At 63.9% G+C, this 41,307-nt stretch carries 43 protein-coding genes and 1 pseudogene; 31 read left to right on the top strand and 13 right to left on the bottom strand.

What is annotated here, in order from left to right; all coding sequences use genetic code 11:
- The first annotated feature begins 705 nt into the window (after window positions 1-705).
- From KV106_RS04755 to dmpG, 13 genes are all read left to right on the top strand, one after another.
- On the top strand, window positions 706-1,671 hold the full coding sequence (locus KV106_RS04755; protein WP_203206421.1) for a LysR family transcriptional regulator: 966 nt from the start codon (window positions 706-708) through the stop codon (window positions 1,669-1,671).
- 108 nt (window positions 1,672-1,779) lie between these two features.
- A complete protein-coding gene (locus tag KV106_RS04750; RefSeq protein ID WP_203206422.1) occupies window positions 1,780-2,748 on the top strand; it encodes a Bug family tripartite tricarboxylate transporter substrate binding protein in 969 nt (322 codons plus the stop codon).
- A 176-nt stretch (window positions 2,749-2,924) separates the two neighbouring features.
- A complete protein-coding gene (locus KV106_RS04745) occupies window positions 2,925-4,682 on the top strand; it encodes a CocE/NonD family hydrolase (RefSeq protein WP_261206564.1) in 1,758 nt (585 codons plus the stop codon).
- A 25-nt stretch (window positions 4,683-4,707) separates the two neighbouring features.
- Complete coding sequence (gene kce, locus KV106_RS04740; protein WP_203206424.1) at window positions 4,708-5,637, top strand: 3,5-dioxohexanoate:acetyl-CoA acetone transferase; 930 nt, start codon at window positions 4,708-4,710, stop codon at window positions 5,635-5,637.
- A gap of 10 nt (window positions 5,638-5,647) precedes the next feature.
- Entirely contained in the window at window positions 5,648-6,394 is a 747-nt protein-coding gene (locus KV106_RS04735; RefSeq protein WP_261206562.1) for an SDR family oxidoreductase, read from the top strand.
- Between the two features lies 1 nt (window position 6,395).
- Complete coding sequence (locus KV106_RS04730; RefSeq protein ID WP_209542299.1) at window positions 6,396-6,749, top strand: NIPSNAP family protein; 354 nt, start codon at window positions 6,396-6,398, stop codon at window positions 6,747-6,749.
- Window positions 6,750-6,752: 3 nt separating this feature from the next.
- On the top strand, window positions 6,753-7,466 hold the full coding sequence (locus KV106_RS04725; protein WP_261206556.1) for a ThuA domain-containing protein: 714 nt from the start codon (window positions 6,753-6,755) through the stop codon (window positions 7,464-7,466).
- Between the two features lie 42 nt (window positions 7,467-7,508).
- Window positions 7,509-8,681: an alcohol dehydrogenase catalytic domain-containing protein gene (locus tag KV106_RS04720; protein ID WP_261206554.1), complete on the top strand. Its 1,173-nt coding sequence runs from the start codon at window positions 7,509-7,511 to the stop codon at window positions 8,679-8,681.
- 164 nt (window positions 8,682-8,845) lie between these two features.
- Window positions 8,846-10,474, top strand: a complete 1,629-nt coding sequence (locus KV106_RS04715; RefSeq protein ID WP_261206552.1) for an acyl-CoA synthetase — start codon at window positions 8,846-8,848, stop codon at window positions 10,472-10,474.
- A gap of 193 nt (window positions 10,475-10,667) precedes the next feature.
- Complete coding sequence (locus KV106_RS04710) at window positions 10,668-10,907, top strand: hypothetical protein (RefSeq protein ID WP_261206550.1); 240 nt, start codon at window positions 10,668-10,670, stop codon at window positions 10,905-10,907.
- 55 nt (window positions 10,908-10,962) lie between these two features.
- Window positions 10,963-11,763, top strand: coding sequence for a 2-keto-4-pentenoate hydratase (locus KV106_RS04705; protein ID WP_261206547.1), 801 nt, complete (start codon window positions 10,963-10,965; stop codon window positions 11,761-11,763).
- A gap of 17 nt (window positions 11,764-11,780) precedes the next feature.
- Complete coding sequence (locus KV106_RS04700; protein ID WP_209542296.1) at window positions 11,781-12,734, top strand: acetaldehyde dehydrogenase (acetylating); 954 nt, start codon at window positions 11,781-11,783, stop codon at window positions 12,732-12,734.
- 10 nt (window positions 12,735-12,744) lie between these two features.
- A complete protein-coding gene (dmpG, locus tag KV106_RS04695) occupies window positions 12,745-13,797 on the top strand; it encodes a 4-hydroxy-2-oxovalerate aldolase (protein WP_203206431.1) in 1,053 nt (350 codons plus the stop codon).
- A 118-nt stretch (window positions 13,798-13,915) separates the two neighbouring features.
- Here the strand turns inward: dmpG and KV106_RS04690 are convergent, their stop codons facing one another.
- The 3 genes from KV106_RS04690 to KV106_RS04680 all read right to left on the bottom strand — a co-directional run bounded on the left by KV106_RS04690 (window position 13,916) and on the right by KV106_RS04680 (window position 18,082).
- Window positions 13,916-16,486: a TonB-dependent siderophore receptor gene (locus KV106_RS04690; RefSeq protein WP_261206540.1), complete on the bottom strand. Its 2,571-nt coding sequence runs from the start codon at window positions 16,484-16,486 to the stop codon at window positions 13,916-13,918.
- A gap of 67 nt (window positions 16,487-16,553) precedes the next feature.
- Window positions 16,554-17,576, bottom strand: coding sequence for a FecR domain-containing protein (locus tag KV106_RS04685; protein WP_261206537.1), 1,023 nt, complete (start codon window positions 17,574-17,576; stop codon window positions 16,554-16,556).
- Window positions 17,573-18,082 carry a sigma-70 family RNA polymerase sigma factor gene (locus KV106_RS04680; RefSeq protein ID WP_057596820.1) on the bottom strand — a complete coding sequence of 170 codons (510 nt, stop codon included), beginning with the start codon at window positions 18,080-18,082 and terminating at the stop codon, window positions 17,573-17,575. The genes KV106_RS04685 and KV106_RS04680 overlap by 4 nt, the downstream gene beginning before the upstream one ends.
- A gap of 447 nt (window positions 18,083-18,529) precedes the next feature.
- Between KV106_RS04680 and KV106_RS04675 the strand changes: the two genes are divergently transcribed.
- Complete coding sequence (locus KV106_RS04675) at window positions 18,530-18,832, top strand: CopG family ribbon-helix-helix protein (RefSeq protein WP_261206535.1); 303 nt, start codon at window positions 18,530-18,532, stop codon at window positions 18,830-18,832.
- Window positions 18,820-19,116, top strand: coding sequence for a type II toxin-antitoxin system RelE/ParE family toxin (locus KV106_RS04670; protein WP_261206533.1), 297 nt, complete (start codon window positions 18,820-18,822; stop codon window positions 19,114-19,116). Before KV106_RS04675 ends, KV106_RS04670 begins: the two co-directional genes overlap by 13 nt.
- A gap of 414 nt (window positions 19,117-19,530) precedes the next feature.
- Here KV106_RS04670 and KV106_RS04665 read toward each other — a convergent pair whose 3' ends face one another.
- Window positions 19,531-20,985, bottom strand: a complete 1,455-nt coding sequence (locus KV106_RS04665; RefSeq protein WP_261206531.1) for an amidase — start codon at window positions 20,983-20,985, stop codon at window positions 19,531-19,533.
- Between the two features lie 96 nt (window positions 20,986-21,081).
- Between KV106_RS04665 and KV106_RS04660 the strand changes: the two genes are divergently transcribed.
- Entirely contained in the window at window positions 21,082-22,068 is a 987-nt protein-coding gene (locus KV106_RS04660; RefSeq protein ID WP_314733627.1) for a LysR family transcriptional regulator, read from the top strand.
- A gap of 40 nt (window positions 22,069-22,108) precedes the next feature.
- Here the strand turns inward: KV106_RS04660 and KV106_RS04655 are convergent, their stop codons facing one another.
- From KV106_RS04655 to KV106_RS04645, 3 genes are all read right to left on the bottom strand, one after another.
- Window positions 22,109-22,903 carry a hypothetical protein gene (locus KV106_RS04655; protein ID WP_261206529.1) on the bottom strand — a complete coding sequence of 265 codons (795 nt, stop codon included), beginning with the start codon at window positions 22,901-22,903 and terminating at the stop codon, window positions 22,109-22,111.
- Window positions 22,897-23,307 carry a helix-turn-helix domain-containing protein gene (locus tag KV106_RS04650; RefSeq protein WP_261206527.1) on the bottom strand — a complete coding sequence of 137 codons (411 nt, stop codon included), beginning with the start codon at window positions 23,305-23,307 and terminating at the stop codon, window positions 22,897-22,899. The genes KV106_RS04655 and KV106_RS04650 overlap by 7 nt, the downstream gene beginning before the upstream one ends.
- 96 nt (window positions 23,308-23,403) lie before the next feature.
- Window positions 23,404-24,177, bottom strand: a complete 774-nt coding sequence (locus KV106_RS04645) for a 3-hydroxybutyrate dehydrogenase (protein WP_261206525.1) — start codon at window positions 24,175-24,177, stop codon at window positions 23,404-23,406.
- A 215-nt stretch (window positions 24,178-24,392) separates the two neighbouring features.
- Here KV106_RS04645 and KV106_RS04640 point away from each other — a divergent pair, with 215 nt between their 5' ends.
- The 7 genes from KV106_RS04640 to rraA all read left to right on the top strand — a co-directional run bounded on the left by KV106_RS04640 (window position 24,393) and on the right by rraA (window position 31,326).
- Window positions 24,393-25,097 (top strand): TetR/AcrR family transcriptional regulator, encoded by a 705-nt coding sequence (locus tag KV106_RS04640; RefSeq protein WP_057596813.1) that lies wholly within the window; start codon window positions 24,393-24,395, stop codon window positions 25,095-25,097.
- Complete coding sequence (locus KV106_RS04635) at window positions 25,094-26,155, top strand: Bug family tripartite tricarboxylate transporter substrate binding protein (protein ID WP_261206521.1); 1,062 nt, start codon at window positions 25,094-25,096, stop codon at window positions 26,153-26,155. The genes KV106_RS04640 and KV106_RS04635 overlap by 4 nt, the downstream gene beginning before the upstream one ends.
- Window positions 26,156-26,267: 112 nt before the next feature.
- Complete coding sequence (locus KV106_RS04630; RefSeq protein WP_261206520.1) at window positions 26,268-27,533, top strand: thiolase family protein; 1,266 nt, start codon at window positions 26,268-26,270, stop codon at window positions 27,531-27,533.
- A 4-nt stretch (window positions 27,534-27,537) separates the two neighbouring features.
- Entirely contained in the window at window positions 27,538-29,172 is a 1,635-nt protein-coding gene (locus KV106_RS04625) for an AMP-binding protein (protein WP_261206518.1), read from the top strand.
- Window positions 29,169-29,951, top strand: a complete 783-nt coding sequence (locus KV106_RS04620; RefSeq protein WP_261206516.1) for an SDR family NAD(P)-dependent oxidoreductase — start codon at window positions 29,169-29,171, stop codon at window positions 29,949-29,951. Before KV106_RS04625 ends, KV106_RS04620 begins: the two co-directional genes overlap by 4 nt.
- Window positions 29,948-30,769 carry an SDR family NAD(P)-dependent oxidoreductase gene (locus KV106_RS04615; RefSeq protein ID WP_261206514.1) on the top strand — a complete coding sequence of 274 codons (822 nt, stop codon included), beginning with the start codon at window positions 29,948-29,950 and terminating at the stop codon, window positions 30,767-30,769. Before KV106_RS04620 ends, KV106_RS04615 begins: the two co-directional genes overlap by 4 nt.
- 53 nt (window positions 30,770-30,822) lie before the next feature.
- Window positions 30,823-31,326, top strand: a complete 504-nt coding sequence (gene rraA, locus KV106_RS04610; RefSeq protein ID WP_261206512.1) for a ribonuclease E activity regulator RraA — start codon at window positions 30,823-30,825, stop codon at window positions 31,324-31,326.
- Window positions 31,327-31,747: 421 nt separating this feature from the next.
- Here rraA and KV106_RS04605 read toward each other — a convergent pair whose 3' ends face one another.
- Window positions 31,748-32,593, bottom strand: coding sequence for a nucleotidyl transferase AbiEii/AbiGii toxin family protein (locus tag KV106_RS04605; RefSeq protein ID WP_261206510.1), 846 nt, complete (start codon window positions 32,591-32,593; stop codon window positions 31,748-31,750).
- Window positions 32,590-33,201, bottom strand: coding sequence for a type IV toxin-antitoxin system AbiEi family antitoxin domain-containing protein (locus KV106_RS04600; RefSeq protein ID WP_261206509.1), 612 nt, complete (start codon window positions 33,199-33,201; stop codon window positions 32,590-32,592). The genes KV106_RS04605 and KV106_RS04600 overlap by 4 nt, the downstream gene beginning before the upstream one ends.
- Before the next feature lie 656 nt (window positions 33,202-33,857).
- Here KV106_RS04600 and KV106_RS04595 point away from each other — a divergent pair.
- Window positions 33,858-34,253 (top strand): ATPase, encoded by a 396-nt coding sequence (locus KV106_RS04595; RefSeq protein WP_261206508.1) that lies wholly within the window; start codon window positions 33,858-33,860, stop codon window positions 34,251-34,253.
- 511 nt (window positions 34,254-34,764) lie between these two features.
- Here the strand turns inward: KV106_RS04595 and KV106_RS04590 are convergent.
- Both KV106_RS04590 and KV106_RS04585 read right to left on the bottom strand, forming a co-directional pair.
- Complete coding sequence (locus KV106_RS04590; RefSeq protein WP_057597183.1) at window positions 34,765-35,094, bottom strand: type II toxin-antitoxin system RelE/ParE family toxin; 330 nt, start codon at window positions 35,092-35,094, stop codon at window positions 34,765-34,767.
- A 2-nt stretch (window positions 35,095-35,096) separates the two neighbouring features.
- Entirely contained in the window at window positions 35,097-35,417 is a 321-nt protein-coding gene (locus KV106_RS04585; RefSeq protein ID WP_064262423.1) for a type II toxin-antitoxin system ParD family antitoxin, read from the bottom strand.
- A gap of 380 nt (window positions 35,418-35,797) precedes the next feature.
- Here KV106_RS04585 and radC point away from each other — a divergent pair, with 380 nt between their 5' ends.
- The 4 genes from radC (at window position 35,798) to KV106_RS04565 (ending at window position 38,638) form a co-directional block, all read left to right on the top strand.
- Window positions 35,798-36,442: a RadC family protein gene (gene radC, locus KV106_RS04580; RefSeq protein WP_261206501.1), complete on the top strand. Its 645-nt coding sequence runs from the start codon at window positions 35,798-35,800 to the stop codon at window positions 36,440-36,442.
- A 1,280-nt stretch (window positions 36,443-37,722) separates the two neighbouring features.
- Window positions 37,723-37,992: a type II toxin-antitoxin system Phd/YefM family antitoxin gene (locus KV106_RS04575; protein WP_057607292.1), complete on the top strand. Its 270-nt coding sequence runs from the start codon at window positions 37,723-37,725 to the stop codon at window positions 37,990-37,992.
- A gap of 2 nt (window positions 37,993-37,994) precedes the next feature.
- On the top strand, window positions 37,995-38,411 hold the full coding sequence (locus tag KV106_RS04570) for a type II toxin-antitoxin system VapC family toxin (RefSeq protein ID WP_082322257.1): 417 nt from the start codon (window positions 37,995-37,997) through the stop codon (window positions 38,409-38,411).
- On the top strand, window positions 38,408-38,638 hold the full coding sequence (locus KV106_RS04565) for a hypothetical protein (RefSeq protein ID WP_172705319.1): 231 nt from the start codon (window positions 38,408-38,410) through the stop codon (window positions 38,636-38,638). The genes KV106_RS04570 and KV106_RS04565 overlap by 4 nt, the downstream gene beginning before the upstream one ends.
- A gap of 282 nt (window positions 38,639-38,920) precedes the next feature.
- On the opposite strand, the gene KV106_RS04560 is transcribed toward KV106_RS04565, so the two are convergent.
- A complete protein-coding gene (locus tag KV106_RS04560) occupies window positions 38,921-39,241 on the bottom strand; it encodes a hypothetical protein (protein ID WP_172705318.1) in 321 nt (106 codons plus the stop codon).
- A gap of 168 nt (window positions 39,242-39,409) precedes the next feature.
- Between KV106_RS04560 and KV106_RS04555 the strand changes: the two genes are divergently transcribed.
- Window positions 39,410-39,793, top strand: coding sequence for a hypothetical protein (locus tag KV106_RS04555; RefSeq protein WP_261206494.1), 384 nt, complete (start codon window positions 39,410-39,412; stop codon window positions 39,791-39,793).
- Complete coding sequence (locus tag KV106_RS04550) at window positions 39,793-40,197, top strand: hypothetical protein (RefSeq protein ID WP_261206492.1); 405 nt, start codon at window positions 39,793-39,795, stop codon at window positions 40,195-40,197. Before KV106_RS04555 ends, KV106_RS04550 begins: the two co-directional genes overlap by 1 nt.
- Here the strand turns inward: KV106_RS04550 and KV106_RS04545 are convergent.
- Window positions 40,179-40,427, bottom strand: a pseudogene (locus tag KV106_RS04545) (IS5/IS1182 family transposase); the annotation flags it as partial. The gene KV106_RS04550 and the pseudogene KV106_RS04545 sit on opposite strands and share 19 nt — an antisense overlap.
- A 118-nt stretch (window positions 40,428-40,545) precedes the next feature.
- On the opposite strand from KV106_RS04545, the gene KV106_RS04540 reads away from it, so the two are divergent.
- The gene (locus KV106_RS04540; protein WP_261206490.1) at window positions 40,546-40,974 is read left to right on the top strand and encodes a type II toxin-antitoxin system Phd/YefM family antitoxin; all 429 of its coding nucleotides are present in this window, start codon (window positions 40,546-40,548) and stop codon (window positions 40,972-40,974) included.
- Window positions 40,975-41,307: the final 333 nt, after the last annotated feature.

Raw genomic sequence — 41,307 nt, 5'->3', positions numbered from 1 at the left:
CTTGCCGACGCCGACGGCCGAGGTGGCCGTGTAGGCGCTGATCTGGAGGGGGGGAATGCGGGCGGGCATGGCGCTGGCTGGGCGGGGCAAGAGATCGTGGGTCGCACTTCTTCCGAGACTTGTCGACGATATGCAAAGCTTAACAATTGAGGGTGAGGACTCCTGTCAGTGGTGGGCTATGGGTGTCGTCTCCCGAAGAGCCGTCATCGTGGCGCACCGCGAAGTAGCCGCCGTCAGCGCCGTGGGCATCGGCGCGCGAGCAGGTTGCGACATGCGATCGGAGCGAGGTCAAAGACGGCGACGAACATGCCGGAGCTTGCGAGGAGCTTCGCGACGGTCGCATCCGCGGGCTGAACCGCGCGTACGGCGAGACTTGTTCCTGAGACTCAGGTACGGGCGAGGAGGGGGGAGGAGGGGGCAGCCTGTTCCCCGGGTGCGCCGACTCAGAAAGGATCGGAGCGCTCTTCGAAGCTCGCGCACGCGGCGGACAATTGTGATGGTCCCAAAAGCTCAGCATCGCTCGCGCATTCCTGGCCAGCGCCCCGGCCGATGGCTTCGCCAGTCAGAACCTTTGATTGACGGGGGGACGGTCTGGGCACGCTGCAGCTGTTGCAGAGTAAACTGCAGTCGGCCCCCGTCTTAGGTTGCGCCGCCAGCGCGCAATGCCGCCCCTCGGTACCACCGACGCACGGCTCTTGTGAAGCCATGAACGTTAGGCAACTGCGCTACTTTCTCCAAATCGCCGAACTCGGCAGCGTGACGCGCGCTGCGGAGGTCTTGCACATCGCCCAGCCGGCGCTGTCGCGTCAGATGCGCTCGCTCGAAGAAGACCTCGATGCGACGCTGCTACACCGTTCCGAACGTGGTATCACGCTTACGGAGGCTGGGGAATGTCTTCGCGGAAGTGCCGTCGAACTGCTGCGCCATTTCGATCGGGTCCGCTCCGAGGTCCGAGATCGGTCCGGTGACGCCAGCGGTGAGCTCACGATCGCGCTGCCTCCGTCCATGTCGGAGTTGCTCGCGTTTCCGGTCGTACAGCGATTCAGGACCAGTTTTCCTAACGTCTTGCTGAGGGTATTCGAAGGATCAAGCGGAGTCCTCGACGCCTGGTCAATGGTCGCACAGGGCAGGGCCGACCTGGCAGTGGTCGCCTCCGGGGAACCCCTCGCCAGTCTTGAGGCCTTCCCTTTCATCGAAGAGCCAATGTGTCTGATCGGCCCAGCCGAATCAGGTCTTTCCATGGACAAGCCGTTGGCCCTGGAAGATCTTGTCGATCGGCCAATGGTTGCGATGAGCCGCCCGAATGTGGGACGCATGATCGTGGAAAGCGCGATGGCCGAACGGAATTTGCGCCTCAACATTGCGATGGAGGTCAACACTCGGCAACTGGTGTTGAGGGCGGTGGAATCGGGCTTGGGGTTCACGACCCTGCCGGTGTGCTCCGGGAGCGACCTGCTTGAGCGTGGTGCCATCTCCATGGCACCCATCAAGGACGTGATGATCTCCTGGCTTCTGATAAAAGGCCGCGAACAAGGTTTGTCCGTTGCGGGCCAGCGCATGCAACTCATGCTGCGGCAAGTCGCCCATGAGCAGATATCAGGCGGTCGCTGGCCACTTGCCAGACTGAAGGGGTTCATCCCGTCAGGGACGGACGTTGCTCGCCTGCCTTGACGTGACACCGGGATCGGCATGGTCGCCATGCCGAGAAAGCATTTCCGCCGCCATTGCCTCGTTGCTAACCTCTTCTCCAGTCTAATTACTACTAGAGGAGACAGTCGTATGAACAGGCGAAACATGATCGCCGGGTCGCTGGCGTCGATGCTGGGAACCCAACTGCGCGCGCAGGGCGGCAACGGCTATCCGCACCGTCCGGTAACGCTCATTTTCCCCTTTCCCCCTGGATCGCCGGGGGATGCGGAAGCGCGAGAGATCGGCATCTCGATGCAGAAGGCGACTGGTCAGCCGCTCGTCATGGACTATCGCCCCGGCGCAAGCGGCATTATCGGCACGCAGCTCGCCCAGCGAGCTGCACCGGACGGCTACACGCTGCTGTACGGCTCGACGACATCGATCGTGACGGGACCCGCCGTCACCATGAAGTCCCCCTATAGCGGGACAACCGACTTTGAGCCGCTCACGGGAATCGGGCGGATCGACGGGCTCCTGGTTGTGCCGGCCAATTCCAAGTACCACACGGCGCAGGAGCTTGCCGAAGCGCTCAAGGCAAATCCAGGCAAGTTGAACTACGGCACGATCGGGCCCGGCTCGATGTCGCACCTGATCGGCGAGCTCTACCTGCGGACCGTTGGCGCGAAGGCGACGCCTGTCGCGTACAAGGGAACACCGCAGGCCTTGCAGGCGCTGGTTGCCGGAGAAATCGACTTTCTCGCGGACAGTGTGGCGTCAGCCGGCGGCCTCATCGACGCTGGAAGGGTTCGTCCGCTGGCGGTGGCAACCAGCAAGCGCCTGTCACAGTTGCCTGATGTCCCGACACTCACTGAGACCGGACTCAAATTGGTACTCGGGGTGTGGCTCGGGTTGTTTGCGCCGAAAGGGACGCCTCGCTCGGTGCTGGATCAATGGGCGCTATGCGCGAGCGACTATCTGCGCGACGCGGACGTGCGTTCAAAGTTGCTTGCGAGGGGGATAGAGCCGACTCCGAGCACGCCCCAGGAATTTGCGCGTCAGGTTGCGGCAGACGAGGCGCAGTGGCGGCCGCTCATCAGGTCGTTGAACATCCAGACTTGAGAGTTTCGAGTCCGAATACAGCGGGCGACCTTTTGGTCGCCCGCTTTTTTTTGCCTTTCCGCCCATCGCATACACGCCACTGTCCAGGGCATGCCAGCCATGCCACGACAGTATTTCCCGAGCGGGCATGCAATTCCTATTCTTGCCGGCATGGAAAGACAAAAAAGGACGACGCAATGAACCCAATGAAAGAGACTGAAGCTGCCGCGATCATCGACGCCATCGTTGTGGACTGGGACGTCCCCATCACGATGGATGATGGAACGGTTCTGCGTGCCGATGTTTTTCGTCCGGTGGAGGAAGGGCGCTATCCCGTACTGCTGAGCTATGGACCCTACGGCAAAGGACTGGCCTTCCAGGAGGGCTATCCGGCTGCTTGGGAGGGCATGGTCCGCAGCCACCCCGATGTGGCAGAGGGATCCAGTGGCCGGTACCAGAACTGGGAGACGGTCGACCCCGAGAAATGGGTGTGCGATGGTTATGTGTGCATCCGCATCGACAGCCGCGGCGCCGGTCGCTCCCCCGGATTGTTGGATCCCTGGTCAGAGCGAGAGATCAGCGACATTTGCGAGTCGATTGCTTGGGCTGCAGCACAGCCATGGAGCAGCGGCAAGGTCGGCATGAACGGGATCTCCTACTACGGCGTGAACCAGTGGTTCACTGCATCGCGCCGTCCTCCGTCGCTGTCGGCGATCTGTGTCTGGGAAGGTGCAGCCGACATCTATCGGGACGCAGTGCGCCACGGTGGCATCCCTTGCACGGCGTTGTGGAAGTCCTGGTACGGACCGCAGGTCGTGAACGTCCAGCACGGCGCCGGTGACCGCGGGCCGCGCAGTCGCGTGACAAGTGAGCTGGTTGCGGGTCCGGAGACACTGGATGACGAGACTCTTCGCTCTAACCGAGTGGACCTTGAGCACGAGCTGACGAGCCGACCCCTCCCGGACTCGTATTTCGAGGCGCGGTCGGGACGATGGGACTGCGTTGACGTACCGCTCCTCTCGGCGGGCAATTGGGGAGGGCTCGGCCTGCATCTGCGAGGCAATATCGAAGGGTTCACGCAAGCGAGCTCGAAGCAGAAGTGGCTCGAGCTGCATGGCGGCGATCACTGGTCTTCGTTCTACATCGCCAGTTCGGTCGCTCTGCAAAAGAGGTTCTTTGATCACTTCCTAAAAGGAGCTGACAACGGCTGGGACGCCGAACCTCCGGTGAATCTGAACATCCGGCACGTGGACCGGTTCGTCGCTCGGAAGGAGCAGGCATGGCCCATTCCGGACACGCGATGGACCCCGTATTACCTGGAGCCGGGGCAGGCGGCCCTTGGCAGCTCCGTCCCGGTGGACAACGCTTCCGTCACCTACGAGGCCCTTGGGCCGGGCTTGGTATTCATGCTGCCGCCCTCGACCAGTGAACTCGAGGTAACGGGCCCCTTGGCAGCTCGCCTCTACATTTCTTCCGAGACCACCGACGCGGATCTCTTTCTCACCGTTCGCCTGTTCACGCCCGACATGAAGGAGGTCACCTTCCAGGGCGCCAACGACCCTAACACGCCGATCGCGCAAGGGTGGCTGCGTGCGTCGCACCGGAAGCTGGACGCGGATCGTTCCAAACCCTGGCGCCCCTGGCATGCGCACGACGAGATCCTTCCACTCGTGCCCGGCGAAGTTTATCCAGTCGACGTGGAGATCTGGCCGACCAGCATCGTCGTCCCCCCGGGCTACCGATTGGCGCTGAGCATCCGTGGCAAGGACTTCGAGTACGCGGGCCCACCCGTGATGGCGTTGCACCCCGCACACGAAATGCGAGGCTGTGGAGCGTTCGTTCATGACAACGAGCGGGACCGTCCGCGGTCAGTTTTCGGGGGGAAGGTAACGATCCACACCGGCCCGTCGCACCCGTCATCTGTCCTTCTGCCCGTGATCCCGACGCGGGCGTGATTCATCTGTCCTGGAGACTACTTTTGTGAAGCAACAGCGAGTAATCATCAGCTGCGCGGTGACAGGCGGCGTGCATACGCCCACAATGACGCCGCACCTGCCGATCACCCCCCAACAAATCGCGGATGCAGCCGTGGGCGCTGCCGAGGCTGGCGCCGCCATCATCCACTTGCACGCGCGAGACCCCGTTACGGGGCGGCCGGACCAGTCGCCGGAAGCATTCGGCAAGTTCTTGCCGCAGATCAAGGAGCGATGCGACGCGGTGATCAACATCACCACGGGCGGTGCGCCCGGCATGGCTGTAAGCGAGCGCATTCGGCCTGTGATCGAGTTCAAGCCGGAAGTCGCCTCGCTGAACATGGGGTCGATGAACTTCGGCATGTATCCCATGCTGGAGCGCTTCAGCAACTTCAGGTTCGATTGGGAGGCTCCGTTCCTGGAGAGCACCCGCGACCTCGTGTTCAGGAACACCTTCAAAGATATCGAGCACATCCTGGGGGTGGGGTCCGAGGCGGGCACGCGTTTCGAGTTTGAGTGCTACGACACCGCGCACCTGTACAACCTTCGACATTTTCTGGACCGTGGAATGTTGAAGGCCCCTCTCTTCATTCAATCTGTCCTCGGCATTCTGGGAGGGGCGGGGACGCACCCGGAGGATGTGATGCACATGAAGCGGACAGCCGACCGGCTGTTCGGCGATCAGTACCACTGGTCAGTGATCGGAGCAGGCGCCGCGCAGATGCGAGTGGCGGCGCAGGCGGCAACGATGGGCGCAAATGTGCGCGTCGGCCTGGAGGACTCGATCTGGCTTGGCCCCGGCAAGCTGGCTGAGTCGAATGTGGATCAGGTCCGGGCCGTGAGAAAGCTGATCGAAGGATTGGGGCTGGAGATCGCGTCTGCCGAGGAGGCCCGCGAGCGCCTGCACCTCAAGGGCGCTGCAGGTGTCAACTTCTGAAGGAACGAATGTGTCGAAAGTGCTTGTTGTGACCGGTTCCAGCCGGGGTATCGGTGCCGCGATTGCGCTCCTCGGGGCGAAAGAGGGGTACGGGGTTGCGGTGAACTACCGCAGTGATCGTGATGGCGCGGAAGCGCTCGTCCGAAATATTGCGCGCCAAGGAGGCAGGGCCGCTGCGGTCTGTGCGGATGTGTCGACCAGTGCCGGAGCCGCGAAGCTTTTCGCCGAAGTCGATGAGACATTGGGCAGCGTCTCCGTGCTGGTGAACAACGCCGGCATCTCCGGCAGCCGGTGCGCTATCGATGCAATCGACGAGGACAGGCTGCAGCGGATCTTCGAGACGAACGTGTTTTCCGCCTTCTTCTGCTCCCGCGAAGCGGTCAGGCGCATGAGCCGCACCAGCGGAGGCGAAGGCGGATCGATCGTGAACATCTCATCGGCTGCGGCACGGCACGGCGGTATGCCCGAACTTGCTCACTATGCGTCCACCAAAGCCGCGTTGGACGGCATGACCATCGCGCTGGCCAAGGAGCTCGGGCCGCAGGGCGTTCGGGTCAACAGCCTTCGACCGGGTGTGATCGTCACCGAAATGCACGATGAGTTCGGAGGCGCAAAACTCATCGAAAGCATTGCGCCTACGATTCCGATGCAACGCCCGGGCACGGTGGACGAAGTCGCTGAGGCTGTGCTTTGGCTGGCGTCGGAACGCTCATCGTACGTCCATGGTGCTGTCATCGATATCACGGGCGGAAGATAAGATGCTCTTCGAGATGCGGACCTACCAGGTGCTGCCGTCCCGCCTGAAGGACTACCTCAGCATCTACGCAGAGAAGGGCAAGTCGCTTCAGTGTGAAGTCCTTGGGCACTTGGCCGGGTGCTACATGACCGAGGTCGGTGACCTGAACCAGGTGATCTTCATTTGGGGGTTCAGTTCGTTCGAGGACCGTGTGCGCCGGCGTGGCGCGCTCGCCGCGCTTCCTGCGTGGCAAGCGTACGTCGCACAGGTCGCTCCTCTCTTCGTCCGTCAGGAGAGCAGGCTGCTGATGCCGGCAGCTTTCGGCGAGGCTGCGCCGATGAAGGACGAGATGCGGCATTCGCGGGACGTCGGTTAAGCGATGCCGCGCCCGCTTGTCGCCGCACTGGTGTGCGGCAGTCCCCACCGTAACCACGATTTTGATTTCGCGCGGCTGCGGCTCGCCCAGGCTCTCTACGACGCTCACGGCATTCGCACCGATTGCTACAACGACTATGAGGAGTCGGCCGACCTCCTCGGAGTTGACCTGCTCGTCAGCTACACGTCGCAGGTACCGGTGAGTGAAAAAGCGAGTGCAGCGATCCGGCGCTTCCTCGATCGAGGCGGGCGCTGGTTCGCGTTGCATGCGACCAATTCGGTCGCGGGCAATCAGGCGATGCCGAGCATCCTCGGCACACGCTTCATCTCACACCCGAAGTACATGACCTTCCCGGTCAAAGTGACGCGGCAGGAAGAGCCGCTGCTACAAGGCATCCGCGATTTCGACGTGTCCGACGAGCTGTATTGCATCGAGGATGTCACCAGAGACCTCGACGTGTTGCTCCACGCGAACTGGGGCGGTGAAGCGTTCGGCGGCATTCATTTCGAGGAGGCCGATCGCCCGATCCTCTACCGCCGGGCAGTCGGCGATGGCGGCGTACTCTATCTCGCGCTCGGCCACGCCAACCGGCCCTATGACAAGCCTTTCCCGCACCTGCCCGATCAGCTCGACCATCGGGGCCCCTGGGACCTGCCGATGTTCCAAGAGCTGGTGAAGCGTGGCGTCGAATGGGCGGCACAGCGGCGCCCGTTCTGATCACACCCCGCCGCTCGTGCCCGGTCTTTCGAGCGGCGAACCTTGCAACCATTCAACTCGGCGTTCAACGTGGAAGAAAAAATCTCGGATGAGTCGCTCCAACTGCGCTCTGTCGTCACTCATGGAGGACAGGTTGTGCTTTCCCTTGTCAGAGAGCCGCTGGCAGCCCTGAAGCCTGAAGATGTGCTCATTCGCGTCGAGGCCGCTCCAATCAACCCGTCCGACATTGGCGCGATGCTTGGCGCCGCGGACCTCAGTCTGGCGTGGACTGCAGACGGTGCTGCTGGGCCGGAACTTGTGGCGCCTGTACCTGCAGCATCCCTGCCGGCGATGCGATCGAGCAGGGCTGCTTCCATGCCGGTCGGTCTCGAAGGGGCAGGTACGGTCGTGGCGGCAGGAAGTTCACAGGCTGCGCAGTCCTTGATGGGGAAAACGGTTGCAGCGATGGCCGGGGGCATGTACGCGCGCTATCGTTGTGTAGCGGCGGCAGAATGTCTCGTGCTCCCCGAGGGCACCAGTGCGGTAGAGGCTGCCTCCTGCTTCGTCAATCCCCTCGCCGCGTTAGGGATGGTGGAGACGGCTCGCAGGGAGGGCCACACGGCGATTGTCCAAACGGCTGCTGCCTCGAATCTCGGACAGATCCTTCTTCGAATCTGCCTTGCTGATGGTGTCCCGCTCGTCAACGTGGTGCGGTCGCAGCAGCAAGAGGAACTCTTGCGCGCGCAGGGCGCCCGCTACGTGTGCAACTCGAGTTCCGGCGATTTCAGAGATCGACTTGTTGACGCCATTGCGGCCACGGGGGCAACGATTGTCTTGGACCCCATTGGAGGGGGTAGCGGCGGGCAGATTTTGAGCTGCATGGAGGTGGCCATCAGCCGCCGTCCCGGTCAGGCAGCCTCCCGCTACGGCTCGGAAGTTCTTAAACAGTTGTATGTGTACGGCGCTCTCGATCCTCGCCCCATCGAGATACCGCGCGACATCGGTGCTGCATGGGCCGCTGGCGGATGGCTTCTTCTGCGGTACCTCAAGGTGACGCAGCCGCAAATCCTCGACAGGCTCAAAGCTCGGGTTGCCGCAGAAGTCAAGACCACGTTTGCGAGCCACTACGCCCGAGGCATTTCGCTGAAGGAGGTCATCTCACCGGAGGTCCTCAAGGTCTGCGCACATCCCGCGACAGGAATGAAATTCCTGATCGAGCCCTGGAAAAACTGTTGACCGAGCCGTCGGAAATGCCGAGCTCGAATCCGCTGGCCGCAAGAGCGCACGGCGTCTGTTATCTGGAAATGGGAACTCTCCGCATCCGGGCGCCACGCGTTCGTCGAAGTCCTTCGGAGATCACGACCGGGCTCAACTTCCTTGCGACTGAATAGGTGACATCCATGGACACTCCGCTCTTCGACCGGGACCTTCCCCGGACCTCCGCGAACTACGCGTCGCTTTCTCCCTTGCCATTCCTCCAACGAAGCGCCGAGGCATATCCACAGCGCTTGGCCATCGTGCACGGGAACCTGCGCCGCACCTGGTCCGAGGTGTACGTCCGATGCCGACGGTTGGCCTCTGCGCTTCAGCGGCGCGGCATCGGCAAAGGGCAGACGGTGGCGGTCATGCTGCCCAACACGCCTGCGATGGTCGAGGCGCACTTCGGCGTGCCCATGGCCGGCGCGGTACTCAACACCCTCAACACGCGGCTGGATCCCCAAAGCATCGCCTTCATGCTGGACCACGGCGAGGCCCAAGCGGTCATTGTTGATATGGAGTTCGCGCCGGTGCTAAAGAAGGCATTGGCATTGCGTAAGAGTCACTCGCCGCTGCTGCTGGTGGACGTCGATGACCCACTCTACGCCGGACCAGTGGAGCGCATCGGCGAGTTGACCTACAACGTGCTCGTTGCCGAGGGCGATCCACACTTCGCCTGGGATCTGCCGCAAGACGAGTGGGATGCCATCGCCCTGAACTACACCAGCGGCACCACCGGTAACCCCAAGGGCGTCGTCTACCACCACCGTGGCGCGGCATTGAACGCCGTGTCGAATATTCTCGAGTGGGACATGCCCAAGCACGCCGTCTACCTCTGGACGCTGCCGATGTTCCACTGCAATGGCTGGTGCTTTCCCTGGACTATCGCGGCGCGCGCCGGGGTTAACGTGTGCCTGCGAAAGATCGATGTCGACGCGATGGTGGACGCGATCCGCGAGCACGGGGTCACGCACTACTGCGGCGCGCCGATCGTGCATTCGATGCTCGTCAACGCGCCCGACGAACTGACGAGAAAACTGCCGCGCGGGGTCAAGGCGATGGTGGCCGGCGCGGCGCCGCCTGCCTCGATGATCGAGGGCATGGAGCGGCTCGGCTTCGACCTCACCCACGTGTACGGCCTGACCGAGGTTTACGGCCCGGCAATGGTCTGCCCGAAGCACCCTGAATGGGACGGAATGGACATCGGCGAGCGCGCGCGGCTGAACGCCCGCCAGGGCATGCGCTACCACCTGCAGCAGGGCGCCATCGTGATGGATCCGCAGACGATGGTGCCCGTACCATGGGACGGCGTCACCATGGGCGAAATCATGTTCCGCGGCAACATTACGATGAAGGGCTACCTTCGGAACCCGAAGGCAACGCAAGAGGTGTTCGCCGGCGGTTGGTTCCACACGGGCGACCTCGCTGTGCAGTACCCGGACGGCTATATCAAAATCAAGGACCGCAGCAAGGACATCATTATCTCCGGCGGGGAGAACATCTCCTCGATCGAAGTGGAGGATGTCCTGTACCGGCATCCAGACGTGCTGGCTGCCGCGGTGGTGGCCAAGCCTGATCTCAAATGGGGCGAGTCACCGTGCGCTTTCGTCGAGCTCAAGGCGAGCGCGAAGCTCGTGCCCGAAGACATCATCGCGCACTGCAAGAAGCACTTGGCCGGGTTCAAAGTACCGCGAGCTGTGGTCTTCGGCGAACTGCCCAAGACCTCCACCGGCAAGATCCAGAAGTTTGAGCTGCGACGGCTGCTCGAATGAACCGGCGCCGAGCTCGAAGATGGTCGCGAAGCTCGTTGACCGTCGAGCGCCTGGGGCCGCGGTTCTGGCGTCGCCCCTGGACTGCGGCCTGTCTTTAGCACACCGCGCCGGTTGCGGTTGACCGTGCGAAGTTCGAGTCGTTCACCCGCGCTGCCGCCCACCTCAGTTCCGGGATCGTGACACCCGGATCGGCATGGCCTCCATGCCGAGAAAGCATTTCCGCCGCTATTCCCTCGTCGCTAACCTTTGCTTCAGTCACATCATCAATGGCGAAGACGGTCGCATGAACAGGCGAAACATCGTCGCGATGAGCGACATTGCCTGCGCGGCCAGTTCATCGCCGAGCTGCTTTCTTCGTCTCGACATCTTGAGAAGAGGCCAGATGAAATTGCCGTCCTTCGCTCTTGTTCGGGGCCTCCTCTCGACGACTTGACGCAACCCGGCGCGATGCGCTGCCCCACCCAACCCCCCACCAACAGAGATCATCCATGCAACATCTATCCGACCCCGCCGAAGCCTTAGCGGCGGCGCTGCGCGACGCCGAGCATCAGCGCTCCCCCTGCACGCCGTTGCGGCACCAAGCCGAGTCCCTCGGCTGGTCGGTGACTCAGGAGAACGCCTATACCGTGCAGCGCATCAACGAGGCGCGCCGCATATCGAGCGGCGATCGCGTCACGGGCCGCAAGATCGGGCTTACTGCCGCCAGCGTGCAGCGACAGCTTGGCGTAGACCAGCCGGACTACGGCGCGCTCTGGAGCTCCACGGCCTTTGGCGACGGCGCGGAGATTCCGCTGACCGGCTTTATTCGGCCCAAGCTGGAAGCCGAAGTCGCGATCGTGCTCGACAAGGATGTGACGGCCGCCGACGCAACCTTGGCCGACCTCTTCGCGGCCACGGCCTATGCGGTGCCTGCGCTCGAAATCGTGGACAGTCGCATCGCGGCCTGGGACATACACCTGTTCGACACCATCGCCGATAACGCATCGGCCGCCGGCTACGTACTGGGCGCGGACCCGAAACGACTGGATCGGCTGAGTCTGCGCGATGCCGGCATGACACTGACCGAAGACGGCCGCAGCGTGAGCCAGGGCAGCGGCGGCGAGTGCATGGGCCATCCCTTGAATGCTGCTGTCTGGCTGACGCGGCAACTGGCCCGGCTCGGCACCCCGCTGCGCGCCGGCGATGTCGTACTGACCGGGGCGCTCGGACCGATGGTGACGATCACTGCGCCCTCGTTCTTCGAGGCGCATATTGAAGGTCTCGGCCGCGTCGCGGCGCGGTTCGCGTGAACATGCAAGGAACCTTCATGAACAAGATCAAAGCTGCCATCATCGGCAGTGGAAACATCGGCACCGATCTGATGATCAAGGCCCTGCGCGGCGCACGGAACCTCGAGGTGGTCGTGCTAGCCGGCATCGATGCAAACTCCGACGGCCTCGCGCGTGGGCGCCGCCTCGGCGTGGCAACTACCGACCAGGGGGTCGAGGGCCTCGCGCGACATCCCGCCTTCGGCGACATCGACATTGTGTTCGACGCAACCTCGGCTGCCGCGCACGTCCGCAACGACGCCTTCCTGCGCGAGCGCAAGCCGGCCCTCCGCATGGTGGACCTCACGCCGGCCGCCATCGGTCCCTACTGTGTCCCTGTGGTGAACCTTGAAGAACACCTGGACGCGCTAAACCTCAACATGGTCACATGTGGCGGTCAGGCGACCATTCCCATCGTGCATGCTGTCTCGCAAGTGGCGACCGTGCACTATGCCGAGATCGTCGCGTCGGTGTCGAGCCGCTCTGCGGGCCCGGGCACGCGGGCCAACATCGACGAGTTCACGGAGACCACGGCCCGCGCTATCGAAGTTGTGGGAGGGGCGAGGCGGGGCAAGGCCATCATTATTCTTAACCCTGCAGAGCCGCCACTGCTGATGCGCGACACCGTCTACACGCTGAGCGTGGGCGGTGACGAGGCCGCAATCGAAGACTCGGTGCAGGCCATGGTGGCGGCCGTGGAGGGGTACGTGCCGGGCTACCGCCTCAAGCAAGCCGTGCAGTTCGAACACATTCCGCCCGGGCAGGCGCTGCAGATTCCCGGCGTGGGAGGGCTCGCCGGACTGAAGACTTCCGTGTTCCTACAGGTTGAAGGCGCGGCGCACTACCTGCCGGCGTATGCGGGCAACCTCGACATCATGACCAGTGCCGCGCTCGCGAGCGGCGACCGCATCGCGGCGCGCCTGCTGGCCACCCGTGCCATGGCGAACGCGTGAGGAGAATTCCATGAATGACAAAAAGATCTACATTTCTGATGTGACCCTGCGCGATGGCAGTCACGCCATCCGGCACCGGTACACCGTGGAGCAGGTGGCGCAGATCGCGGCCGCGCTCGATGCAGCGGGCGTTGACTCCATCGAGGTCGCCCACGGCGACGGGCTCGCCGGCTCCAGCTTCAATTACGGCTTTGGCGCACACACCGACGTCGAGTGGATCGCCGCGGCGCGCAATGCCGTTCGTCGGGCGCGCATCGCCACCCTGCTCGTGCCAGGCATCGGCACCGTGCACGACCTGAAGGCCGCCCACGCGGCCGGTGCCAGCGTGGTGCGCGTGGCGACGCATTGCACGGAAGCCGACGTCGCAAAGCAGCACATCGAGACCGCGCGCGAGCTTGGCATGGACACCGTCGGCTTCCTCATGATGAGTCACATGACCAGCGCGGCAGAGCTCGCGCAGCAGGCGCTGAAGATGGAAAGCTACGGTGCCACCTGCGTTTACGTCGTCGACTCGGGCGGAGCCTTGGGCATGCAGGACGTGCGTGACCGCTTCCGCGCCCTCAAAGACGTATTGCGCACGGAGACGGCGACCGGTATGCATGCCCACCACAACCTCAGCCTCGGCGTAGCCAACAGCATCGTAGCCGTGGAGGAAGGCTGCGATCGCGTAGACGCGAGCCTGGCTGGAATGGGCGCCGGCGCCGGTAACGCGCCGCTCGAGGTCTTCGTGGCCGCGGCCGAGCGGCTGAATTGGGATCATGGCTGCGACGTCAAGGCGCTGATGGATGCGGCCGACGATATCGTGCGGCCATTGCAAGATCGGCCCGTTCGGGTAGACCGGGAGACTCTGTCGCTTGGCTATGCCGGTGTCTACTCCAGCTTCCTGCGGCATGCGGAAGCCGCCGCGTCACGTTACGGCCTGCCGGCCGTCGAGATTCTGCTCGAACTTGGACGGCGCCGTATGGTTGGCGGTCAAGAAGACATGATTGTGGACGTCGCGCTCGACCTCGCGCGGTCGCGTGACGCCGACTCCGCTACCGATGTCGCTGCGGCAGTCGCCTGATTGCCGGAGATTCCCGCACGACTTTCTGTCCATTCCCTGAACCTGCGTCACGCTCTCTTCCACGAGTGGCTGTCTCGAGCAAGCCGAGCAGGTCATTTGCATGTGGCCGCGCGGCACGCTACCAACTGTACCCAGCGGTCACATAGACGCTGCGACGCTCGCCGTAGTAGCAGCCGGTCGACGACAGGCAGGTCGCCACATAGGTCTTGTCCGCAAGGTTGGACACGTTCAGCGCCAGGCGCAGGCCCTTGAGCGACGGGCGCCAGCGCCCGAGGTCCCAGCGCAGGGCCGCATCCATGAGGGTCACACCGGGCACGCGGAACTGGTTCGCGGCATCGCCGTAGGTGGTGCTGATGCGGCGCACGCCCGCGCCCAGCGACAGCCCGGGCGCGATCTCCATCGGAAAGGCGTAGTCCAGCCACAGGGCCGCCTGGTGCTCGGGCACATAGGGGAAGCGCTTGCCCAGGGTGCTGGCACCCGACGCGTTGGCGTTGGCACGCGTGACCCGGCTGTCGGTGTAGGCATAGGAGGCGATGACATCCAGGCCGCGCGTGAGCGGTGCCTTGGCTTCCAGCTCGAGGCCGCGCACACGCACCTCGCCGGTCTGCTCGCTGAACGATCGGCTCAGTGGATCCGGGGTCAGCACATTGCGCTGCGTCAGCTCATAGACGGCTGCCGTCACCATGGCCTTGGATCCGGCCGGTTGGTACTTCAGACCGGCCTCGATCTGCCGGCCCGTGGTCGGCTCGAAGGGATTGCCCTGCCGGTCGGTGCCGGCGGCCGGCTGGAACGAGGTGCTGTAGCTCAGGTAGGGCGCGAAGCCACTGTCGAAGTTGTACATGAGCGCGGCGCGCCCGGTGAACTTGTCGTCGTGCTGGTCGACGGGTGCCATGCGCGCCGTCGCGGTCGTCAGCGTGCGGGTGTCGGTGTCGGCCTTGTCATAGCGGCCGGCCAGCACGAGGCTCCAGCGGTCCAGGTGGATCTGGTCCTGCAGGTAGAAGCCGGTCTGGCGACGCTTCTGGTCGATATGGGTCGCGACGCCGGGCACGGCGCCGGAATCGGTGCCGAAGACCGGGAGGTAGGCGTTGAAGGGCCGCGTGATGATGCGCAGGTTGGTCTCGTCGAACGCGGACTTCTCATTGGAGAAGTCCACGCCGGCGAGCAGCGTGTGCCGCAACGTGCCGGTGGCGAAGTCCGCCTGCAGCTGCGTGTCGGCGGTCAGCAGGCTGGCCTCCTCGGGGAATGCCCATGCGTAGCGCAGCAGCGAGGACGGGTTGCAGGCCGCCAGGCAGACGGCCTGAATGCGTTGGGTGTACGCGTCGACCTTGCCGTAGCGCAGGTTCTGGCGCACCGTGAAGGTGTCGTTGAAGCGGTGTTCGAATTCGTAGCCCACGAAGCGCTGCCGGTTGCTGAAGCGGTCGTAGCCTGGCTCGCCGACGAAGGTGCGCGTGGGCAGCGCAGCGTAGCGGCTGGTGTCGAGGGTGCCCGCGGCGGGCAGTGCCGGCGCGCCGCCGCCGCCGGGAGAGTCGAGCGACTGCCATTGGCCGAGCACCGTGAGACGCGTTGCGCTGGAAGGGCGGAAGGTCAGCGACGGGGCGAAGTAGGTCTTGCGCTCGGAAACGTGGTCGTAGGAGGTGTTGGCCTCTCGGTGCAGCGCGACCAGCCGGTAGCTCCAGACGCCATCGGCATCGATAGCACCGCCGAGATCGAGCGCTGCCTGGCGCCGGTTGTGGCTGCCGAACTGCAGCTCCACCTCGCGCACCGGCTCGAGCGTGGGGCGCTTGCTGACCATGTTCACCAGCCCGCCAGGCGTAGCCTGCCCGTAGAGCACCGACGACGGCCCCTTGACGACCTCGACGCGTTCCAGCCCCCAGGGCTCGATGCGCGGCTGCGAGTAGCCGCGCGCGCCGAAAGGCAGGCGCAGGTTGTCGAGGTAGCGCGCGGGCGGCGTGAAGCCTCGCAAGGTGAGCCAGTCCAGGCGCAGGTCGGTGTTGCCGTATTGAGCGACGATGCCCGGCGTATAGCGAAGGCTCTCGACCAGCGTGGTCGCGCCCTGCGCGTCCATCTGGTCGCGCGTCACGACGGACACCGACTGCGGCGTCTCCATCAGGGGCGTGTCGGTCTTGGTGCCCGAGACGCTGCGCCGCGCGATGAAGCCGGACACCGGGCCGGTGCCGGTCTCGCGGCTCGCCTGGGGCTCCACGACGATCGCCGGCAGCGACCCGGCCGAGGGCTGACCCGCTGCCGACGGGCTGGCGGGGCGCGACGCATCGCGCTGCAGGGAGTAGATGTTGTCGCCCGTGCGAGTCGCCCTTAGACCGCTGCCCTGGAGGGCCGTTGCGAGCGCTTCCTGCAGGGTGAAGCGTCCGCGCAGGCCTGGGCTGTCGAGCCCGGCGGTGAGGGATGCATCGACCGACAGCAGGATGCCCGACTGGCTGGCGAGCTGCGTGAGAACGCCGGCCAGCGGACCGGGCGCGAGGGCATAGTCGCGCGCGGTCTGCTCCGTGGGCGACTGGGCTCGCGCCGGGTTGGCATGGAGGACGACGACGGCGGCAGGCAGGATGGCGAGCGCCGTGCCCAGCGCGCGCGCCGCGAGGGTGGTACGACGCAGGCGCGAGCGGGGCGGTGGTGCGGGGCGCAGGTCAGGGAGGGAGGAAGTCGAGAGGTCGCGCATGGAGGCTTTGAGCAAATGGAAGGGTTGGTACCTTCCTTGCCACGCGACGGTCGCAAAAGGGGAACCCGCGCCGCGAATTTTTTCAGTGGCGGTTGTCGGTACCCTGCGCGGGCTCGATGGTCACCCACCATGGCAGCACGCGGTTCACCCGTACCGGGAGGGTGGCTTGAAGCGCCGCGAGGATCCGGTCGGTGTCGGCCAGCGGATAGCTGCCCACGATCCGCAGGTCGCGAACCGCCGGGGCGCAGGCGAGGTGGCCGCGCCGGTGGCGCGCCAGCGCATCGATGAAGTCGCCCAGGCGCATGTCGTTGGCGACAAGCTGGCCGCGCGTCCAGCTGTCGCTGCCCGCGTCCGCTGCCGCCGGTGCTTCGACGCGGTCGACGAACAGCCGGGTCTGCTCGTTGGCGCGCAGCGTCAGCGTCAGCGACGGCCCGCCCCGGGCAGGCTGGACGCGCACCGCGCCTTCGAAGACCGTGACGAGTGCCGAGTCGGCAGCGTTGCCGTCGCCCTGCACGGTGAAGCGCGTGCCCAGCGCCGTGAGCCGTCCCTGGGCGACCTCGACGACGAGCGGTCGATCCTCCCAGGCGGGGTCGTGTCCCGTCGACACCAGCACTTCGCCGGCATGCAGGAGGATGCGCCGATGGGTCGTCGTGAAGTCGACATCGACCGCCGAAGCGGTGTTGAGCCAGAGCCGGCTGCCGTCCTCCAGCGCGATCTCACGGCGTTCGCCGGTCTGCGTGCGGTACGTTGCCACCCAGGCGCGCCAGGGCATTTCGCGTTCGAGCAGCCAGCCGGCCACGCCGGCAACGGGCAGCAGGGCCAGCACGCGCAGCGCGCTGCGACGGCGGCGCGTGGCCGTGGCCCGCGTGTCTTCGAGGATCTGGCGCGCAGGGAGATGGCGCACGGACGAGAAGTCCCGGGACACGGCCTCGACCTGTTGCCAGGCGGCACGCGCACCGCCATCCTTGCGCAGCCATGCTTCCCAGCGCAGCCGGTCGCCCGCGGTGGCCGACTCGGACTGCAGCAGGGCAAACCAGGTCGCCGCCTGCTGCAGATGTTCGAACGTCGCCCGGGGCTGTTCCGGGTGCGCCGAGACCGCGGTCATGGCTCCTGCGCGAGAAGAAGGCACTGCAACATCGCCTGGGCCATGTATTTCTTGACCATCCGATCCGACACGCCGAGTTCGAGCGCGATCTCCGCGTAGGTCCGACCGTCGATCTGCGACAGCAGGAAGGCCTTGCGTGCCTTGTCGCTCAGCGTGTTCAGCATGGCGTCGATCCGGCACAGCATTTCCACCGCGATCATTCGCTCCTCGGGGGAGGGGGCGAGGAGCTCGGGCTGTGCGGCGACCGCTTCCGCCCAGGCGCGCTCCACGTCGGCGCGGCGCCAGTGGTTGACGATCACGCCGTGGGCGAGCGTGCGCAGGAATGCGCGTGGCTCGCGCACCTGCGCCAGCTCGCGCGAGGTGATGAGCCGTACGAAGGTGTCGTGCGCCAGGTCCGCGGCCTGGGAACTGCCGCTCAGCCTGCGCAGGAACCAGCCGAGCAGCCACCCATGGTGCTCGCGGTAGATGCTGTCGATCAGCGCGGGGGCTGGCAGGGGGGCGGACATGGGAGCACGAAGGCGTGACAAATAGGAATGGTTCTTATTCTAAAGAATTACATCCTCCGGCATGCCGATGCCGTCGTCGAAGGTTGAAAATCAACTAACGGCGTGGCGCGTTAGCGCATCGGGCTCGATCACCGTTGCGCCAGTACCTCTTGCCGCCAAAGGGGGGGGCAGGATCGGCTGTCGCCGACACGCGCCGTTCAGATTGCAGTCTCACCCGGTGACGTCAGGCCGCAAGCGTACTTAAAGCGCAATCGACTACGCGTGTCGTATTCGAGTACTGCATTTATCGCGATTGCATCGTTTAGGCTGCCATGCCCACCAAGAGGTGCCGGCGTTCGGCGAGATTTCGGCCGCCCCCAATCACCGGACGCGCGGGGGGCCATGGGAACTCCGCGGGAACGCTGGTGCAACTGCCCGGATGCGCTGAAAGTTGATAAAGTATTACCCATGACTACCGCGAGTTCTTCTTCGTCCATCGCGCCCACGCCGGTCAAACTCGACCCCCAGCTCAAGGGCCGGCTCAAGCGTCTGGCCGAGGCGCGCCACCGCGCGCCGCACTGGCTCATGCGCGAGGCGATCGCGCAGTATGTGGAGCGGGAGGAAAAGCGTCAGGAGCTTCATGAACAAGCGGTGGCCGCCTGGGATGAGTTTCAGCAGACGGGTCTGCACGTCACGGCCGAAGAAGTGAGTGCTTGGTTGGACAGTTGGGGCACGGACAACGAGCAGCCTGAGCCTGAATGCCACAAGTGAGGTTCGCGCCTGCGGCGCTGCGCGACCTGCAGCGTTTGCGTGAGTTCTTGCGTCCGAAAAACCCGCAAGCAGCGCGGCGCGCTGCTCTAAGCATTCTGCAGGGCGTGAAGGTGCTGGGTTTGCAGCCGTTGATCGGACGGCCGCTGGAGGATTTGCCGTCTGAGTATCGCGAGTGGGTGATCGACTTCGGTAGCGGCGGTTACGTATCGCTTTACCGGTACGACGAAGACATTGATGTGGTCACGGTACTGGCTCTGCGTGATCAGCGCGAGGCCGGCTACTGACCCAGCGAATTCTGGTTTAGGGCGACTTGCTGACTCAGTGAATCTTGGATGTTGTTTGGGCCGTCGGCAAGGCCTGCCTCTTGTCCACGACTGTTTGCTCCCGCTGGTTACGGGGGCATGACGGGAGTGGATAGCGGCATTGGAATGAGGTGCCCTGCCTTGGCGGCAGTGGCATCAGCACCTCACGAGCTCGCTCAGAACTCATCAATCGTGTGAGATCTCGCTGCGCCGAACCAGGCCTCCCCATCTGACGCGAGCGATCAAACCATCTCGCGCTGGATGCGCGCGACCTCGCAGTTCTTCGCGGTGACCGATACGCAGCGCGTGCTGTCGCCATCGGGGCGGCGGCGGTCAATACAGCCCCGCGATCCGTGCAAAGCCGGCGGGTTGTACCATCGCCTTCTTGTGATTCCCTTAAGCCGCACCAGCCCACACCGCGGGTCGGCGCGCGGCCCAAGGCATCGTCTGTTCCAGTTGCCCGGCCAGCCGCAGCAGCAGGTCTTCGCGCGCAAACCCTCCCATGAACTGGATTCCGATCGGCAGTCCGGTATCGGGGTCGACGCACAGCGGCACCGACATGGCCGGCGTACCTGCGACATTGGCTGGCGGCGTGAAGGGCGTATGGCGGAAGACCCGCGCGGTCCAGTCGAGGCCGCTCATGCGCTCGGCGCCTTCGCTGTAGTTGCCGAGCGCGCCCGGCATCTCGGGCAGCGTGGGGGTCATGAGCACGTCCATGTCGTCGAACCAGGCGCCCACCGCGCGCGATACGGTGTTGCGGACCTCGAAAGCCGCCGCGAAATCGACAGCACGTGCCTCCTGGCCGTAGCGGTAGTTGGCAAGCGTCGAAGGCTCCAGGGTGCTCGCAGCGATCGGGCGCCCCGTGGCGGCGGCGAGCCCGTCGATCCAGCGTACGAGCGTTGCGCACCAGATCTGCGCGTTGGCATGCACGAAGGCTTCCCACGAGACCCCCAGCACGGGCGCCACCTCCTCGACGCGATGACCGAGCGACTGCAGATGGGCTGCGACGTCGCGCGCGGCCTGCGCGATGGGGTCGGCCGTCTGTACGCCATTCCAAGGATGCAGCATGAGCCCGATGCGAAGCCTGCCGGGATCGCGCCCGACCTGAGACAGGAAGCCTTCGGCAGGCGCCGGCGTGTAGTACGGATCGCCTTGGGAATAGCCCTGTACGGCATCCATCAGCGCGGCGCTGTCGCGCACGGAGCGGCTCAGACCCAGTTGCACGCCCAGACCGCCAAAGACTTCATCAAGCGCCGGCCCGTTTGAGGTGCGCCCGCGCGTCGGCTTGAGACCGAAAAGCCCGTTGTAGGCGGCGGGAACCCGGATCGAGCCGGCCGCATCGGTTGCGTGCGCGATCGGCACGATACCTGCCGCCACCGCGGCGCCCGAGCCGCCACTGGAGCCGCCCGCGCTCAAGGTGGGGTTCCACGGATTGCGGGTGGCGCCTTGCTGCACCGACTCGGTTTCGGTGCTGAAGGCCATCTCGGGTGTGGTCGTGCGCCCGACGGTGACCAGACCGGCACGCCGGTAGTGGCGCATCAGCAGCGAATCGTCCGCGGCGACCAGCCCATCGGCGAGACGGCTGCCAAGTTCGCAGCGCCGTCCGGCCATCTGGATCGCAAGGTCCTTGATGAGAAACGGCACGCCTGCGAGCGGACCGTTCGTGGCCTTAGCCGTGGCGAGATCCACCTCTTCGGGCGTCCACTGCTCGACGACGGCATTGACGGCGGGGTTGACCGCATCGGCCGCCGCGAGGGCCAGGGCGGCGAGTTCGGCCGGCCGGACGTCGCCCTTGGCCACCAGGCGGGCCAGGTCGACAGCGTCGAAATTCGCGTATTCGCTCAAGTTCATGGTGTTCTTCCGTGGCAGTGAAGCACCGAAGATAAGCAGGGGCGGCCAGTTTGATTAGCCCATCGAAGTGGCAAGAATTGGCCCATGGATGGGACAATGTGCACCGATGCCATTGAAGAGATCGCCGCCATGAGAAGAGATGTGAACGACACCCTCGTGTTCGTGCGGGTTGTGCAGGAAGGCAGTTTCACCGCGGCGGCGCATGCGCTGCAGATACCGAAGACGACGGTCAGCCGACGGGTCCTCGAGCTCGAAAAGCATGTGGGCGCGCAGTTGCTGAGGCGCACCACGCGCAAGCTCAGCCTCACCGAGGCCGGTGCGATCTACTACGAACACTGTCGAGGCATTGCAGCGACGCTGGAGCATGCAGAGGGAGAGGTCCACAAGCTGCGCGACGGCCCGCGCGGCTGGCTCCGCTTGACGATGCCCTATTCATTCGGCGTCGACTGGATTGCTCCGCTGCTGCCAGGCTTTCGTGCGCGCTACCCAGACGTGAAGATCGAGATCGTGGCATCGCATGCGACGCTCGACCTGGTCGAGTCCGAGATCGACATCGCGCTGCGCCTGGGCGAACTGCCCGACTCCAGTCTCGTCGCGCGCCGGCTCGCGAGCTTTCCGTCGGGTGCTTTCGCGAGCCCTGCCTACGTCAAGCGCGCCGGTCTTCCCCCATCGCCGGAGCAACTGTGCGACCACCGCACACTCACGTTGCATCAGGCGCGTCGTGACGTGGGGTATGTGTGGCCCATGCGCAAGGGCACGGGCAAGCCGCGCGGGTTTCTCGTCCATCCCGTCATCGTCGCGAGCGATCCATTTTTCCTGCATCCCGCGCTGCTGCAGGGCGAAGGAATTTCCTTGGCGATGGAGATGAGCATGGCGGCCGACGTGAAGGCGCGCCGGCTTGTGCGCGTGCTTCCCGGGTGGTGGGGACCGCCGCAGGAACTCAATGCCCTGTCGTCACGCGAGCATTTGCCGTCGCCAAAGGTGCAGGCATTCATTGCCTACCTGAAGGAGCAACTGCGCTTCCCTTTGGCCGATGCAGGCCAGTCCAGTGCTTTGCGCAGACCTCCACGACTCATCACCTGAGCGACCCGCCAAGAAGAGAGAACGCCAAGGGCACGATCACTCAAGGCTTCGGTGGCTGATATCGGTTGGCATAGTCCGCTGACATCAGCGTCACGAGTGTCGGCCATTTTCGATCCCAGAATGGACCGGCGGGAATGCTTGACGGATCGATTGCATCGGCGACACGGATGCCGAATCTTTGCGCCACTTTTCTGCCTGCGTCATCCAACGCCATGCGCTCAATCTCGGTGATGTACGGCTGTATGGGACTTCGCGTCGACTCGCCGTGACCTTGCTTGTCCCGGGCCTCTGTCCGTACGAATTCGCGCGCCACGTCTATCGCCAAGGCCAACTGCATTTCACCTTTGATGCCCTGCTTCTCCGTCAACGCGTAGATGTTGGCCAAGCGCGATCTAAGAACGTGCAAAGGGTGCATCACTAGAAAAGATTGGCCGTCCACCGCCGCATGTACGGCGCGCGATCGAACGTCTTCCTCGGCAATCCCGATCACACTGTCGATGACGTCGACATTGACGAACTCGTCGTCGCTGATGGGGCGAACGGCTTGCCCGACAAGGGCCGTCAAGGCTCGACGGCTCGGAAACAGTGCTTGTCCGTGGATGACTTCGGCCATCCGCTCAACCAGTGCACGCCCATGGGTCGCGACCGCAAGGAAATCCGTGTCGCTGGAGATCGCAGCGTGCCCGCTCGGTATGACCAACTCGTATCGCAAGACCCAAAATGCCAACGCTTGGCCGCCCACGAGCACCATGTCTTCGCCGGCCGCTGCAAGCAACCGGTTGACGATGTCAGGCGGAGTGATGGCCTCCTTCTTGCCCTTGATATCGATCACCACGGCTGCGGCTCACCGAACGCATTCTCAGGAAACTCCAACTCGGCTCGCGCGACAAGTTCGGCCGGAAACGCAAACAGAGTCTGCGGGTGACGCTGGCCACGCTCGACCTCGCGTGCGAAACGCTGGTGACGGCGCATGATGCTGGCAGAGTTTTCCGTCTGTGCTGCAAGAAGGGCAATGTCCGCCGCCATACCCAGTTGCGCAAGGATGCGCATGTAGGTTCCCATTGTCACGGCGGGCTCGCCACGCTCGGCCGCACCGAGCGTCGTGCGAGAAATGCCAAGTTCGCGAGAAAAGCTCAGCGCTGTCAGCCCGCGGGCACGGCGCACAGACGCCAACCGCTCGCCGAACTGGCGCAGCAGTTCACTGGAAGTCGGGGAATCAAGTTGGATCGCAGCGGGCATGGTGTCCATTATTTTAGTCAAAGCCTTATAATTTGTCTAAAATAGTGAACACACTTTGGTTTTTCTAGCTCATCGAGTCTGGTAAGCACAGGACGACTACTGGGCCGTCCAGCCCCCATCCATGGCCCAGGCAGCGCCGCGGACTTGATCCGCGCTGGGCGAACACATGAACACGGCAAGTTCGGCCAACTGCTCGACGGTGACGAAGTCCAGCGAAGGTTGCTTCTCGCCGACCATCCTGACCCGCGTCTCATCGACCGAGGCGCTGTCGAGCCGGGCTCGATCGTCGATCTGCTTTTGTGCCAGAGGCGTGAGCGTTGCCCCAGGGCAGATCGCGTTGCAGGTGATGCCGGTCGTTGCGGTCTCAAGCGCAACGGCCTTGGTCAATCCGACGATGCCATGCTTCGCCGCCACATAGGCCGACTTCTGCGCCGAGGCCACCAGGCCGTGGGTCGATGCCACGTTGATGATTCTTCCCCAGTTGGCGGCGCGCATGGCTGGAAGTGCCAGTCGCGTGGTGTGAAAGGCGCTCGAAAGATTCACCGCGATGATTTCGTCCCATCGTTGGACTGGGAACGCCTCGACGTTCGCCACATGCTGGATCCCCGCGTTGTTGACCAGTACGTCGACGCGACCGAAGCTGGAAGCGCAAAACTTCATCAGGTCTTCGATCTGTGCGGGGTCTCGCATGTCGGCCTCATGGCGCATCGCTCTGGCACCGCTTGCCAAAAGTTCGCGTTGGGCGGCGTCGATGTCGCCGAGCCCGTTGAGAACGATGTTCGCGCCTTGACGCGCGAGCGCCTTCGCGATGGCCAGGCCAATGCCGCTGGTCGAACCCGTGACCAGGGCTGTCTTTCCTTCGAGCTTCAATTGCTTCTCCTATTGCACGCGCAGCCGAGTTGAAGAGGTGTTTCCGCGGGCATCTTTCCCTCGCCAAACACCGGCAAAAACGACCTAGGTAACATCGTTATCCTAAGCGAGGTGTCGAACTTAGGGAGGTCGAAACGGGTAAGGGTTTGACCCTAGATAGGCAGAAGGTAACTTCGTTACCATGCCGGGTAACAACGTTACTCACGACTCGAGACATGACCAAAAACATCGACGCGAAGGCGAAGACGCAAGGGCCGACACCCTTTGCGAGCGAACGCATCATTCCCGATCATCTGCGCGATCGGCTGTCGCCCGTCGTGATGGAGACGTACGCCGCCGGCGATTTCCACCGTGCCGATATGCGAACGATCGCACGCGAAGCCGGGATGAGTTTCAGAACGATCTACAGCTACTTCGGGGACAAGGAGTCGCTGCTGTTCTGGTTTATCCAGCATTGGCTCGAAGGTCTGTATCCGGCGTCATTCGAGCCGCTCGAAGGAGAGGGTGACGTCAGGACGAGGCTGCTCGGCGTGCTGCAGATGCATCTGGAGTTCTACGAGAGGAACCCCGGTGTCGGCCGCATCATCTTCATGACCGTTCCGCTCGAGCGCTGGATGCGCGACCCGAGCTACGCGCAGCCCGGGATGATGAAGCGCCTGCTGCACACGATCAATGAGGCGCAACGGCAAGGCGAACTTCGAAGCGACATCGACAGCCGAGTGATGCTCGATGCCTTCAACGCCATCTTCAACCGGGCCTTCCTGATGTGGGAATACCGCCGTCGAAGCTATTCCCTTTCGGCGCAAGCGGCGCCGCTGATGTCGATCCTCTGGGGCGGAATCATGGCGCCGGTCAAGAGACCGGACTCGGCATCACCGCTCCCGGCGAAAGCACCTGCGCGAAAGAAGACGGTGAAGTGAAGACCGGCACCCAGCCGCATCGCGCAATCAACCCCAAAGAAAAACAGGAGACATACATGAAAGCATCGAGTTTCGATTTCTCCCGACGACACCTCTCGGCGGCGCTGATGGCGCTCGCGGGAGCGATCGTTCTCGGCGCACCCGAAGTGCGCGCGCAACCCGCATCCGACAAGCCGCTGCGCATCATCGTCTCCGCCCCCGCGGGCGGAGGCTCGGACATCGTCGCTCGCATCCTGGGCGACGGGCTTCAGAAGGAATTGCGCCAGGCGGTCGTGGTCGATCCCAAGCCGGGTGCCGGTGGCGCGATCGCGGTCAACGACCTGATGCACTCACCGCAGGATGGATCGACGGTGCTGGTCGGCATCAGTGGCATGGTCTCCGAGGTGCCGCATATCCTGAAGCTGAAGATCGATATGGCGAAGGAGATCAAGCCGCTCGCGGAATTCGCGCGCTTTGGCCTGGTGCTGGTCGGCCACCCATCCGTGCCTGCCCGAACCGTGCCCGAGCTCGTCAGCTACGTGAAGGCGAATCCGGGCAAGGTCAGCTACGCCTCGTACAGCGCCGGAACGGTCGCGCACGTGGCGGGCCTGAAGCTGAATCAGGCCGCCGGTCTGGACATGACGCACGTTGGCTACAAGGGATCGGCGCCCGGCCTCACCGACGTCATGGGCGGGCACGTGCCGCTGATGTTCGACGGCATGTCGACGGCACTGCCGATGATCAAGGCGAACAAACTGAAAGCATTCGCGGTGACTCTTCCGGAGCGTTCGCCGGCGTTGCCCAACGTGCCGACGTTTCGCGAGCTCGGCTATCCGGGCATCGAGACGGTGGTCTGGATCGGCCTCTGGGTCACGCCGAGCATGCCGGCCGACGCGCAGGCGCGACTGCGCCAGGCAACGCTCAAGGTGATGGAACAAAAGGCCGTGCGCGACCGACTCATCGAATACGGCTTCGGCGTCGGTCAGCCGCGCACCCCGGAGGAACTGGTGAGTTCCTTGCAAGCCGACTTCGAGAAGAACGGCGAGATGCTGCGGGCCATCAACTTCAAGCCCGAGTAATCATCGCGGTGCCGCCCGCGAAAGCGCGGGCGGGCACTGTAGATGCGCGGCGCCTCGCGGCTCGAGAGCCCGAGCGCCGCATCAACAACCGAGCTCGGCGCAGGTGTGCGCCTTGAACGCTCCCTGGATCAAACCCTATTCCATGCAACCTGTATTCATCACCGGCACGGGCATGACCCGCTTCGGCAAGTTTCTCGATCGCGGACTGAAGTCGCTCGCGGCGGAGGCAATCACCGCGGCGTTGTCCGATGCCGGAATCGAAGCATCGCAACTCCAGGCCGCCTACATGGGGAACGCGGCAGCAGGCGTGATGACAGGCCAGGTGCTGGTTCCGGGTCAGGTGGTGCTTCGCGGCCTGGGAATCGGCCGCATTCCCGTGGTCAACGTCGAGAACGCCTGCGCCACGTCGGCGACGGCTTTTCAACAGGCTTTCCAGATGATCGGACTGGGCGCCTACGACATCGTGCTCGTCGCTGGCTTCGAGAAGCTCTACAGCGAGGACAAGGCCCGCACGTTCTCCGTCTTCCAGGGCGCCGTCGACCTCGAGGCCATCGACGAGGTCTATGAAAGGTTGTCCCGAAGCCTCCGCGAGACCAAGTCCGATGCCAATCTCGCGGAAGCGGGAAAGTCGCGATCGCTCTTCATGGACCTGTACGCGAGCATGGCGCGTGACTACATGGCGCGAAGCGGAGTGACGCAGCGCGACTTTGCCGCGGTCGCCGCCAAGAACTCGTTCCATGGGAGCCTCAACCCGAAGGCGCAGTTTCAGGAAGTCCTCACCGTTGAGCAGGTACTCGCCGCACCTCTCATCGTCGATCCCATGACGCGGCCGATGTGTGCGCCGGTCGGAGACGGCGCCGCGGCGCTCGTCCTGATGTCCGAAAGCGCGGTGAAGAGGCTCGGCATCCAGCAAAGAGTTCGTGTTCTCTCATCCGTGCTGGCCTCTGGCTGGGACTACACCGACGATGACCACGCACGGCTGGCTCCGGCTGTTGCGTCCCAGGCCTATGAATTGGCGGGTGTGGGGCCGGCCGATCTCGACCTTGTCGAGCTGCACGATGCCGGCGCCCCGGCCGAGCTGATCTACTACGAGCACCTGGGACTCGCGGCTTCTGGCGATGCTGCTGCGTTGCTCGACAGCGGCGCGACTCGGCTGGGAGGTCGTGTTCCCGTGAACCCGTCGGGCGGGCTGCTGCGCAAAGGCCATCCGATCGGCGCTTCGGGATGCGCGCAGCTGGTCGAGCTCACCGACCAGTTGCGCGGGCGTTGCGGCGCGCGTCAGGTGATCGGTGCCCGTACCGCGCTGGCGGAGAACGGCGGAGGCTGGATCGGCGACGATGCGGCGGCGATCGTCATCAGCGTGCTTCAGAAGGCGTGATGCAATGAGCAGCAAGTCCCACGACAACCTGGCTTCGATCATTTGGGAGTTTGCCCGCTCGCAGCCAGAGCGCGAAGCGCTCGTGTTCGAAGGCGGTACGGCGCTGCCCGATGTCACGCGCACCTATGGCCAACTATGGCGAAACGGCCAGGCCCTGGCGCGCGGCCTGCGTCGCCGCGGCGTGGGGCCGGGCAGCGTGCTGGCGCTCCTGATGGCCAACCACGCCGAATTCGTCGACCTGCTGGTCGCTGCATCGTTGCTGCGCGCGGTCCTGGTTCCGATCGATCCGCGCACCAAGGGGGAGAAACTCGCCTTCATGGTCGCCAACGCAAAGGCGACCGGACTGGTCGCGGCCGATTACGCGCTGCGTCACGTCGAAGATGCGCTGGATGGCGCGGCTGCCGTGGCAAGGGTCGCCGCGCTCCCCACCGACGAGGGCCCGGGCCGCGCCCTGTGGGGGCCGCGCGTGGAGTGCTACGCCGATCTTTGCCTGGACGCGGGTGAGGACCTGCCGCTTCCGGAGTCCAACGGCGCCGACAGGATGTTGATCCTTCACACCTCCGGCACCACGGGCGACCCCAAGGGGATCGTCATGACGCAGAGGCGCTTCTGCGAGACCGCCGCTGCCGCGCTGCGGGGATTCGGCTACCAGGCGAACGACCGGCTCTATTCCGGACTGTCGCTGACCCATGCCAACGCGCTGCAGGTGACCCTGGCGCCGGCGCTCCTGGGCGGCCTGCCGGTGGTGTTCTCGCGTCGCTTCACGCGCTCCAGGCTGTGGGACCTCACGCGCAGATACGGATGCACGACCTTCACGGTGCTCGGTGGCATGCCGACTTCGATCTACGCCGAGCCGGCGAAGGCCAACGATGCGGACAACCCGGTGCGGCTCGTCGTCTCGGCCGGTATGCCGGCCGCGCTGTGGGAGCGGTTCGAGCGTCGCTTCGACGTACGGATCCTCGAGTTCTACGGATCGGCCGAAGGAGGCCTCGCGATCAAGCCATTGAATGAAGGCCCCGTCGGCAGCATCGGACGCATCGCGCCGCACTTCATCCATCGCATCGTCGACGACGCGGGCATGGATGTGCAGCAAGGCCAGCCGGGCGAGCTCTGGCTGCGCCCCGTAGATGGCTCGCCCTTTCAGATCGAGTACGTCGGCGATCCCGAGGCTTCCGCCCGCAAGGGCGAAGGCGGGTGGCTGCACATGGGTGACGTGGTTCGTGAAGACGCCGACGGATGGCTTTTCTTCGAGTACCGCAAGGGCGGGGGCGTGCGCCGCAATGGAGACTTCATCAGCACCGCCTATGTCGAGAAGGCCATCGTGGATTCGGGCCTGGTCTGCGATGTGTTCGTGTATGGCATTCCGGCCGCCTCGGGTGCGGCCGGTGAAAAGGATGTCGTGGCTGCCGTCGTGTTCGCACCGGATGCACAACTCGATGTCCAGGCGCTCTTCCGCTGCTGTCGCACGGCGCTCGAGGCGAACTTCGTGCCGAGCTTCATCCAGGTGGTGCCGGAGATCCCGAAGACGGCATCCGAAAAGCCCCTGGAACGCCTGCTTGCTCAGGCCCTGACCGATCACCCCGACAACGTTCACGCCGAGCGCAAGGCCCTGACGGACAGTGCGAGGGCGACGTCGTGAAGCTGGACGCCAACGTGTCGGCCGTCGTGACCGGTGCGAGCAAGGGCCTGGGTGCGGCAACCGCGATTCGACTGGCGTCCCTGGGTGTCAAGGTGACGCTGCTCGACCTGGACGCGGAGGCTGGCGAGTCGCTGGCCCGACAGATAGGGGGCGTCTTCTGCGCTGCCGACGTGACTTCGGACGAAAGCGTCGAACGGGCGCTTGCCCGAGCCCGCCAGGCCAATGGCCAGGAACGCATCCTGGTCAACTGCGCGGGCGTCGTGCATGCCCACAAGTCCGCGGGACGCGACAAGCTCACCGGCGCGGTGCGGCACTACCCGATGGCCGAGTACGAGCGGGTGGTCCAGGTCAATTTGCTCGGGACCTTTCGTTGCATCGCGAAGTCGGCGGCCGGCATGCTGGCGCTGGACCGCTTGCCCAGCGGCGAGCGCGGCGCGATCGTCAATACCGCTTCGATCTCGGCGGACGAAGGCCAGATGGGGCAGGCTGCGTACGCCGCATCGAAGGCTGGCGTCGCGGGCATGACCCTGCCCATTGCGAGGGACTTCGCGGGCGAGGGCATACGGGTCAACGCGATCAAGCCCGGCTTCTTCGACACGCCGATGCTGCGGACAGGACCCGAACATGTGAGGCGCGCACTGGAGGCCTCCGTGCCGTTTCCGAAGCGCGTCGGTGAGCCCGGGGAGTTCGCTCATCTGGTCGAGTTTCTCTTGACCAATGACTACATGAATGGTGAATGCGTGCGCCTCGATGGCGCAGTAAGGATGAGTCCGAGATGAGCCAACCTCTCCAGTCCAGAACCGCGTTGATCTTCGGCGCGGGTGCCGCCGAAAGCGGCCCCGGAAACGGCGCGGCAATCGCCATCAGGATGGCAAGCCAGGGCGCGGTGGTGTTCGCCGCCGACAGAGACCTGGAGGCCGCGCGCCGCACCCAGCGGTTCGCGCGCGAGCAGGGAGGACTCTGTGAAGTGATCGAGGCCGACGTGTGCAGCGAGTCCGCGATTCGCGAAGCGGTGAGCCGGGCGCAGGAAGTCAACGGGAGCATCGATATTCTCGTGAACAACGTCGGCGTCGTGATCCAGGGCGGGCCCGAGGAGCTCAGTGTCGAAGATTGGGACCGCTCGTTCGCGTTGAACGCGCGGTCGGCCTTCCTGGCCCTCAAGCACGTGCTTCCGATCATGAGCCGTTCGGGGCGAGGGGCCATCGTGCAGGTGTCGTCCATCGCGAGCACGCGTGCTGGCGTATCGGGCGCCTGTGCCTACCACGCGAGCAAGGCGGCGCTGAATGCGCTCGGGATGACCGTGGCGATGCACTATGCGGCCCGTGGCATCCGGTGCAACAACATCCTGCTCGGACTGATGGATACCGCGCTCGTGCGAGAGCAGTTGGCGGAAGCCCATGCGCAAGGACTGGACCATCTGCTGAAGACGCGCAACGCGACTTGTCCGCCGGGCGCGATGGGATCACCGTGGGATGCGGCGGAAGCCGCTGCCTTCCTTGCCAGCGACGCTGCACGCTACATCAATGGCACGGACATCTTCGTGGATGGGGGACTGCACAACCAGATCACCGCGCCGGTCTTCAAGTCCGGCGCCTGAGCCGTGCAGGCATTGAGCCCGGCCATCAAGCGAGAGAACGCAAGGATTCGACCATGACATTCGCGACCGCGGATATTTCCGATGACGACCCGCTTGCCTGCGAGCTCTGCGATGCCCCCTTCCGCGATTTCGGACGGCGGCGCACATTCTGGGGTCAGGCGGTGACGCTCAAGGTCCGTGATGACCACCGCGCCGGCGTCCAAGCCTGCCTAGAGCCTGGCCATGGAAGGATTCTGGTCATCGATGGCAGCGGCTCGCGTGCTGTCGCGCTGTTCGGCGGAACCATGGCATCCATCGCCGTGCGAAACGGTTGGGCGGGCGCCATCGTCTTCGGGGCGATCCGCGACGCCGAGGAGATCGCTACCTACGATCTCGGCGTCAAGGCGCTGTGCACGACGCCACGAAGTTCGGCGGTGCAATCTCCCCATGAGCGCGACGTCGCAGTGTCTTTCGGCGACGTCACGATCAAGCCGGGTGCATGGATCTATGCGGACGCTGACGGCGTGCTGGTGCGCCAGACTCGGTACGAACCGCCCGTCGTCGCCTATCAGGTTTGACAGCGCTCAAAAAAGCGCGACGGCAAAAAGCGAATTTGCGCTAGTTCAGCTTCTGAACAACTGCATCCGAGAAAGAGGCTCACGGGCCTCGGATGCTGCTTGCCGGAGTCGAAGGTGCTCGCACAGTGCCGCCTCGTGGATGCGGCGCCCTCGCTCAGGTATTCATGGTTCCAAAGCCTGCGCGATCGCCGCGCCGGCAAGTCTTGCGGTGGACAGCAAGCGGCCATGCAAGGTACTTTATGACGATATGGCAAACTTTGCCATCACGGGGACGTTGTGCATCGCCAGCGCGTTGGGGATGCAGGGCAATCACCGGAGAGCAAGTAGTTTCACAACCTTGGACTCGCAAACTCAACATTGATACGCCTGACCGGGGCAGATCACTCGGACGAGAGAGACACTTTGCCTCCTGGCGGCAGCATCAGAAGATGCCGAGCTTCTGGAATTCTTCGCGCAGCCGTTTCACGACATCCGCCAGGTCCATGGCTTCAAGCCGGTTCTTCTTCAAGAAGGCTGCCCACTGCTTTTGCTTCGTCGTATCGCCAGAAAAGCTGTCGCTCAATCCATCAGGAAGACTGCTGATCATTGCGAACTTCCGGCGTTCGAAGGTGGCGGAAATGGCGTGGTGCAAGTCGGTTGGATCCAGCGTGCCTTCGCTCATCAGTATCCAGAGATCGAAGTAGTCCTTCATCCGGGTATTGGCCATGCCCAGGAGACAGACTGCATGGAACTTCTCGGCCACGACGGTGTACTTCGGGTAGCTGCGCAACTGTGGAGCGGGCAAGTCATCGAGCAGGATTGGATAGCTGATCGCTTCCGCGGCTGGCGTCACCACATCGCCGAAGCCGATATCTACCTGTAGTGCGATGCGCGCGCCGTCCAGTGTCGCTCGCAGGTCGACTCGCACGCCGCCGTAGCCGGCTTCCTTGCGAATGACGACGCCGTGTACCGACGCAGCATCGAAAGCGATCCCATCCTCCACGGCGATCTGGCAGATCTCTCGAAAGGCGTTCACTGCCGATTCCACATCGTCCTGACCGAATCCCAGCAGGTCGGCATCTCGGGTTGGGCGATGGGGCTGGTCGTACCAGAGCGAAAACAGCAGTGCGCCCTTGAGCACGTAGTTGGAGGCGTGCGGTGAGATGGACAAACGATACAGCAGACGCTCCAGGCCATAGTGGGTGAGCGTCAGGTTGAAGTCCCGCTTCCTTGCATCCGCATGTTGCTTCAAGCGGGCGCGTATCGAGGCTGCGATGTTGCGGCTCACGTCGTGACGCTTTCGAGGTAGGGTCGCATCACATTGGATACGCGGTCGATCGTGGCGTAGTGCCAGAGTGCATCGATCGTCACCTTGCGTTGCGTCCAGCCGTCGCGCAGCGCTTCGAGCCCCACGTCAAGGCCGATCTTGTGGCGAAACTTGAAGCAGTCGGTAATGGTCTTGGCCGCGTTGAAGATTGGCACGCTGACACCGTCGATCTGCATGGGTTCGACGCCTTCGGACAGTGCGGGGCCGGACATGCGGATGGCGCGCAAGGCGGGCTGGTCGAGCCTGGGTGTTGGCGAGTTGCGTGGAATCGCGACCCACACTTCGAATGGCGCTTGCGTGCCGATCCCGTGGACGCGCAGCGCTGACAGCAGGCAGACGATGCCCTGCGGCACGCGGAGCGCGACCTCTGCCAGCGAGCGGTGCTCGCTCAGCGGGCGCCCCGGCAGGCTGTAAATACCACGGGCGACCCGCTCGAGCTCGCCAGCGGCGACCAGCCGGCTGAGCGCCATCGTTGGAAGGCCATGCGCTGCCAGATCCCGCGCGCGCAGCAGCGGCCGCTGTTTGGCCAAGGCCAGGACGGCTTGTTCACTTGTCGAGGCAGAGAGCATGCTGGAGTTTGTTGCATTTGCTAGTTACTTGTCAATAAAACAAGAAAAAATCCAACGAGGGCGACCACCCCATCACCCGGGCGGGGTGGGCTGGATCGCAAGTAGCGATCAGGCCCCAAAGCGGAATCGATCGCTGCTATGGGTCTGGTGTGCCCAACCGTGTGCTCGGGAACCAGAACAGTCAAGTGAAAGCTGGTGTTGGTGCGAGTTGCAGAGGCTTTTTGAACCAGCCCCGGCCACCAAATTTCTCATTCCGGATGAGCAAGTCAGCCTGACTCGGACGAATCGGGCTTTTTTGCTTTCCTCTTGTGGGCATCCGGGATGCGCGTGCCACTTGTTGTGTGACTGGCCCGGTTCGCAGCACGGTAGAAGCCGCTGTTGCGGCCAAGTGGCATCGGCCTTGGCGAGTCGGCGCGTGCTCAGCAGCCCGAGTTCGCATCAAGCGCTGCGTCAGGAACCGTTGGAGGGTTGAGGGGTGCAGGGCGAGTGTGTGCGGTCTTGCTGGCACCTTCACCGTAGCACGGCGTTCTCGCCGTCAAGGGCTGCGCGCCGCTGTGCGGCGCTGGCGGCCTGCGGCCGTCCTGGACCCCTGACCGCTGCGCTGCGCCGTGCAGGCCACGGTTTCGGGCAATCCCGCCCGACAACCGGAGATCATCATGAATGAGAAATCGCACGTGTCGATGGAGCAGCATGTCTGCCTGGTGTGCGGCGTCAGTTTCGAAACCGGCAACCTGCTGCTCGATCGACGTTTGCGCGCGAGCATGGGGCGTCACACGCTGACTGGCTGGGGTCTGTGCGCCGAGCATCGCAAGATGTTCGACGAGGGGTTCGTGGCCTTGGTCGAATGCGATCCGCAACGCAGCGGGGCTGCGTCGGTCCAAGGCAATCTCCGTCCGGAGCAGGCGTATCGCACCGGTCAGATCGCGCACCTGAAGCGCGAAGTGTTCGATCGGCTGTTCGACGTCCGGCTGGCGGCTGACAAGCCTTGCGTGTTCGTGGAGCCTGGGTTGATCGAGCAGCTGCAGGCCATGGTCGGGCCCCAGGCCGACTGAAGCGCCGTCGGCGCTCGGAAGCGCATCGACGCGCATGGATGCGTCAGGCGCTTCCTCAGGGTCGCAACGCGACCCTCGTGCGCGGGGCGTGAGCGTTGCTCACGTGCCGTGCACCTGGGGGCGTGGCCGGAACGAGCGCTTGCACGCTGCGCCACGCCATGGTGTGGCAGCTTGATTGACGCATGTCCCGGTGCTTTGCAGCGCATGACGACGGTGGGGCGCAGGCGACCGCGACCGTGAGCGCAATGCTTTGAACCCCTTCGTTGGCGTTGGGGAGGCTGGGGAGGGCTTGCCTGTGAGCCCTGAGGCTACCCCATCGTTCTCGCGTTCAAGGCCCTGCGCGCGCATCCTGAGGCATGCGGCGGTTGGTCGAAGAAAACTGTCTTGTCGCCTTGATCAACACGGCAAGTCCATCTCGGCCCAGACTGTTCCGCTTTTCGAAGGAGATTCGGACGTCAAACGCCCCACCGATCCAAGAAGCTGACAAGGTTCCCTGGGCGACCTCATCGAATCACAGGTGGTCAATCAGCGCGGCGACATAGTTGGTGCGTGTGTGCGGCACGTCCACCACATCCACCAAGTTCGGGTGCCGGAAATAGATGATCAGGTAGGGGTACTTGGGCAGTCCCCATGAACGTAGGCCAGGCATCCCGAGTTCGGTCTCGAGCCGTGGCGAGCCGGCATCAGGGTTGCGTCTGATGAGTTCGTAGGCCTTCTGCAACTCATCCACGAAACCCCTGGCCGCGTTCGGAGCCCGCATGGTGACGGCGTAGTACCGAATCACGGCGGCAATCTGCGCGCTGGCGCGAGGACGGACAAGAAACCTCTTGGCGCCTTTCAAGCTCAATCCGCCTTCTTCTTCCTGCCAGTTTTGGAGGCAGCCTCCCCGGTCCTGCGCCTTGCGGACGCCGCTGGCTGACTCGTCTGTGTCGATTCGGCCTGTGCGATCTCGTCGCGCAGTGCGTCGAAGTGGGCTGGTGTCCATTCCACGGAGGGCCCGGATTCAAGGCTGGAAAGAATGACAGCCCGAAATTGCTCGCGTGCCAAGTCGCGGCGGATCAGGTCTCGCATGTATTCGCTCGCATTGCCATAACGGCGCTCCGCGACCTGTGCATCGACGAATGCCTTCATCTCTTCCGGAAGTGAAATGTTCATCGTCGTCATGCAAGGTACTCTATAACAATATGGCAAACTTTGCCATAACGTGGACATTCCAACGATGAGCGTCTTGCGTGACCTGCGCAAGCCTTGGTTTGACGGCGTGCCCACTGGACTCAGGATGGCCCATGGGCGATGTGGTCGATGGCGTCCCGCAACGGCCTCTCCCTGCAGAAGAGGACACCTTGGTGATCGTCGTGGAGGGTGTGGAGGGCTTGCCTGTGAGCCCTGAGGCTACCCCATCGTTCTCGCGTTCAAGGCCCTGCGCGCGCTTCGCGTGCTCGGCGCGTGCCGCGCGCCTGCGGCGGCCTTGAGCGCTGCGCTGCGACGGGGTGGCGGGGTCTCGCAGGCAATCCCGCCTGTGTCATCCACAGGAGTTCTTCCTCATGAACACACCCGCTTTCTTCGCATCCGCTGGTGCGAAATCGTCCGAATCCTTGGCATCGTCTTCTACGGCCGCGCACACCGAGTGCGAGGTGCTCGAAGCGTTGCATGCGTTGCTTGGCGCTGACGCAGGGCAGCTCTACGAGGCGCATGGGCGCTCGCTGCATCGGCTGGTGGGTGCCGCGCGGGATGCATCACTGCCGGGGTGCGAACCGTTGCTGTGCGGTCTTCGCCTGGCGCGTGCGCTGCTTGTCGAGGAGATGCTGCCGGGCGAGACCTTCGGTTCGCCGAAGGCGGTAGCGGACTATCTGAAGCTGCACTTCGCAGGGCAGGGGCACGAAAGCTTCGCGGTGCTGTTTCTGAATGCGCAGCATGGGCTGATCGCGTTCGAGGACCTGTTTCGCGGCACGCTCACGCAGACCAGCGTCTATCCGCGCGAGGTGCTGCGTCGTGCGCTGCGGTACAACGCCGGGGCCGTCATCCTGGCGCACAACCATCCATCGGGCATGGTAGAGCCGTCACGAGCGGACCTGGCGTTGACGGCGGCGCTGAAGGACGCGCTGGCGTTCATCGATGTGCGGGTGCTGGATCACGTCGTCGTCGCTGGAAGTCGCACGGTGTCCATGGCCGAGCGTGGCCTCGTCTGAACGAGGCCGGGGCGCTGCGCGCCCCATTCTTTGAGACTGCGCCGCTGCAGCGGTTGCGCGCTTCGAGCCCGGCGGACGGATGAAAGGCAAGCCTCGATGCTTTCGGTGGGCGGACGCCGTAGCGTCGCGCACGGCCTTGCCGTTCGGCGCTCGGTGAGCGCAGCGCGTCGCCATACACAACAGCATCCAGCTCCAGCGCTTGGCCGGCGCCTCGAGACATGTCACTGGATTGCGCAGCACGCGTGCTGCGAGTCGGAAGTCTTCTCTCGTGAAGGCAAGGCGTCATCGAACGAGAAAGGGATGTCGTGCTACGCAGCGTGAGCGCGATGGAGGATGGCGAACCCCTTTGTGCGTTTCAGGGACTGCGCCAGCGCGCAGGCAAGTCACGACTTGACCCCGCCGGTCGGCCCGGTGATCAGCACGCTGTGTCTGGAGTCGATCCAGTCGCCCAGCGTCAGGCTCATCACGGCCTGGCGGTCGACGCCGCGGCCGGCGCGAGCGCCCCCGTCATTAATGGCTGCTCGCCAAGATTGATACCACGGCCAAGATGCACACCAGAGCCCAGGTTCGTGACGTGGCTGAGGGGCACGCGAATTCAGAAACACCTTCCTGCACTTTAGGCGAACGCATTTCCACGAATAGACGCCGTTTTCTCCAGTTACGCGGAAAAACCGCTTGATGGCTATCGCCGTTAGCAAGCAAACGGCTGTGTCTTGACATTTGTGGCTTCGGTAGCTACATTTACTGTTTGGCGACCGCGGTCCCGTAGCATCGCTCGATTTGGTCAAGGGCAGTCATGAGTCTGCGCGAGGAATACGACATCGAGATGCCGGTCTGGCGCAGGTCGCTGCGGCTTGCCGGCGGGAGTTGGGGCACATCTTCAACGACGGGCTACCAGGAGCGCTGGGCGCAGCGTCGCGCCACCGCGCGATCACTGGATCATGGAGCTCGACGGCTGGACTAATCTAAAAACCGGCGAGAACTGGCGAGCAGGGAAGGCGTCTAACTTTTCAGCCTGGACCCTTCGGGAGAAGCTCGCTGAGGTGCGAGCCCGGGCCGGCGATGTCTACAACTTTTACGTCAAGCTGCAGACTCGATCGGCGCGTGGGCGTGCCTTTTGGCTGGTATTTCTGCATGCTCGATGGCGACCGCGTTCATGCTGAATCGGGTGAGCACGCGCTGTAGGCGGCCGAAGACGTTCGGACCCTGCTGCAGGAATGCGACTATCAGGTGTTGAAGACCTGGAAACAGTGACCCCATAGGTTTCAGGAGAGATGGACATGAATGCCCCCCACGTGATCACGAGCCGCGAGTTCGGCCACAACGTCAGCAGCGCGAAGCACCTGGCCAAGGAAGGACCGCTCTTTATCACCGACCACGGCGAACCTGCCTTCGTGCTCCTCAACATCGGCGACTATCGAGCGCTCTCCCGAGGCGACGGCGATAGTACGGTGTCGCTGCTCGAGCTGATGGACAGCATGCCCGATACGTCGGAAGTCGAAGACTTCGAGATCACTCCGACGGCCATCCAGCTGCGCCCGGAGGTCTAAGGGTGTACCTGCTCGACTCCAATGTGCTGGCCGAACTGCGTCCAGGAAAGCTCGGCCAATCAGAAGAGGTCCGGCGCTGGGCTGGAACAGTTCCACAGAATCAGTTTTTCCTTTCGGCCATCACCATTCTCGAACAGGAGGAAGGCATCGTGCGCCTGGAGCGCCGTTCACCGCCCCAGGGACAAGCGCTGCGTCGGTGGGCCACGGCCGTCCATAAGGCATTCGCTGGGCGGATCCTAGCTTTTGGCGAGCGTGAGGCGCTGTTGTGCGCGCCCATGCATGTCCCCGATCCAAGAGCTCGACGCGATTCGATGATCGCCGCCACTGCGCTTTCGCACGGTTTCACTGTGGTCACCCGCAACACCAGCGATTTCGTCAGCATCCGAGGGCTGAAAGTGTTGGACCCCTGGAACGCATGAAGCTCAATCAAGGATTTCGCCATACCTTGCAAGTCGCTGCGCGTAAAGCATTTCGCATTCATTTGAGTGATCGCACGGGAGGTGGACCCGCTCAAGAGCTGAGAATCTACTTGGGCCAGGAAAGCCAGAGCATCGACGCGCGCAAGGTCCCCACGGCCATTGCATGGATCTTCAGTGAATTTGCAGTTCTGCCCCGCGGCAAGCTCGCTGCGGCCACGCGCGCCTAGCGGCGCGATCTGTTTGGATGTTGTTTTATGGGAGCGCAGATATCTCGAGAGTGCCGACCAGCCGTTGCCGCCCGGAAACGACGGTCTGAAGCCCGACCATCTGGGTGGTGCAGGTTGAGCGCAACGTCTTGGGTTGAGCGCCAGCGTTGCTGTCGCTGAGCCGATGGAAGGTGTGCGCATGCGTCGGTGTGCAGCCCTGGGCGGAGATCGCGCTTCGCGCGGTGCATTGTTTGCGCGAAGCATTGCTCGCCTGAAGCGAGCCCCTTGGGATTGGCGTGGTCCTCAACAGGTCAGAGCAGGATTCAACAGTTCGATGCCAGCACCCGTGCACTTGATCCAGGGGCCACCAGGATGCCCCTTGCCATCCCAGGCGGCCAGTGCTTGGCGCGCCTCGTGTGCATGTTCGTAGCAGTAGCGACGGCGATAGCCGACCGGGTCTACGCCGACGACCACGGCGGAGGTGAAGTTGAATCGGCGAATGCCGCATAACTGGCCTTCGCGCTCGCATATGTCCGTGTAGCCGTCCGCTGCCAGCGCAGGCATCCACGGGTGGTTGGCGAGCTGCGAGGTGATGGGCGAGGACGGCTTGGTGCGCATGGTCATCGGGGGATTGTGGCTCCCTGGTGCGAAGTTGGGCTGGCGCGACTGCGGAAGTTCGGATGGCGCGATGGGGGTGGTGCTCGATCGCTCCTGATCCACCGGTGAGGTAGGGTCGGCGGTGTTTTCCGAAGTCCATCAAATGGGTAAAACTCCGGTTTCGAAGGATCTTCCATGGCTGCCATTTCCGCGACCGTCGGCTCCTCCGACATCGAGCGCTTGGCGCGCGATCTGCCGTCGTTTTCTGCGACGAAGCTGGCTTCGGGCATGCAGGCGGTCGCCAGCACGGTGATGGCGCGCGGCGCGGTGGTGATCACGCGCCACGAGAAGCCCGCCATGGTGCTGATGTCGGTGGAGCGCTACCTGCAGATGGAGCAGGCGTCGGAGCCGGACCTCGAGGCCCTCACGCACCGTTTTGACGATATGTTTGCGCGCATGCAGGGCGAGGCGGCTGCACGCGCGATGGACGATGCATTTGCCATGGATTCTTCGGCGCTGGGTGAGGCGGCGGTCGTTGCGGCTGCGGCTACCCCGGCCGCGCCTGCTACGCGCGGCTGATGCCGGCAAGGATCTTTGTGCTGGCCGGCGTCAACGGCGCCGGCACGAGCAGTGTGGGCGGCGCCGCGTTGCTCCAGAAAAAGGTCGACTACTTCAACCCCGACCTGGCAGCCCGCGTGGTGCTGGATGCCAATCCGGGCCTGACGGCCGAGGAGGCCAACGCCCGGGCCTGGGAGTTCGGACGCAAGGGTCTGGAGCGAGCCCTGGCGCAGAGACGCAACTTTGCCTTCGAGACAACCCTGGGCGCGAGGACGATCCCTCAGATGCTCGCCGACGGTGCGCGCCAGGGCGCCCAGGTTCGTCTTTGGTACGCTGGACTGGCCTCGCCCGAACTTCATGTTGCGCGCGTGCGGTGGCGGGTCGCCGCCGGTGGCCATGACATCCCCTCATCGCTGAGGTTGTAGGCATGCTTGAGGTATATCAGGTTGGCCCCTCAGACGCAGGGGGAGTCGCGGGCGCCCGGCGGCGGCAGCACCTGCGCTGGCGACCCGCACGCTGGGGCCAGACAGTTCGCCCTGCGCAACGGTCCGGCCTTCTCATACCTGGCGGGCAAACTCCGGTACCAGCGCGGTCTCCATCTGCGCCCAGGGCAACTGGCTGGCCAGCATCACCAGCGGTGGCGTGCATCAATCATCTCGGCCGGCGGCTGCCGGAAGAAATCGGCCAGGAATCACATCGTGGTGCGTTAGTTGTCAGGGGATCTCACACCAAACTGCAGCACCCAGTGCTCATGTGGGGTGGCAGGGTTTTGCATGTCCGACTGGCTACCTGCCCTGCCGTGGGCGGCGCGCTTTGACTTCGTTCAAAAAAGCGCGCTGTCTGCGGGAGCTTCCTATCACCAAGCGACTACCCCTTGGAGGGAACTTGACGCTTTACGTAATTCACGAAAATGGTGCTTCTACGGAGATTTCCTCATGATCACTGTTTCCGCAAGCGAGTTCGCGAAGAATTTCGGCCACTACCGCGAGATGGTTCAAGCTGAATCTGTGGCAGTCACTAGCCATAACCGCGTGACTGGGTACTTTATTTCGAGAAAGGAGTTCGACGACTTCGAACGCCTGAAGGCCCGCGCGACAAAGTCATATGAGGTCCAAGACCTGCCAGCTGAGGCGATTCAAGCGCTATCAAGGAGCGCTATGGATTCGAGTCACGATGCCTTGAACGCACTGCTGCGCGACTAAGTGCATGACTTTTCCGAAACCCGAGGTAGGTCTCGTCGTCTCGTTTGCCTACTTGTGGAATCACGAAGAAAAAAAAGGGCAGACGGAGGGAGTTAAGAATCGACCTTGCGTCATCATCACAGCCGTCGAAGAAGTCGAAAATCGAGTCGTCGTCACTGTTTCTCCGATCACGCATTCACCCCCAGAAAGTGCAAACCTCGGCGTCGAAATGCCACCCCCTTGAGCAATACGATAAGGCCTTGCGGTTTGAGATCCATTTTGTATGGCATTCGCTATTCGCGAATAGCGAATAGCGCTGATAGGCTTGCCTTTGGCAAGTGATAGACGCCTGAA

Origin of the sequence: Variovorax endophyticus, assembly GCF_025376855.1 — a bacterium.
Lineage (GTDB): Bacteria > Pseudomonadota > Gammaproteobacteria > Burkholderiales > Burkholderiaceae_C > Variovorax.
The sequence above is the reverse complement of the archived record's forward strand: the minus strand, read 5'-3'. Positions and strand labels throughout refer to the sequence as shown.

Coding starts and splice junctions, on each gene's coding strand:
- KV106_RS04575 (WP_057607292.1), top strand. CDS start 37,723: ATGAATGCCCCCCACGTGATCACGAGCCGCGAGTTCGGCCACAACGTC.
- KV106_RS04715 (WP_261206552.1), top strand. CDS start 8,846: ATGGACACTCCGCTCTTCGACCGGGACCTTCCCCGGACCTCCGCGAAC.
- dmpG (WP_203206431.1), top strand. CDS start 12,745: ATGAATGACAAAAAGATCTACATTTCTGATGTGACCCTGCGCGATGGC.
- KV106_RS04565 (WP_172705319.1), top strand. CDS start 38,408: ATGAAGCTCAATCAAGGATTTCGCCATACCTTGCAAGTCGCTGCGCGT.
- KV106_RS04665 (WP_261206531.1), bottom strand. CDS start 20,985: ATGAACTTGAGCGAATACGCGAATTTCGACGCTGTCGACCTGGCCCGC.
- KV106_RS04750 (WP_203206422.1), top strand. CDS start 1,780: ATGAACAGGCGAAACATGATCGCCGGGTCGCTGGCGTCGATGCTGGGA.
- KV106_RS04560 (WP_172705318.1), bottom strand. CDS start 39,241: ATGACCATGCGCACCAAGCCGTCCTCGCCCATCACCTCGCAGCTCGCC.
- KV106_RS04680 (WP_057596820.1), bottom strand. CDS start 18,082: ATGTCCGCCCCCCTGCCAGCCCCCGCGCTGATCGACAGCATCTACCGC.
- KV106_RS04615 (WP_261206514.1), top strand. CDS start 29,948: ATGAGCCAACCTCTCCAGTCCAGAACCGCGTTGATCTTCGGCGCGGGT.
- KV106_RS04700 (WP_209542296.1), top strand. CDS start 11,781: ATGAACAAGATCAAAGCTGCCATCATCGGCAGTGGAAACATCGGCACC.
- rraA (WP_261206512.1), top strand. CDS start 30,823: ATGACATTCGCGACCGCGGATATTTCCGATGACGACCCGCTTGCCTGC.
- KV106_RS04725 (WP_261206556.1), top strand. CDS start 6,753: ATGCCGCGCCCGCTTGTCGCCGCACTGGTGTGCGGCAGTCCCCACCGT.
- KV106_RS04585 (WP_064262423.1), bottom strand. CDS start 35,417: ATGACGACGATGAACATTTCACTTCCGGAAGAGATGAAGGCATTCGTC.
- KV106_RS04660 (WP_314733627.1), top strand. CDS start 21,082: ATGTGCACCGATGCCATTGAAGAGATCGCCGCCATGAGAAGAGATGTG.
- KV106_RS04550 (WP_261206492.1), top strand. CDS start 39,793: ATGCCGGCAAGGATCTTTGTGCTGGCCGGCGTCAACGGCGCCGGCACG.
- KV106_RS04595 (WP_261206508.1), top strand. CDS start 33,858: ATGAATGAGAAATCGCACGTGTCGATGGAGCAGCATGTCTGCCTGGTG.
- KV106_RS04755 (WP_203206421.1), top strand. CDS start 706: ATGAACGTTAGGCAACTGCGCTACTTTCTCCAAATCGCCGAACTCGGC.
- KV106_RS04670 (WP_261206533.1), top strand. CDS start 18,820: ATGCCACAAGTGAGGTTCGCGCCTGCGGCGCTGCGCGACCTGCAGCGT.
- KV106_RS04540 (WP_261206490.1), top strand. CDS start 40,546: ATGTCCGACTGGCTACCTGCCCTGCCGTGGGCGGCGCGCTTTGACTTC.
- KV106_RS04600 (WP_261206509.1), bottom strand. CDS start 33,201: ATGCTCTCTGCCTCGACAAGTGAACAAGCCGTCCTGGCCTTGGCCAAA.
- KV106_RS04555 (WP_261206494.1), top strand. CDS start 39,410: ATGGCTGCCATTTCCGCGACCGTCGGCTCCTCCGACATCGAGCGCTTG.
- radC (WP_261206501.1), top strand. CDS start 35,798: ATGAACACACCCGCTTTCTTCGCATCCGCTGGTGCGAAATCGTCCGAA.
- KV106_RS04730 (WP_209542299.1), top strand. CDS start 6,396: ATGCTCTTCGAGATGCGGACCTACCAGGTGCTGCCGTCCCGCCTGAAG.
- KV106_RS04625 (WP_261206518.1), top strand. CDS start 27,538: ATGAGCAGCAAGTCCCACGACAACCTGGCTTCGATCATTTGGGAGTTT.
- KV106_RS04710 (WP_261206550.1), top strand. CDS start 10,668: ATGGCCTCCATGCCGAGAAAGCATTTCCGCCGCTATTCCCTCGTCGCT.
- KV106_RS04705 (WP_261206547.1), top strand. CDS start 10,963: ATGCAACATCTATCCGACCCCGCCGAAGCCTTAGCGGCGGCGCTGCGC.
- KV106_RS04685 (WP_261206537.1), bottom strand. CDS start 17,576: ATGACCGCGGTCTCGGCGCACCCGGAACAGCCCCGGGCGACGTTCGAA.
- KV106_RS04675 (WP_261206535.1), top strand. CDS start 18,530: ATGACTACCGCGAGTTCTTCTTCGTCCATCGCGCCCACGCCGGTCAAA.
- KV106_RS04640 (WP_057596813.1), top strand. CDS start 24,393: ATGACCAAAAACATCGACGCGAAGGCGAAGACGCAAGGGCCGACACCC.
- KV106_RS04745 (WP_261206564.1), top strand. CDS start 2,925: ATGAACCCAATGAAAGAGACTGAAGCTGCCGCGATCATCGACGCCATC.
- KV106_RS04650 (WP_261206527.1), bottom strand. CDS start 23,307: ATGCCCGCTGCGATCCAACTTGATTCCCCGACTTCCAGTGAACTGCTG.